55 protein-coding genes, 1 tRNA gene and 1 pseudogene (1 of these 57 cut by a window edge) are annotated in these 57166 nt (G+C 57.9%); 23 read left to right on the top strand and 34 right to left on the bottom strand.

The features are described from left to right. From pheT to HMPREF3153_RS12950, 4 genes are all read right to left on the bottom strand, one after another. Nucleotides 1-632 carry the 5' end (the start) of a phenylalanine--tRNA ligase subunit beta gene (gene pheT, locus HMPREF3153_RS01355; RefSeq protein WP_070419816.1) on the bottom strand. Its footprint begins 1888 nt before the window's first position, so the window shows 632 of its 2520 coding nt (coding positions 1-632); its start codon is at nt 630-632; the stop codon falls past the left edge of the window. Between the two features lie 30 nt (nt 633-662). Beyond that, nucleotides 663-1709 (bottom strand): phenylalanine--tRNA ligase subunit alpha, encoded by a 1047-nt coding sequence (gene pheS, locus HMPREF3153_RS01350; protein ID WP_046646847.1) that lies wholly within the window; start codon nt 1707-1709, stop codon nt 663-665. 374 nt (nt 1710-2083) lie between these two features. After that, on the bottom strand, nt 2084-2887 hold the full coding sequence (locus HMPREF3153_RS01345; RefSeq protein WP_046646846.1) for a TrmH family RNA methyltransferase: 804 nt from the start codon (nt 2885-2887) through the stop codon (nt 2084-2086). 161 nt (nt 2888-3048) lie between these two features. After that, nucleotides 3049-3336: a TM2 domain-containing protein gene (locus tag HMPREF3153_RS12950; protein WP_223197846.1), complete on the bottom strand. Its 288-nt coding sequence runs from the start codon at nt 3334-3336 to the stop codon at nt 3049-3051. Between the two features lie 24 nt (nt 3337-3360). Between HMPREF3153_RS12950 and HMPREF3153_RS12945 the strand changes: the two genes are divergently transcribed. After that, nucleotides 3361-3678 carry a hypothetical protein gene (locus tag HMPREF3153_RS12945; RefSeq protein ID WP_223197845.1) on the top strand — a complete coding sequence of 106 codons (318 nt, stop codon included), beginning with the start codon at nt 3361-3363 and terminating at the stop codon, nt 3676-3678. Between the two features lie 125 nt (nt 3679-3803). Here the strand turns inward: HMPREF3153_RS12945 and rplT are convergent, their stop codons facing one another. From rplT to uvrA, 5 genes are all read right to left on the bottom strand, one after another. After that, on the bottom strand, nt 3804-4187 hold the full coding sequence (gene rplT, locus HMPREF3153_RS01335; RefSeq protein WP_005323264.1) for a 50S ribosomal protein L20: 384 nt from the start codon (nt 4185-4187) through the stop codon (nt 3804-3806). Between the two features lie 55 nt (nt 4188-4242). Then, nucleotides 4243-4437 (bottom strand): 50S ribosomal protein L35, encoded by a 195-nt coding sequence (gene rpmI / locus HMPREF3153_RS01330; protein ID WP_046646844.1) that lies wholly within the window; start codon nt 4435-4437, stop codon nt 4243-4245. Between the two features lie 36 nt (nt 4438-4473). Continuing rightward, nucleotides 4474-4995 carry a translation initiation factor IF-3 gene (gene infC, locus HMPREF3153_RS01325; RefSeq protein ID WP_080974097.1) on the bottom strand — a complete coding sequence of 174 codons (522 nt, stop codon included), beginning with the start codon at nt 4993-4995 and terminating at the stop codon, nt 4474-4476. 297 nt (nt 4996-5292) lie between these two features. Then, nucleotides 5293-6192 (bottom strand): serine hydrolase, encoded by a 900-nt coding sequence (locus HMPREF3153_RS01320; protein WP_246817142.1) that lies wholly within the window; start codon nt 6190-6192, stop codon nt 5293-5295. A 47-nt stretch (nt 6193-6239) separates the two neighbouring features. After that, on the bottom strand, nt 6240-9077 hold the full coding sequence (gene uvrA / locus HMPREF3153_RS01315) for an excinuclease ABC subunit UvrA (protein WP_070419815.1): 2838 nt from the start codon (nt 9075-9077) through the stop codon (nt 6240-6242). 91 nt (nt 9078-9168) lie between these two features. Here uvrA and HMPREF3153_RS01310 point away from each other — a divergent pair, with 91 nt between their 5' ends. The 4 genes from HMPREF3153_RS01310 to HMPREF3153_RS01295 all read left to right on the top strand — a co-directional run bounded on the left by HMPREF3153_RS01310 (nt 9169) and on the right by HMPREF3153_RS01295 (nt 14201). After that, a complete protein-coding gene (locus HMPREF3153_RS01310) occupies nt 9169-9771 on the top strand; it encodes an MBL fold metallo-hydrolase (protein ID WP_070419814.1) in 603 nt (200 codons plus the stop codon). A gap of 116 nt (nt 9772-9887) precedes the next feature. Then, nucleotides 9888-10805 (top strand): DoxX family protein, encoded by a 918-nt coding sequence (locus tag HMPREF3153_RS01305; RefSeq protein ID WP_070419813.1) that lies wholly within the window; start codon nt 9888-9890, stop codon nt 10803-10805. A 74-nt stretch (nt 10806-10879) separates the two neighbouring features. Beyond that, complete coding sequence (locus HMPREF3153_RS01300; protein WP_371440891.1) at nt 10880-13147, top strand: HelD family protein; 2268 nt, start codon at nt 10880-10882, stop codon at nt 13145-13147. Between the two features lie 10 nt (nt 13148-13157). Continuing rightward, a complete protein-coding gene (locus tag HMPREF3153_RS01295) occupies nt 13158-14201 on the top strand; it encodes an App1 family protein (RefSeq protein ID WP_070419812.1) in 1044 nt (347 codons plus the stop codon). Nucleotides 14202-14333: 132 nt separating this feature from the next. On the opposite strand, the gene HMPREF3153_RS01290 is transcribed toward HMPREF3153_RS01295, so the two are convergent. From HMPREF3153_RS01290 to rpsA, 5 genes are all read right to left on the bottom strand, one after another. Further along, entirely contained in the window at nt 14334-14774 is a 441-nt protein-coding gene (locus HMPREF3153_RS01290; RefSeq protein ID WP_005529320.1) for a universal stress protein, read from the bottom strand. A 200-nt stretch (nt 14775-14974) separates the two neighbouring features. Continuing rightward, on the bottom strand, nt 14975-17068 hold the full coding sequence (gene uvrB / locus HMPREF3153_RS01285) for an excinuclease ABC subunit UvrB (RefSeq protein WP_070419811.1): 2094 nt from the start codon (nt 17066-17068) through the stop codon (nt 14975-14977). Between the two features lie 69 nt (nt 17069-17137). Further along, entirely contained in the window at nt 17138-17500 is a 363-nt protein-coding gene (locus tag HMPREF3153_RS01280; protein ID WP_005529317.1) for a DUF4259 domain-containing protein, read from the bottom strand. Between the two features lie 105 nt (nt 17501-17605). Further along, nucleotides 17606-18205 (bottom strand): dephospho-CoA kinase, encoded by a 600-nt coding sequence (gene coaE, locus HMPREF3153_RS01275; RefSeq protein WP_070419810.1) that lies wholly within the window; start codon nt 18203-18205, stop codon nt 17606-17608. Nucleotides 18206-18308: 103 nt separating this feature from the next. Further along, nucleotides 18309-19769, bottom strand: a complete 1461-nt coding sequence (gene rpsA, locus HMPREF3153_RS01270; RefSeq protein WP_049063996.1) for a 30S ribosomal protein S1 — start codon at nt 19767-19769, stop codon at nt 18309-18311. Between the two features lie 246 nt (nt 19770-20015). Between rpsA and HMPREF3153_RS01265 the strand changes: the two genes are divergently transcribed. Then, nucleotides 20016-20774 (top strand): class I SAM-dependent DNA methyltransferase, encoded by a 759-nt coding sequence (locus HMPREF3153_RS01265; RefSeq protein ID WP_070419809.1) that lies wholly within the window; start codon nt 20016-20018, stop codon nt 20772-20774. A gap of 87 nt (nt 20775-20861) precedes the next feature. After that, nucleotides 20862-21317: an RDD family protein gene (locus HMPREF3153_RS01260; RefSeq protein WP_046646834.1), complete on the top strand. Its 456-nt coding sequence runs from the start codon at nt 20862-20864 to the stop codon at nt 21315-21317. Nucleotides 21318-21382: 65 nt separating this feature from the next. On the opposite strand, the gene polA is transcribed toward HMPREF3153_RS01260, so the two are convergent. Then, entirely contained in the window at nt 21383-24049 is a 2667-nt protein-coding gene (gene polA, locus HMPREF3153_RS01255; protein ID WP_070419808.1) for a DNA polymerase I, read from the bottom strand. Nucleotides 24050-24130: 81 nt separating this feature from the next. Here polA and HMPREF3153_RS01250 point away from each other — a divergent pair. The 5 genes from HMPREF3153_RS01250 (at nt 24131) to HMPREF3153_RS01230 (ending at nt 28047) form a co-directional block, all read left to right on the top strand. Continuing rightward, nucleotides 24131-24207 (top strand) — tRNA-Leu (locus HMPREF3153_RS01250). Between the two features lie 398 nt (nt 24208-24605). Beyond that, nucleotides 24606-25442 (top strand): DUF368 domain-containing protein, encoded by an 837-nt coding sequence (locus HMPREF3153_RS01245; protein ID WP_070419807.1) that lies wholly within the window; start codon nt 24606-24608, stop codon nt 25440-25442. Between the two features lie 4 nt (nt 25443-25446). Next, a complete protein-coding gene (locus HMPREF3153_RS01240) occupies nt 25447-26325 on the top strand; it encodes an ABC transporter substrate-binding protein (RefSeq protein ID WP_070419806.1) in 879 nt (292 codons plus the stop codon). Next, entirely contained in the window at nt 26318-27283 is a 966-nt protein-coding gene (locus HMPREF3153_RS01235) for an amino acid ABC transporter permease (RefSeq protein ID WP_046646831.1), read from the top strand. The genes HMPREF3153_RS01240 and HMPREF3153_RS01235 overlap by 8 nt, the downstream gene beginning before the upstream one ends. After that, entirely contained in the window at nt 27283-28047 is a 765-nt protein-coding gene (locus HMPREF3153_RS01230) for an amino acid ABC transporter ATP-binding protein (RefSeq protein WP_070419805.1), read from the top strand. Before HMPREF3153_RS01235 ends, HMPREF3153_RS01230 begins: the two co-directional genes overlap by 1 nt. 103 nt (nt 28048-28150) lie before the next feature. Here the strand turns inward: HMPREF3153_RS01230 and nusB are convergent, their stop codons facing one another. The 15 genes from nusB to aspS form a co-directional block, all read right to left on the bottom strand. Then, nucleotides 28151-28678 carry a transcription antitermination factor NusB gene (nusB, locus tag HMPREF3153_RS01225; RefSeq protein WP_005529297.1) on the bottom strand — a complete coding sequence of 176 codons (528 nt, stop codon included), beginning with the start codon at nt 28676-28678 and terminating at the stop codon, nt 28151-28153. Between the two features lie 18 nt (nt 28679-28696). Then, nucleotides 28697-29260, bottom strand: coding sequence for an elongation factor P (gene efp / locus HMPREF3153_RS01220; RefSeq protein WP_005529296.1), 564 nt, complete (start codon nt 29258-29260; stop codon nt 28697-28699). A 124-nt stretch (nt 29261-29384) separates the two neighbouring features. Next, nucleotides 29385-30476 carry a M24 family metallopeptidase gene (locus HMPREF3153_RS01215; protein WP_070419804.1) on the bottom strand — a complete coding sequence of 364 codons (1092 nt, stop codon included), beginning with the start codon at nt 30474-30476 and terminating at the stop codon, nt 29385-29387. A gap of 151 nt (nt 30477-30627) precedes the next feature. After that, on the bottom strand, nt 30628-31065 hold the full coding sequence (gene aroQ, locus HMPREF3153_RS01210) for a type II 3-dehydroquinate dehydratase (protein WP_005529291.1): 438 nt from the start codon (nt 31063-31065) through the stop codon (nt 30628-30630). Further along, nucleotides 31065-32150: a 3-dehydroquinate synthase gene (aroB, locus tag HMPREF3153_RS01205; protein WP_070419803.1), complete on the bottom strand. Its 1086-nt coding sequence runs from the start codon at nt 32148-32150 to the stop codon at nt 31065-31067. Before aroB ends, aroQ begins: the two co-directional genes overlap by 1 nt. 12 nt (nt 32151-32162) lie before the next feature. Continuing rightward, on the bottom strand, nt 32163-32699 hold the full coding sequence (locus HMPREF3153_RS01200; RefSeq protein WP_034656871.1) for a shikimate kinase: 537 nt from the start codon (nt 32697-32699) through the stop codon (nt 32163-32165). 3 nt (nt 32700-32702) lie between these two features. Then, nucleotides 32703-33914: a chorismate synthase gene (gene aroC / locus HMPREF3153_RS01195; RefSeq protein WP_070419802.1), complete on the bottom strand. Its 1212-nt coding sequence runs from the start codon at nt 33912-33914 to the stop codon at nt 32703-32705. Between the two features lie 50 nt (nt 33915-33964). Then, nucleotides 33965-34348, bottom strand: a complete 384-nt coding sequence (locus HMPREF3153_RS01190; protein WP_005529284.1) for a prepilin peptidase — start codon at nt 34346-34348, stop codon at nt 33965-33967. Nucleotides 34349-34395: 47 nt separating this feature from the next. Then, entirely contained in the window at nt 34396-35211 is an 816-nt protein-coding gene (locus HMPREF3153_RS01185) for a shikimate dehydrogenase (RefSeq protein WP_070419801.1), read from the bottom strand. A 48-nt stretch (nt 35212-35259) separates the two neighbouring features. Then, nucleotides 35260-36474, bottom strand: coding sequence for an endolytic transglycosylase MltG (gene mltG / locus HMPREF3153_RS01180; RefSeq protein WP_070419800.1), 1215 nt, complete (start codon nt 36472-36474; stop codon nt 35260-35262). Between the two features lie 37 nt (nt 36475-36511). After that, nucleotides 36512-37054, bottom strand: a complete 543-nt coding sequence (ruvX, locus tag HMPREF3153_RS01175; protein WP_005529278.1) for a Holliday junction resolvase RuvX — start codon at nt 37052-37054, stop codon at nt 36512-36514. Nucleotides 37055-37291: 237 nt separating this feature from the next. After that, entirely contained in the window at nt 37292-39979 is a 2688-nt protein-coding gene (alaS, locus tag HMPREF3153_RS01170; RefSeq protein WP_070419799.1) for an alanine--tRNA ligase, read from the bottom strand. Between the two features lie 146 nt (nt 39980-40125). After that, nucleotides 40126-41487, bottom strand: a complete 1362-nt coding sequence (locus HMPREF3153_RS01165) for a replication-associated recombination protein A (protein WP_070419798.1) — start codon at nt 41485-41487, stop codon at nt 40126-40128. Between the two features lie 3 nt (nt 41488-41490). Beyond that, the gene (locus HMPREF3153_RS01160; protein ID WP_070419797.1) at nt 41491-42705 is read right to left on the bottom strand and encodes an aminoglycoside phosphotransferase/choline kinase family protein; all 1215 of its coding nucleotides are present in this window, start codon (nt 42703-42705) and stop codon (nt 41491-41493) included. 119 nt (nt 42706-42824) lie between these two features. After that, nucleotides 42825-44630, bottom strand: coding sequence for an aspartate--tRNA ligase (gene aspS, locus HMPREF3153_RS01155; RefSeq protein ID WP_049063970.1), 1806 nt, complete (start codon nt 44628-44630; stop codon nt 42825-42827). Between the two features lie 196 nt (nt 44631-44826). Here aspS and HMPREF3153_RS01150 point away from each other — a divergent pair, with 196 nt between their 5' ends. Next, nucleotides 44827-45720: a KPN_02809 family neutral zinc metallopeptidase gene (locus HMPREF3153_RS01150; protein WP_083280913.1), complete on the top strand. Its 894-nt coding sequence runs from the start codon at nt 44827-44829 to the stop codon at nt 45718-45720. A 173-nt stretch (nt 45721-45893) separates the two neighbouring features. Next, on the top strand, nt 45894-46196 hold the full coding sequence (locus HMPREF3153_RS01145) for a hypothetical protein (RefSeq protein ID WP_070419796.1): 303 nt from the start codon (nt 45894-45896) through the stop codon (nt 46194-46196). Between the two features lie 51 nt (nt 46197-46247). Here the strand turns inward: HMPREF3153_RS01145 and HMPREF3153_RS01140 are convergent, their stop codons facing one another. Then, nucleotides 46248-46877 carry a DUF6891 domain-containing protein gene (locus HMPREF3153_RS01140; protein ID WP_005529266.1) on the bottom strand — a complete coding sequence of 210 codons (630 nt, stop codon included), beginning with the start codon at nt 46875-46877 and terminating at the stop codon, nt 46248-46250. Between the two features lie 14 nt (nt 46878-46891). Between HMPREF3153_RS01140 and HMPREF3153_RS01135 the strand changes: the two genes are divergently transcribed. Continuing rightward, on the top strand, nt 46892-47116 hold the full coding sequence (locus tag HMPREF3153_RS01135; RefSeq protein ID WP_034656866.1) for a trypsin-like serine protease: 225 nt from the start codon (nt 46892-46894) through the stop codon (nt 47114-47116). A gap of 154 nt (nt 47117-47270) precedes the next feature. Continuing rightward, nucleotides 47271-47399 (top strand): hypothetical protein, encoded by a 129-nt coding sequence (locus HMPREF3153_RS13105; protein WP_255313639.1) that lies wholly within the window; start codon nt 47271-47273, stop codon nt 47397-47399. A 440-nt stretch (nt 47400-47839) separates the two neighbouring features. Here HMPREF3153_RS13105 and HMPREF3153_RS01130 read toward each other — a convergent pair whose 3' ends face one another. Beyond that, a complete protein-coding gene (locus HMPREF3153_RS01130) occupies nt 47840-48601 on the bottom strand; it encodes an NYN domain-containing protein (protein ID WP_049064005.1) in 762 nt (253 codons plus the stop codon). A gap of 322 nt (nt 48602-48923) precedes the next feature. Here HMPREF3153_RS01130 and relB point away from each other — a divergent pair, with 322 nt between their 5' ends. From relB to HMPREF3153_RS01095, 6 genes and pseudogenes are all read left to right on the top strand, one after another. Then, the gene (gene relB / locus HMPREF3153_RS01125) at nt 48924-49136 is read left to right on the top strand and encodes a type II toxin-antitoxin system RelB family antitoxin (RefSeq protein ID WP_034656865.1); all 213 of its coding nucleotides are present in this window, start codon (nt 48924-48926) and stop codon (nt 49134-49136) included. Next, on the top strand, nt 49136-49417 hold the full coding sequence (locus HMPREF3153_RS01120) for a type II toxin-antitoxin system RelE family toxin (protein ID WP_005529257.1): 282 nt from the start codon (nt 49136-49138) through the stop codon (nt 49415-49417). Before relB ends, HMPREF3153_RS01120 begins: the two co-directional genes overlap by 1 nt. A 419-nt stretch (nt 49418-49836) precedes the next feature. After that, nucleotides 49837-50088 (top strand): annotated as a pseudogene (locus tag HMPREF3153_RS01110) (inorganic phosphate transporter); the annotation flags it as partial. An 11-nt stretch (nt 50089-50099) separates the two neighbouring features. Next, the gene (locus tag HMPREF3153_RS01105) at nt 50100-50822 is read left to right on the top strand and encodes a CBS domain-containing protein (RefSeq protein ID WP_049158856.1); all 723 of its coding nucleotides are present in this window, start codon (nt 50100-50102) and stop codon (nt 50820-50822) included. Between the two features lie 66 nt (nt 50823-50888). Continuing rightward, nucleotides 50889-52004 carry an LLM class flavin-dependent oxidoreductase gene (locus HMPREF3153_RS01100; protein WP_070419794.1) on the top strand — a complete coding sequence of 372 codons (1116 nt, stop codon included), beginning with the start codon at nt 50889-50891 and terminating at the stop codon, nt 52002-52004. A gap of 52 nt (nt 52005-52056) precedes the next feature. Continuing rightward, nucleotides 52057-52731 (top strand): FMN reductase, encoded by a 675-nt coding sequence (locus HMPREF3153_RS01095; protein WP_070419793.1) that lies wholly within the window; start codon nt 52057-52059, stop codon nt 52729-52731. A gap of 62 nt (nt 52732-52793) precedes the next feature. On the opposite strand, the gene HMPREF3153_RS01090 is transcribed toward HMPREF3153_RS01095, so the two are convergent. Next, nucleotides 52794-52976: a YbdD/YjiX family protein gene (locus tag HMPREF3153_RS01090; RefSeq protein ID WP_005529243.1), complete on the bottom strand. Its 183-nt coding sequence runs from the start codon at nt 52974-52976 to the stop codon at nt 52794-52796. Further along, nucleotides 52976-55243 (bottom strand): carbon starvation CstA family protein, encoded by a 2268-nt coding sequence (locus tag HMPREF3153_RS01085; protein WP_070419792.1) that lies wholly within the window; start codon nt 55241-55243, stop codon nt 52976-52978. The genes HMPREF3153_RS01090 and HMPREF3153_RS01085 overlap by 1 nt, the downstream gene beginning before the upstream one ends. Nucleotides 55244-55661: 418 nt before the next feature. Between HMPREF3153_RS01085 and HMPREF3153_RS01080 the strand changes: the two genes are divergently transcribed. Continuing rightward, a complete protein-coding gene (locus HMPREF3153_RS01080) occupies nt 55662-57071 on the top strand; it encodes an L-serine ammonia-lyase (RefSeq protein WP_070419791.1) in 1410 nt (469 codons plus the stop codon). The last annotated feature ends 95 nt before the right edge of the window (nt 57072-57166 follow it).

The raw sequence follows: 57166 nt of genomic DNA, 5'->3' as shown, positions 1-57166 counted from the left end.
ATGCCTGCAACGGACGGGTCCTGCGCAACGTCAGCAAATTCGAGGTCGAAAGCCGAAGCAATCTCGCGAGTCAGGCCACGTGCCGAGAGCGCGTAGCCACGGTCCGGGGTGATGTTGACGTCGAATACGGTGTCAGCCAAGGCGATGAGCTTGCGGGCATCCTGGCCGATGTACTGACCGTACTCCTCGCCCAAGGTGATGATGCCATCGGACTTCTCAGCGAACCCGAGCTCCGCGGCGGAGCACAGCATGCCGTTGGAGATGTGATCGTAGGTCTCGCGGGCAGCAATCTTGAATCCACCCGGCAACTCGGCACCCGGCAGCGCCACGACGACGTGATCGCCGAGACGGAAGTTGCGAGCGCCGCAGATGATACCCTGCAGCTCACCGGTGCCGTTTGCGTCACCGACGTTGACCTGGCAGTAACGAATGGGCTTCTTAAATTGGGTGAGCTCCTCGATTTCCTCCACCTTGCCGATGACCAGCGGGCCGGTGGTCTCTGGGAGATTCTCGTAGCCTTCGGTCTCGAAACCGACGCGCACGTATCCGGAGTCCAGTTCCTCTGGGGTTACTTTCCAACCGGGGTTCTTAGCGCCAAGCAGTCCGGTGACCCAGCTCTGGGAAATAAGCATTGTTTTCTTCCTGTCCTTTCTGGGTTCTTCTTATGCCTGTACGCCGAATGGCAGGGTGAAGCGAACGTCGCCCTCGACCATGTCTCGCATGTCGGTAAGGCCATTGCGGAACTGCAAGGTGCGCTCGAGGCCCATACCGAATGCAAAGCCGGTGTACTCCTCTGGGTCAACGCCCACTGCGCGGAGGACGTTCGGGTTGACCATGCCGCAGCCGCCCCACTCGATCCAGCCTGCGCCGCCCTTCTTGTTTGGGAACCAGACATCGACCTCGGCAGAAGGCTCGGTGAACGGGAAGTAGTTGGTGCGCATGCGGGTCTTGGTCTCAGGGCCGAACAGGACCTTGGCCAAGTGGTCCAAGGTGCCGCGTAGATGAGCCATAGTCAGGCCCTTGTCCACTGCGAGTCCCTCAACCTGGTGGAATACCGGGGTGTGCGTAGCGTCGAGTTCGTCGGTACGGAACACACGACCTGGGCAAGCAATGTAGAGCGGAACATCGCGGTCCAGCATGGTGCGTACCTGTACAGGAGAAGTGTGGGTACGCAACACCTGCTTTGAGCCTTCAGTCGAGACATGGAAGGTGTCTTGCAGGGTACGTGCTGGGTGATCCGGCTTGAAGTTCAACGCATCAAAGTTGAAGTACTCCGCCTCGACCTCAGGACCATCGGCGATTTCCCAGCCCATGCCGACGAAGATGTCGGCGATGCGCTCGGACAATGCCGTAATTGGATGAAGAGCACCGGTCTGGGCGCGGGTGGTGGGGATGGTGACGTCGACGGTCTCGGCAGCGAGCTGAGCCGCACGAGCCTCCGCCTCAAGAACAGCCTGAATCTCCGCGTAGCGCTTCTCGACGCGACCGCGCGCCATGTTGACGTTACGGCCAGCGTCCTTGCGCTGATCCTTAGGCAGGCTGCCGAGCATCGTGCGAGCTTGTGGGATATAGCCCTGCTCACCGAGGTGCTCACGGCGAGCCACCGTCAGCTCATCGAGCGTGGTAGCTGCTTCGAACGCGGTGATTGCGTCGTCGGCAGCCGCGCCCAGGGCGGCTTCGGTCAATTCGATCTGAGGTGTATCGGACACGTGCCTTAAGTACCTTCTTCTAGCGAGAAAAACTAACGCCTTTATCTTAGCGCAGTTCACTCGCCCCTAACGCAGCGGGGCGCCGCTCCACTGAGCCCCGCTAACGTTTCCTAGTTGATCGAACGGGTCCAATCAACGGGCATGACCCCTGAAAAGGAGACAGGGTGAGGGGCAGTTATGCCCGTCATCGGGTTCCAGTTCCACCGTCACCAGTTGGTGCGCTGGCGACTCGACGTCCAGGGCGTGGCCAAGCTGCGTCTTCGCGAGAAAGACGGAAGGCACCGACACAATGTGGAAAGGAATAGCCATAAGCCAAACGCTCCCGTTCGTTAGCCACCACTTTTCCGTTCGGATTGTGACATGCCAAACAATTTTTAGGAGCGATTCAACGCTTTGGCAGATTCATACAAACAAATTGAGGCTGCCGTGGCAAGGTTGAGCGACTCCGCGCGGCCGAGGATCGGAATGCGCACGCGCATGTCCGCTTCTTCTTGCAACTCCCCTAGTCCATGGGCTTCGTTACCGAACAACCAGGCGGTGGGTTGGCTGAGATCGGCCTCGGCAAGATCTACTTCCCCATCAGCGGCAGTCGCCAGAATCTGCATGCCTGACTTCCGCAGCTGCCCAAGCACATCCTTGATGTTCGGATCGCGCGCTACGGGAATATGAAACAGTGACCCAGCCGAGGCACGCGCCACTTTGCAGCCCAGAGGATCGACTGTCTCGCCTGCAAAGATGACGCCGTCGGCGCCCATAGCGTCCGAAGTACGGATGAGCGTTCCAGCATTGCCAGGCTCCGAGGTAAGGACTGGCACAGATACTAGATTTGGCTTGCCGTTGAGAATCTTTCCGGCCGACCAAAGAACAGGCTTGCAGAGTGCGAAAAGACCGGTTGTGGTTGCGGTATCAGAGAGATGGCGTGCGGCTTTGTCTGTGATTGGATGGACGTAGACATCCATATAGCCACACGCAGTGACGATGTCTTGGAAGCGTTCCGCAGCCTTCTCGGTCACGAATACGTCAGTGGCGGCGCCGGTAGATACTGCGGCGTCGACTGCGTTTTCGCCCTCAATGATGAATTGATTCGCCTTTTTGCGGGCCGCTGCACGGTGCAGTTTGGAGGCATTGACGATGCGCGGCGTGCGCTCTGTAAAGGCACTCTCAAAGTCGAGGTTCATGGCCACCACCTTACTAGCCAGGTTTGGCGCTTAGAACCTCCCCCTCCCCTGCAAGGCCAATCACCTTGAGCCCCTTCACCCAGACGAGGCTTTTAATGCACAAACCCTCCATCTCTCATTGCACGAGAGATGGAGGGTGAAGGTCGACAGACTACTTAAGACTATTTACGCAGCGGAACGCCTTGCGCATCACGGTCGAATCCGCCGGCGCCGGCCAGTATCATGATGAACTCTACGAATGCCCACAATGAGATGAAACCAACTACAAAGAAACCAATGAGCACAAACACGGTGATGCAACCGAAGATGAAGCCCAACAACTGGCCGAGCGCGCGCCCGGTGTTCCCCAGGTAGAAGTTGTGCGCGCCGAGGTAGCCGAAGAAAAAGGCGAGCAGCCATGCAGCAACCCAGGACTTCTGCTCAGCTACAACGGCATACTGCTGTTGCATTGGGTAGGCCTGCCCGTATTGCGGTTGGCTAAATTGCTGCGGCGCAGAATAGCCCTGGCCATATTGCGGTTGTCCGCCCTGAAACTGCGCTGGAACATTGTTACCCTGTGGCTGGCCAAATGGATTTACCGGCTGGCCACCAGCATTGCCTTGCTGAAAACCATTGTTTGGGTAGGCCATAAAAGTGCTCCTGAAAATGGACAAAATTTAAGAAAAAAGTTCAACGCCCCTGCGCTGAACACCACAATCAAGGTAACACGACAAATCACTCGGCACATAAAAGAAAGAATCAATTGGGGAATCATCCCCAACCAATGGGAATTTGATTATCTGCCGGTTTAAGAAAATTGCAGCGAAATTTTCCGCACAGTCACCATAAAACGACGAATCCCTCCACCTGTTCGCGTGGACTCAGGTGGAGGGATTGGCGAGCATAAAGCTCGATAAAGAACCTTAAGTATCGGTTCTTAGGCAGCCTTCGGAGCGTTGACGTCCTCCGGCAGTGCAGCCTTTGCAGCCTCGCACAGTGCGGAGAATGCCTCGAAGTCGTTTACAGCAAGCTCAGCGAGGATCTTGCGGTCAACCTCGATCTCAGCCAAGCGCAGGCCGTGGATGAGACGGTTGTAGGTGATGTCGTTCATACGGGCAGCAGCGTTGATGCGCTGGATCCACAGCTTGCGGAACTCAGACTTACGAGCACGACGGTCGCGATAAGCGTAAGTCATGGAGTGCAGCCACTGCTCCTTGGCCTTACGGTAGAGGCGGGAGCGCTGGCCGCGGTAGCCCTTAGCGGACTTCAGAATCGCGCGGCGCTTCTTCTTGGCGTTAACTGAGCGCTTTACTCGTGCCACAGTAATACTTCCTTAATCTTTTGTGGGTTTAGTAAGTGGGTTGATTCGGCGCTAATTAGGAGCGGCCGAGCAGGCGCTTGACGCGCTTGACGTCGGAAGGTGCAACGTCCTTGGTGCCCTTGAGACGACGGGTCTGCTTGGATGGCTTGCCCTCCAGCAGGTGGCGGCGGCCAGCCTGCTCACGGCGCAGCTTGCCGGAACCGGTCACCTTGATGCGCTTGGCGGTGCCCTTGTGGGTCTTCTGCTTCATGAGAATTAAGTCCTTAAATCCTAAGTGGAGCTTGGTCTACTTCTTGCCCTTGCGGACGGGTCCAAAAACCATGGTCATGTTGCGACCATCCTGCTTGGGGCGAGACTCGACGATGCCGTACTCGGCGACATCCTCGGCGAGGCGCTCCAGCAGGCGGAAACCAAGTTCCGGACGCGACTGCTCGCGGCCACGGAACATGATGGTTACCTTGACCTTGGAACCCTTCTCCAGGAAGCGCACCACATTGCCCTTCTTGGTTTCATAATCGTGATCATCGATCTTCGGACGGAACTTCTGTTCCTTAACCACAGTCTGCTGTTGGTTCTTACGGGCTTCGCGAGCCTTCTGAGCCTGCTCATACTTAAATTTGCCGTGGTCCATGATCTTGGCTACTGGCGGCTTTGCATTAGGTGCCACCTCGACCAAGTCAAGATCTGCTTCGTATGCAAGCTTGCGAGCATCATCAGTACGGACAATGCCCACCTGTTCACCACCGGGGCCAACAAGACGGACCTCGGGTACTCGGATGCGCTCATTAATGCGAGCTTCAGCGCTGATTGTGGTTCTCCTCGATTAGGGGGTTAGTGATGTGCCTACCGAGACCACAAACGAAATCCCAGTCTGCCAGAAGCAGCCGGGAGCTCTCATAACAACGTTAAGGTATTAACCTCAACCCTTTTACCTTTATCCTACGAAGTCAAAGAACTTCGCGGCTTCAGGTGGGAGAAACTCCGCTTGTGACCCGAGACCTCCTGGAGAAGGTCCTACGGGCGGTAGTGCTGATTACTTTAACACCGGCTCATACAAAATCCAAATCGCAACGCGCCCACACTTTTGACTGCATCCACAACTTGTTTAGATCCGCCTGCACGCTGCAAAGGGTTTTATGTCCCCATCTTCGATGGCTTGCTCCACAAGCTTGTCGACGCCCTTCGCTAGCGCATTGAGAGCCGGCTCAGCATCGCTGAAATCATCCCCCGGCATCACGACTTCGATTGCTAGCCCTACGCTCTGCGGCTCGGCGCCTTTGGTGGTGCGCACGCCGAACTGCCGGTGGGCATACATGCCATCAATCTCAGACAGACCCCATCCGCCCTTTGCACGCGTATCGGGCAGTGCGGAGAGCCCGTTGTCGTGGTAGACGATGAGGTTGTCCATCGCATCATATACATGGCGGGCATGAGCGACGCACGGAAGTGAAGCCCCAAATGCAGCCTGATTTTTCAGCGTCCATGTGGAGTAGCCAAAGGAGTCCTCTACTTTGGCTGGTGCGTCGTATTCGTCGAGCAGGTCTGAAACCGCGCCATTCGCGTCACCGGTTTCCCATTGCACCTGGGTCCACAACGCATATGCGGCGTCATTGTCAGATTGTTCGATTGCCAGATCTATCATCTGCTCATCCGCGCCGACCTCCGACGCTGCAATCGCAATCGGCACTTTGATTGTGGACCAGGTCGGCTCCTCGCCCTTCAGACCACGCTGGACGGATCCAGACTGAGCATCAATAGCAACACCTGCTTCGACACCGTAGCGCTTTTCCACACGGCGAATCACGCGATCCAGTTCTCCAGCTAGACGCAGCGAATCTTCCTCAGCGCTCCGATCTTTAAGCACACCAGCTAAAGCCTCCACAGATTGCAAGGCTTGACCCTGAGCGTCCCCCTCAGGAGCCGTTTGGACATTGTCACAACCGCCCGCTGCTCCTGATAATCCGAAGATAACCAGCGCTGATGTAATCAGCTGGAAGTATCTCACGTGCTTCAATCGAAAGATTCTAGCCTTGTCTAGGGCGCAGCCGCCTCTTACAACAGCTCCTTGAGGTACTGGCCGGTATAAGAGCCTTTCACCTTTGCAACATCCTCGGGAGTACCTTGCGCAACAACGGTTCCTCCACCATCGCCACCTTCCGGACCCATGTCGACAATCCAGTCAGCTACCTTGATTACATCGAGGTTGTGTTCAATGACGAGCACCGAGTTGCCCTTATCAACGAGCCCCTGGATGACGAGCATCAGCTTTCGAATGTCCTCGAAGTGCAGTCCAGTCGTCGGCTCATCGAGGATGTACACGGTACGACCATTGGTTCGCTTCTGCAGCTCAGATGCCAGCTTCACGCGCTGAGCCTCACCACCAGAAAGCGTGGTTGCCGCTTGGCCCAAGCGAACATAGCCCAGTCCGACGTCGACAAGCGTGGCGAGGTAACGATGGATCGAGGTAATCGGCTCAAAGAACTCCGCTGCCTCGGAGATCGGCATGTCAAGAACCTCAGCGATGTTCTTGCCCTTGTAGAGAACCTCAAGCGTCTCACGGTTGTAGCGAGCGCCCTGGCAAACCTCACACGGGACATAAACGTCCGGCAGGAAGTTCATCTCGATCTTCAAGGTGCCGTCACCTTGGCACGCCTCACAGCGACCGCCCTTGACGTTGAAAGAGAAACGGCCAGGTTTATAGCCGCGAACCTTCGCCTCTTGTGTCTCGGCGAAGAGGTTGCGGATCTTGTCGAAGACACCAGTGTAGGTCGCGGGATTAGAACGTGGGGTACGGCCAATTGGGCTTTGGTCCACCTGCACAAGCTTGTCCAAGTGCTCGACGCCCTCTACTCGCTTGGCGCGTCCCGGAACCTGGCGAGCGCGGTTGAGCTTATTGGCCAGAGTCTTCGCCAGAATCTGGTTGACCACCGTCGACTTACCGGAGCCTGAAACACCGGTGATACACACCAGGACGCCCAGTGGAATCTCGACGTCGATGCCCTTGAGGTTGTTCTCACGCGCGCCGACAACCTTGAGGGTTCGGTCCTTATCGATCTCGCGGCGCGAATCCGGCACGGCCAAGACACGTTTGCCGGCCAAGTATTGACCCGTCAGCGACTCCTCAACTTCGAGGATTCCCTCTGGCTCACCTTGATAGACCACCTCGCCGCCATACTCGCCGGCGCGAGGCCCGACGTCGACAAGCCAGTCCGCTTCGCGGATCGTATCTTCGTCGTGCTCGACAACGATGAGGGTGTTGCCGATATCGCGCAGACGCTTCAACGTAGTGATGAGGCGCTGGTTATCGCGCTGGTGCAGGCCGATCGACGGCTCGTCGAGGACGTACAGGACGCCCGCCAAGCCCGAACCAATCTGAGTAGCCAAGCGAATACGCTGCGCCTCGCCACCCGACAACGTCGAAGCGCCGCGGTCCAAGGTCAGGTAGTTCAAGCCCACGTCGAGCAAAAAACGCAGGCGGGCTTGGATCTCCTTGAGCACAGCACCGGCAATAATTTCCTCGCGGTGACCCAAGACTAGTGAATCCAGGAATTCTGCAGCGCTTTCAATGGACAACGCGGACAAACCCGCGATGGACTTCTCGCCGTGAGCAGTGGACTCAAGGCGCACGGCGAGGATCTCCGGACGCAGACGGGTGCCGTTACACGCGTTGCACGCCACGCGGCGCGTGTACTGAAGCAGGCGATCCTTCTGGGAGTCGGAGTCTGCTTGCTCCAGTTTGCGCTCCAAGAAGCCAATGGCGCCCTCGAAAGGCGCATTCCAATTGCGCTGGCGGCCGTAACGATTCTTGTAGCGAACATTGACCTCAATGTCCGTGCCGTAAATGAGGGCGTCACGCTGTTGCTTGGTCAGCTCGGAAACCGGGGTCTTCGGGTCGAAGCCCATGGTCTTAGCCAGGCCCTCGACGAGCTTGACGAAGTAGCGCGAGTTCGGGCTCGAGTGCCACGGCTGAATGGCGTCGACCGCGGGAGCGTCTGGATCTGGAATGAGCAGGTCCACATCAACTTCAAGACGGGTACCGAGGCCATCACAGACCGGGCAAGAACCAAAGGGGGCGTTGAAGGAGAACGCGCGGGGCTCGTATTCCTCGATGGTCAGCGCGTGGCCATTCGGACAAGCGGCTTTTTCGGAGTAGGTGTGAGTGAGCTCCGGGTTATCGATGAAGTCGAGTGTCACCAAACCGTCAGCTAGGCGCAAAGCGGTCTCCACAGAGTCAGTCAAACGTTGCTTCTGGGAAGCTTTGACCTGAAGGCGGTCAACAACGACGTCGATATCGTGCTTGATCTGCTTTTTCAGCGTTGGCGGCTCGGTAAGCTGGTAAACCTCGCCGTCGACGCGCACGCGGGAGTAACCCTGCGATGCGAGATCCGCGAAGAGATCAGCGAACTCACCCTTGCGTTTGCGCACCACCGGCGCGAGAACCTGGAACTTCAGCTTTTCTTCCAGCTCAAGCACGGTATCCACAATCTGCTGCGGCGTTTGCCGCTCGATCACTGCATCGCATTCCGGGCAATGCGGGGTGCCGGCACGTGAGAACAGCAAACGCAGATAATCGTAGATCTCCGTGATGGTGCCCACAGTCGAACGAGGGTTGTGGTTCGTCGATTTCTGGTCGATGGAAACAGCCGGCGAAAGTCCATCGATAAAGTCCACGTCCGGCTTGTCCATCTGGCCCAAGAACATTCGAGCATAAGAGCTCAACGACTCCACGTAGCGCCGCTGGCCCTCTGCGAAAATGGTGTCAAAAGCCAGCGATGACTTGCCAGAACCCGACAAGCCAGTGAAAACCACCATTTTGTCACGCGGCAGGTCGATATCGACGCCTTTGAGGTTGTGCTCGCGAGCTCCACGTACGACCAAACGATCAGCCACTATGTGCGCCTCCTCTTATCGGCCCGCGCTGTGGGGTCAGCGAGGCCAGTAGAAAATGTCTCTCTAAGAATCTACCCGTAGGGTTGGACACATGAGTAACACGCTTTCCCTTCACAGTATTTCCGTCTCCGACATGGACAACAACTGCTACCTGATTTGTTGCGGCGATGAAGCACTGCTTGTCGATGCCGCGGATGATGCGCCGGCAATCCTCCAACTAGCTGCAGACAAGGGCGTGAAGATCACCGCGTTGCTGACGACCCACCGCCACTGGGACCACGTGCGGGCAACAAAAGACATCATCGAGGCCACCGGGGCCACCCACTATGCTTCCTTCCTGGACTCCCCTGCATTGCCCGCACCGGTCGACGTCGATCTGCACCAGGGGGACACGGTTCCATTCGCCGGCCGCGAGTTTCCTGCAATCATCCTGCGTGGCCACACCCCGGGCGGGGCCGCGATTGCCGTGGATATCGATGGCACGACGAACTTGTTTGTCGGCGATTCACTCTTCCCAGGTGGCGTAGGAAAGACCACCTCAGAGGGAGACTTCGTCAGGCTGTACAAGGACGTCAGCGAGCGCATCTTCGACGTCTATCCGGATTCAGCGATTGTCCGACCAGGCCACGGCAAATCTACAACTCTTGGTGAGGAGCGGCCGAAACTCGACGAGTGGTGGGAACGCCGCTGGTAGACACCAAATTCCTCCCCTCTCGGCAGCAAGTAGGGGCGCCCGACTCGCTCCGCGGGCCGGCTTTTTCCGTACACTGGTTTAACGCACATTAATTTACTCAATGAATGGAGCACGTAATGATTCGTAAGTTTGCCCGCCCGATGCTGGCTTCGGTTTTCGTATGGGACGGTGTCGATACTCTCCGTAACGCTTCCGACCACGTAGCGGAAACGGAGTCCGTGCTCAACCGTCTGCGTAAGGTCGTTCCAGCCCAGTACGCCGGTTACATTCCCAATGACCCTGAGCTCGCAGCCCGCGCAATCGGCGGCCTCAAGGTCGGCGCCGGTTCCACGCTTGCGCTGGGCAAGGCACCGCGCACCTCCGCCGCAGTTCTCGCATTGTCTACCCTGCCTAACCTGCTTGGCCGGAACGCTTTCTGGGAAGCTGAGACCACCGAGGAGAAGAACGACCGCCGCAACGGTTTCCTCACCAACACCGCTCTGCTAGGCGCGCTCTTTATCGCGACCCAGGACACCGAGGGTAAGCCTTCCCTGCGCTGGCGCGCATCCAAGACTGCGGAGCGCACCAACAAGAAGATTCAGCAGGCTCTGCCCACCAAGTCCGAGCAGCAGAAGTTCGCTGACAACATCTCTGACCGCGCGGATGACTTCTCCTCCAAGGCCACCGACTGGTTCGAGGGCGCCAAGGAATACGTCGATGACAACAAGGATGACTGGCAAGCGACCGGCAAGGGTCTCGTAGACACTGCTCGCTCTTTCATCGAAGACAGCGCCGAGCAGGCTCGTAACTTCATCGATGACAACAAGGATGACTGGCTGTCTGCAGCTCAGGACAACGCCAAGCTGGCACGCAAGAGCGCTGTCAAGGCTGCTACGAAGGCACAGTCCCGAGCTGACGATGCTCTAGCCAAGGTAGACACCAAGTCCAACAAGCGCGCAGTTAAGAAGGCAACCAAGCGCGCCGAGAAGCTTCAGGCTGAAGCTTCCAAGAAGATCGACAAGGCCATCAAGAAGTTCGGCGACCGCCTGAACTAAGCCTTTAACCCTCAGCGGCCCAGCAAGGTATGCTGGGCCGTTGTTGTTTTTCCAACCGTGTCCGCACGGTCCACATGCATCGAAATTTTGGGAGCAGAGTGTCTTCACCAGAGTTGTCTAACGCCAAGTCGCCGCAGGGACCAGTGACGAATGAGACCGCACGCGAAATTAACGCGGAACAAGAATACGTCGATAATCTCTTCTCCCGGCTCGACCGAGAAGTTGCCTTGGCCAATGAGAAGCTAAACGAGGTCCAGAAAGACGTCGACCCGCATACTCCAGACGCAGACGCGCTCATCCGCCGTGAAACGGAGTACCACGGCCTGCAAGCGAAGTTGGACCGCCTTAATCTGGCTCAGCTCGGCTTAGTCTTTGGGCGCATAGACATCGACGCCCCCGGCGACAATCCCACCGAAGAAGGCCTCGACCGCAGGTATATCGGCAGGATGGGCCTGGATGCTCGTGAGGACGACTACCGGACGCTCCTCCTCGACTGGCGTGCACCAATGGCCCGCCCCTTCTACCTTGCGACCACAGCGCAGCCAGAAGGCGTCACCGTCCGCCGACACATTCGTACCAAAGGCCGCCTCGTTACGGACATCAACGATGAGGTCCTCTCAGGTACAGGCGCGGCGTCGGAAAGCGCAGGCGTTGCCAGTGAATCCGCGCTCTACCAAGCACTCCAGCGAGCACGTACGGGTCACATGGAATCCATCGTGGAGACCATCCAGCGCGAACAAGATGAGATCATCCGCGACAATACCCGCGGCGTCCTCGTAGTTGAGGGCGGACCCGGCACAGGAAAGACCGCAGTGGCGCTCCATAGAGTGGCGTATCTGCTCTACACCCATCGCGAACAACTGGCTGCCACTGGCGTGCTCATCGTCGGCCCGAACTCCACCTTCTTGGACTACATCTCCCGCGTTCTTCCGGAACTCGGCGAGACCGGCGTGGTTCTTTCCACCGTGGGTGACCTGTTCCCAGGCATCACGCCAACCCATCAAGAGCCACTACTCGGGCGCGAGATCAAGGGTTCTGAAGCAATGGTGGATATCCTGTCCGCCGCGGTGAAGAACTACCAGACCCTCCCCACTGACACCCAGTGCATTACCGCAGAGCACTTGGAATTGGATATCGATGCTGCAATGGTCAAGGCGGCACGCACTCGTGCCCGGCGCTCCCGCAAACCGCACAACGATGCGCGAGCAGCATTTTCTGAGCATCTCATCGAGTCCCTCGCACAACAGATGGCACAGAAAATTGGTGCGGACCCGTTGGGCGGTCAGAATCTCCTGTCCCGCGCCGACGTCGATCAGCTGCATGACGATCTGGTGGATGAGCCGCAGGTGCAGCAACTCATCGACCAGTTTTGGCCCACCCTTGACCCGCGCACAGTTCTGGCTGATCTCTTGTCCTCCCAGGAGCAAATTGACGCTGCCGCCAGCGACTATGATTCTGAGACCCGTGAAGCCCTGTACCGCGCGCAAGGTGATGCGTGGACTGCATCGGATGCGGCCTTGTTGGACGAACTAGCGGTCCTCATCGGTATGCCAAACCCAGAGGAGGAGAAGGCAGCCGCGGACAAAGCCTGGCGTGAACAGGTTGCCGATGCGGAGGATGCGCTCGATATTCTGACTTCCTCTGACTCGACCGACAACGATGACGACATGTTCGATGCGGAGATCTTGTCCGCACACGACGTCATCGACGCAGAGACCCTCGCGCGCCGCCAGGAAGTAAGCGACAACCGCACCACGGCCGAACGTGCGCAGGAGGATTACACCTGGGCTTACGGACACATCATCGTTGACGAAGCGCAAGAACTCAGCCCCATGGAGTGGCGGATGCTATTCCGTCGCAGCCCTTCCCGGTGGATGACGCTTGTGGGTGACACCGCGCAGACTGGCGCTCCTGCTGGAGTTGATGACTGGGCTGAAGCCTTAGAACCTTTTGTAGCGAAGCGTTTCCGGCATCATCAATTGACCGTCAACTACCGCACTCCCCAGCCAATTGCAGATTTGGCCAATTCGTTATTGGAGCTTATTAACCCCCAATCGACGCCCGCCGTGGCGGTTCGAGATGGTGCGCCCGTCGAATTTGCGACAGAGACACAAGACTACGAACCCGGCACTTTCACAGACAAAGATGGCCGCCTGAATGCTGTTATCACGCGGGAAAACGTCGAGGACATTAAAGGACTTGAGTTCGACCATGTGGTCGTAGTGGATCCTGACGACATCGTTGCGGCCTCTCCACAAGGCTTGCAAAATCTGTACGTTGCGGTAACTCGCGCCACGCAATCCTTGACGTTGGTCGGACGGTGGCAGGAAATCTTCCACTAGTCTGGTAGGCATGGCTTTATCTGACATCGCACGTAAAATTGAACGCGCTTCCAACTCGGCAGCTTTGCGACGTTCCACCCGCAAAGGCTGGGTACCCAAGCTTTCGGGTTATGCCGGATATGGCAACACCGAGTTTGTTCACGTCTTGGGCCGTGTTCTCATGCATGACCCTGAGTCCGCAGAAAATGAGACTTGGGCACAGCGAGGCTACCGGCAGTTCTTTACTGTCCAGGTGGCCAACCTCGATGTTTCAGTGACCGTAAACGGAAAGACTGTAACCGGGCACACTAACTACAACGGCTACGTGGACATTTTGGTTCATGAGCATGGCCTTGCGGCCGGCTGGCACGAAGTCACTATTGATGCTGCAGGCGCAGAGCCAATCACCGCTGAGGTACTCATTGTCTCGGAAGACTCGCCTCTAGGCGTGGTCAGCGACATCGATGACACTGTTATGGTGACGTGGCTTCCACGCGCTATGACGGCAGCTTGGAATTCCTGGGTCAAGCGAACCAACACCCGTCAACCTGTAGAGGGCATGGCTGGGTTCTACCAAGAGCTGCGTGCCAAGCACCCCGACATGCCGTTCATTTACTTGTCCACGGGTGCATGGAATACCTACGATACCTTGGTCACCTTCATGGAAAACAACGGCTTCCCTAAGGGGCCATTGCTATTGACGGACTGGGGACCAACTCCTACCGGTCTCTTCCGCAACGGTCAGGAGCACAAACGCGTGCAGCTACGTAACCTCTTCATCGCTTTCCCATGGATGAAGTGGCTGCTTATTGGTGACGACGGGCAGCATGACCCGCTCACCTATGGCGACGCCGCCAACGAGCACCCGGACCGGGTAGCGGCGGTAGCAATACGCAACCTCTCCCCGCAAGAGCAACTGCTCTCCCACGGTTCTTTAGCACCACTCGCGGACGCGAATGAGGAAGGCTCTTTTTCGATTCCCCTAATTCAGGGCGAAAATGGCCAAACCTTGGCTGCCAAGATGCGCGTAATCGAGCCCGAAATCAACAGTGAGGTGTACGGCTCCGACAGCTAAGACACCAACACTGTGTCCGGTCCCGGTGCATAGGCCGGCGAGCACAGCGGATTAAAAGCAAAAATAAAGGCCTAGGGTTCCTCAGTGAGGAGTCCTAGGCCTTATCTGCTGCCGCTTGGGCGGCACCCGTTCTTAGTTCACGGTGTGGACGATCATTACGTCGCAATCGGACTGGCGAGCAACATCGGCCGGAACGGAACCCAGCAGACGGCCGGTCAGCGAGTTGATGCCGCGGTTACCGACGATGAGCAGGTCAGCGTTGTTGTCGTTGACGATGGACATCAGTGCCTGAACTGGGGTGCCAGGGCGAACGGCGGTCTCGACCTTAGCAACACCGAACTTCTCGGCGTGCTCCTTGCCCGCCTGCAGGTTAGCCTCTGCCTTCTCGTCACCCAGAATGGTCACGGAATCCTGGCGCAAGGTCTTGGAAGCCTGCTCCTGGTTCTCGTAGTAAGCACAACCGATGATTAGAGTTGCATCGAATGCTGCGGCGATCTTGGCGGCGCGCTCCACTGCGAGGAGGGAGGACTTGGATCCGTCGGTGCCAACCACGATCTTGTTGTAATCGCTCATGATGACCTTTCTTTAGGGGCCTTAGCCCCAAGTGATGATGCAGAATATGCAAATTGCTTATGCTTTAAAGGCGCAATCGCTAGTCTAACAATTTTGTGACTGACTCGTTACTCGACGTGTCAATTTTGACGCATTAATCAACGTGCTGTTTTTCTCACAATTTTGCGACCGTGTCGCCCACGCTTCACTTTTAAGCTCTTTTAGATTCCCGCTTCCTTGAGACCGCGCAGTTCTTTCTTGAGATCCGCAATCTCATCACGTAGCCGGCCCGCCAGCTCAAATTTGAGTTCACGAGCCGCAGCGCCCATCTGGGCTGTGAGGTCGTCGATCAACTTCTGCACCTCATCGACTGCCATTGTGGAGACATCAGGCTTATCCATCAGCGCGGCTGGGTCACTTGCGGCGGCCTCTTCCCCATCGCATTCGTAGACCTGGTCCAGAATGTCCGCGATCTTCTTACGCAACGGCTGCGGGTCAATTCCGTGTTCCTCGTTATAGGCAATTTGCTTCGCGCGGCGTCGCTCGGTTTCCTCAATGGCTTCCTGCATCGAGTCAGTTATCTTGTCCGCGTACATAATGACCTCGCCTGAGACATTTCGCGCTGCACGGCCAATGGTCTGGATAAGTGACGTCGTCGAGCGCAGAAAGCCCTCCTTATCGGCATCAAGGATGGCCACCAAGGAAACCTCAGGAAGGTCAAGTCCCTCACGCAGCAGGTTGATGCCCACGAGGACGTCGTACTCGCCCAAGCGCAGCTGGCGCAACAGCTCCACGCGCTGCAAGGTATCGATGTCTGAGTGGAGATAGCGAACCTTAACGCCGTGCTCCAACAGGTAATCCGTGAGGTCCTCGGCCATGCGCTTGGTAAGCGTGGTGACGAGCACACGTTCTTGCTTTGCCGTGCGTTGCCGAATCTCATCGATGAGATCGTCGATCTGGCCCTTGGTCGGCTTGACTGTGACTTTCGGATCAATAAGGCCGGTTGGGCGAATAACCTGCTCCACGTACTCGCCTTGGGAGGCCGTGAGCTCGAAGTTGCCTGGGGTTGCGGACATGTAGACGGTCTGGCCAACGCGTTCTTCGAATTCGTCGAAGGTTAGCGGACGGTTGTCCGTAGCTGACGGCAGGCGGAACCCGAATTCCACAAGGTTGCGCTTGCGGGACATGTCGCCTTCGAACATGCCGCCAATCTGCGGAACGGTTACGTGAGACTCGTCAATGATGGTCAGGAAGTCCTCTGGGAAGTAGTCCAGCAGCGTAGCTGGTGCGGAACCTGCCGGGCGCCCGTCAATGTGGCGGGAGTAGTTCTCAATGCCGGAACAGAAGCCAACCTGCTCAATCATCTCTAGGTCGTACTCGGTACGCATGCGCAGACGCTGCGCCTCTAGTAACTTGCCGCGGTTTTCTAGGTCGGCGAGCCGCTCGGCAAGTTCCGCCTTGATATCTTCCACTGCCTTTGCCATGCGTTCTGGACCAGCCACATAGTGCGTAGCTGGAAAGATTCGCACCTCGTCGACGCGCTCGAGGACGTCGCCCGTCAGCGGATGGATGTAATAGAGCTCGTCAACATCATCACCAAAGAACTCAATGCGTACCGCACGTTCCTCGTAGGCCGGGATGATGTCGACCGTATCGCCCTTCACGCGGAAAGTACCACGAGTAAAGCCCACATCGTTGCGCTCATATTGAATATCCACAAGCAGGCGCAGGAAGCGGTCGCGGTCGATTTCCTCGCCTTCCTCGATTATCACCGAACGGTCTAAATAGGATTGCGGCGTGCCCAGACCGTAGATACAAGACACGGAGGAAACAACAACAACGTCGCGGCGAGAAAGCAGTGCGGAGGTCGCGGAGTGGCGCAGGCGTTCGACGTCCTCGTTAATGGAGGAATCCTTCTCAATGTAGGTATCCGTCTGCGCGATATAGGCCTCTGGTTGGTAGTAGTCGTAGTAAGAGACGAAGTACTCCACCGCATTGTGTGGGAGCAGCTGGCGCAGCTCGTTAGCCAATTGCGCTGCCAAGGTCTTGTTTGGGGCCATGACGAGCGTGGGACGCTGTTGCTTTTCAATGAGCCACGCTGCTGTAGCTGATTTGCCTGTACCGGTTGCACCCATGAGCACAACATCGCGCTCGCCTCTACTGAGACGCTCGTCGAGCTCAGCGATGGCAGCCGGCTGGTCGCCTGAGGGCTGAAACTCTGACTCCACCTTGAATTCCGCGGATCGCCGCTCCACCTCTCCAACGGGACGGTGTTCAGAGACGGGCAAAATGGGGTGTTCTGCTGCAAAAGCCATGACGGCCAGTCTAGCGCTATTTCTTGGCAATCATTGCGCGGCTAAACGCGCTTTATCGTGTTCGTCCGCCTAGGGCAAAGAAGCACGGACCGACTGCACCCAGATTTCCAACTCCCCTGTTGTTTCCCACAGCGCATAAACAGGCGAGCTTTCAGGCTCCAAGGTCGAATTAATCTTCTTTCGCAACCACGCTCGCGACTGCGGAGTACAAATCGACTTCAATTCCTTAGCTGACACGCCGTTGGGCAGCCGGTCCTGCGGAGTATTCACTAGCGCTCCCAGCGCAATAACCTTTTCAGCTTCATCTACGTCAAGGGGACTATCAGCGCAGGATCTCTTGAAATGCTCGAAATCGAAGGTGCCATCACGAAGCTCCGCAAGCAACTCACAAGCGGCATGATTATCAAATGGCCCTACGTCCCACGTCCCCATAGGAGCAGACACTAAGAAACCAAAATGAACACAAAAAGAGAACTGCGTAAATTTTATCTAGAGCAGTAATGAAAATTAGTTGTCTTAAGAAAAGCCTTCAGCAATCTATTTCTTAGCGGCGATTTCATGAACCACGCGTTCAACTTGCCCAGGAAGTTCCTCAAGGGCACCGTTGTTATCAATGACAAAGTCAGCGACTGCCAGCCGTGCGTCATCCGAAATCTGCGCTGCGATCCGGCGCCGCGCATCGGTCTCATCAAGACCGCGAAACTCCACGAGGCGCTGCACACGCGTGGCCACATCCACGTCGACCACGATGGTGTAATCCATCCCAGTGTGGAGACCCTTGTCCACGAGCAACGGCATGTCATACACCACAAATTCCTCGCCAGCGCTGCGGGCAGCGTCGAACCGCCGCTGAGTCTCTGCCTCGATTCGTGGGTGCGTAATGTCGTTGAGGCGCTGCGTCGACGCGGCGTCGCCAAACGCGCGTGCGGCCAGAAGACCGCGGTTCAGGCTTCCGTCCTCGCGGATAATGTCAGCGCCAAAAGCCTCAGCAAGCTCTGTCAGTGCCGGCTCGCCTGGCTCAACGATGTCCCGCGCGATCTGGTCCGCGTCGACCACAGTCCAGCCCTGTTCCTTGAGCAAACGCGCAACGGTGGACTTTCCGCTTCCGATGCCGCCAGTGAGTCCGATGAGTTTCATAAAGGTTCAGATTACGCGAAAAGGCCGCATCCTGCGTTCAAATAAGAACGAAGGATGCGGCCTACATTCAGCTAGGCGCTGTTTAAGCCTTGAAAGTTAAGGCTTAGTTGCCAGCGAGCTTGTCGCGCAGAGCAGCGAGCTGCTCGTCGGAAGCCAGGGAGCCGCCAACCTCAGCCGGTGCCTCGGATGCCGGAGCTGCATCGTTGGACTCGGAGGAGTAGTTGGAGGACTCGTTAGCCTCTGCAGCCTCAGCGGCTGCGGCACGGTTGCGCTCGATCTGAGCGGTGTGCAGGTTGAAGCGACGCTCGGACTCGGCGTAGCGGGCCTCCCAAGCCTGACGCTGCTCGTCGAAGCCCTCGAGCCACTCGTTGGTCTCTGGGTCGAAGCCCTCTGGGAAGACGTAGTTGCCCTGCTCGTCGTAGGAGTCAGCCATGCCGTACTTGGACGGATCGAACTCTTCGGTGTAGTCCTCGTCTGCCTGCTTAACAGACAGGGAGATACGACGACGCTCGAGATCGATGTCGATGACCTTGACCATAACTTCCTGACCAACGGTGACAACCTGGTCTGGAACCTCGACGTGGCGCTGAGCCAGCTCGGAGATGTGAACCAGGCCCTCGATGCCCTCCTCGACACGAACGAATGCGCCGAACGGAACGAGCTTGGTGACCTTGCCCGGGACGATCTGGCCCACAGCGTGGGTGCGGGCGAATACGCGCCACGGATCTTCCTGGGTAGCCTTCAGAGAGAGGGAAACGCGCTCGCGGTCGAGATCAACGTCGAGAACCTCAACGGTGACTTCGTCACCAACGGTGACAACCTCGGACGGGTGGTCGATGTGCTTCCAAGACAGCTCGGAAACGTGAACCAGGCCGTCGACACCGCCGAGATCGACAAATGCACCGAAGTTGACGATGGAGGAAACAACGCCCTTGCGGACCTGGCCCTTCTGCAGCTGGTGCAGGAACTCGGAGCGAACCTCAGACTGGGTCTGCTCGAGGAATGCACGGCGGGACAGAACAACGTTGTTACGCTGCTTGTCGAGCTCGATGATCTTTGCTTCCAGCTCCTGGCCGATGTATGGCTCCAGGTCGCGGACGCGACGCATCTCGACGAGGGAAGCAGGCAGGAAGCCACGCAGGCCGATGTCCAGAATCAGGCCGCCCTTGACGACCTCGATAACGGTACCGGTAACTGGCTCTTCCTTGGCGTGCAGCTCCTCGACTGCGCCCCAAGCGCGCTCGTACTGTGCGCGCTTCTTGGACAGGATCAGACGGCCTTCCTTGTCCTCCTTGGTGAGAACAAGTGCGTCGATCTGATCGCCGACCTCGACGACCTCATCCGGGTCGACGTCGTGCTTGATGGACAGCTCGCGGGACGGGATGACGCCTTCGGTCTTGTATCCGATGTCGAGCAGGACCTCGTCGTGGTCAACCTTGACCACGGTGCCCTCGACGATGTCACCATCGTTGAAGTACTTGATGGTTGCGTCAACAGCAGCGAGGAAGTCCTCAGCGGTTCCGATGTCGTTGATCGCAACCTGAGGGGTGTTAGAAGTTGGCATATGTAGAAATGCTCCGAAGTGATGTAGGAGATCGTAATTGGACAGTTACGAGTCTCTCGAAAAGCATCTCTAAACAGGCCAAATGGCGATGGTTTAGGATGGATTCCGATCCCGCCGTAACGATGTATAAAGCCCTCCTACGGAAGCCTTAGACAACCTACGGCATAGACACGCCCGTACAACACTACATCCGCGCAGCTAAAACGGCAAGTATACACGCGGAACGCGCATTCAAGGAGCCCTTCAGTGTCTGCTGATTCACAGTCCCCCGCGCCACGCTTCTCCCCGTCGTACGCGAATCGTCAATTCTGGGACAGCGACGCCCGCAATTATCATGCGGCACACGAGGAATATTTGTCCTCGTTTTACTGGTGTCCCGAGATGCTACACGAGGAGCAGGCGCAGTTGCTTGGCGACGTCTCTACTTCCACAGTTTTGGAACTCGGGTGCGGCTCTGCGCCGTGTACTGCGTGGTTGCAAGGACGCGCGCGGTTTGCCACGGGCTTCGATATTTCGCGCGGGATGCTGGCACACGCGCCTGGGGGCTTGCCGCTTGTGCAGGCTAATGTGTTGGCGCTTCCCTACTCCAACGATTCATTCGACGTGGTGTTCTCAGCCTTTGGCGCCCTTCCTTTCATTGCCAACATCGACCAAGCCTTGGCGGAGGTGCATCGCGTACTTAAGCCCGGTGGGAGATTCGTGTTCTCCACCAACCACCCGATGCGATGGGTTTTCCCCGACGATCCCGCGAACCTCACCGCGGAGTTGCCGTATTTCGACCGCGCCTATATCGAGAGCGACGCGGAGGGAAACCTCACCTACGCTGAGTTCCACCGCACCGTAGGCGACTGGCTGCGCGCGCTACAAACCCGCGGCGGATTCCTGATTGAAGACATCCTCGAGCCCGAGTGGCCGGAGGACCTTGACCTGACTTGGGGCCAGTGGTCAAGGGAGCGTGGCGAGATTTTCCCGGGAACAATCATTTTTGTCTGTGTCAGACAATGATCACAGTCTGCGTCAGACGACACTCACGGTCTGTGGCAGTTGCTCGCCATTGTCTAGCGCAGACACCCGTTGAGTAGGCTCTACTGCATGCAGATTTTGGTTAAGGAACGCCTCGGTATCACGCTGCGCCGTGTTGTGGCTTGGTGGATTGATGCCTTCCTCGCCGCGGCCATCATCATCGTGGTGCGGTGGAGCGTGAATGCGCTTTTCGACGCCCCGATAACCGGGCGAGTAGGCGCGATCTACGACATCGCGGCCCTCGCTGTGGTCTTTTACCTTTATCGAGTGATCTGCGAGGCACGCACCCAGACCTCGCTTGGAAAGTGGTCCTTGCAGCTCGAAGTCATCACAGACAAACCCGGATGGTGGAGCGCGGCCCTGCGCAACGCCTGGATTCTGCTGACCCTGATTTCCTTAACCGGGGTCCCTCACGTCGAGACTATCGTGCTCGGAATCCTTGGTCTCTCCGTGTTGACCACTGGTCAAACGCCTTTCGACATGGTGGCTAACTGTCTCGTCGAACGCCGCCAGCGCGCGGCGTAGCGCGGCCCCGCGCGTGGAGTTGCGGGGCCGGTCCTGTCGAGTGACTGACCAGTGATTGCCGCGCCTTAGTGCGCTGCGGCGTCCCAATCCTTGCCCGCGCCGGCGGAAACCTCCAGCGGCACGGTGAGTTCAATTGCGGAGTCCATCTCGCGCTCAAGAATCTTCTTAACCTCATCCGCCTCCCCCGGCGCAACTTCGACGACAAGTTCGTCGTGCACCTGGAGTAGCACTCGGGACTTAAGTTCGCGCAGCGCATTATCGACGCGAATCATGGCTACCTTGATGATGTCGGCTGCGGTGCCCTGGATAGGGGCGTTGAGCGCTGCGCGCTCGGCGTTCTCACGCGCGAGGCGATTATCCGAGTTGAGTTCAGGGAGGTAACGGCGTCGCCCGAACACGGTTGCTGTGTATCCGTCCTTGCGTGCCTTCTCCACCACGTTATCTAGGTAGCGCTTCACGCCACCGAAGCGCTCGAAGTAGTTTTCCATGATTTCTTTAGCTTCACGCGCAGGAATGCCCAGCTGCTGGGAAAGACCAAAGGCAGACAGACCGTAGACCAGACCATAGGACATGGCCTTCACGCGGCGACGCAGCTCTGGGGTGACCTCGTCGACGGGCACGTCGAAGACCTTAGCCCCCACGTAGTTGTGCAGATCCTCCCCTGCCCGGTAAGCCTCGATGAGACCGGGGTCCTCAGATAGGTGAGCCATGACGCGCATTTCGATCTGTGAGTAGTCGGCAGTCATCAAGGTTTCAAAGCCCTCGCCCACGATGAATGCAGAACGGATCTGACGGCCCGCCTCCGTGCGCACAGGAATGTTCTGCAGGTTGGGTTCCGTCGAAGACAAACGGCCTGTCGATGCCACCGTTTGATTGAAGGTAGTGTGAATTCGGCCGTCTGGCTGCACAGTCTTGATGAGACCTTCGAGGGTGGTCTTCATCTTCTGGTACTCACGGTGTGCTAACAGGTGATCAAGGAACGGGTGCGGGTGGTTCACGGCAAGCTGCTCAATCTCTTTGGCAGCCGTGGAATAGCCCGTCTTGGTCTTCTTGGTCTTTGGCATCTCGAAAGTTTCGAAGAGCACGGCCTGCAACTGCTTAGGTGAGTTCAGGTTCAGCGAGTCGTCGCCAGCCAGCTCACGAGCAGCACGTTCCTGCTCGGCTACCTGCTCAATGAAGGCGTCGAGCTGAGTTTCCAGAATCTCCACGTCCACGGCAATACCGGTGGCCTCCATGCGGGCCAAGATTCCCACGAGCGGAAGCTCGAGGTCGGTGTAGAGCTCAAAGGAATCGATGGCTTGCAGCTGCTTTGTCAGTTCTGCGGCCAGCTCCATGATGGCTGCGGCCTGGTCCACCAGGGACGTATCGTCTAGCAGTGACAGCTGATCGCTGGCTTGACCGAGCGTCTTCTTAAGGTGTCGTTGATAAACATCTGACAGCTCATAGGTGCGCTGCCCAGGGCGCAGCAGGTACGCAGCAATTGCAGTGTCGTGCGCAATGCCGCGCAGCTCGATGCCACGGCCAGCAAGCATATGGAACGCTGCTTTGGCCTCGTGGAAATACTTGGGCGCATCCGAATTAAGCCACTGGGCGAGTGCTGCATCGTCTTCGGCGCTGAGTTCGCCGAGCTCGAGCTGCATGCCGTGGAAATCGGCGTCGACAAGCGCAATTGCGCTCGCGTCCCCGCGGCCCGGACGCCCGTCGCCCTGTACGAACACAGCGACGTCCTTTTTGCCCTTGAGCCACTGCTTCAGCGGCGCATCGACGATCTCCGTCTCCTGCGTAGGCACTTCTGTTTGTGCAGGTGCCTCACCACCGTCATTTGGAATCGCATCAAGGACACGCTCGCGGAGCCCGCCGCCGAACTCGAGCGCGTCAAAACGCTCCGCAACCTCAGACACTGCTGCACCCTTGAACTGCAGATCCGCCGGGGCCACCTCCAGATCCATGTCTGTGATCATCTGGGTCAGTTTGCGGTTCATGCGCACCTGCTCGATGCGATCGCGGAAGTTCTGTCCCGCCACGCCCTTAATATCTTCGGCATGCTCGATGAGGCCCTCGAGGGAGCCGTACTCGAGAATCCACTTGGTTGCGGTCTTCTCACCTACCTTCGGAACCGACGGCAAGTTATCGGAGGGGTCGCCACGCAGCGCAGCGAAGTCCGGATATTGCCGAGGGGTCAAGCCATACTTCTCCACCACTGCATCCGGGGTGAAGCGGTGCAGGGTCGATACGCCGCGCATCGGGTACAGGACTGTGGTGTCCTCGTTAACCAGTTGCAGGTAGTCGCGGTCACCGGTGACGATGAGGGTTTCAAAATCCGTGGCCTGGGTTGCCAGGGTGGCTACGATATCGTCGGCCTCAAAGTTCTCACGTGACAGTGTCGTAATGCCCAGAGTGCCCAGCACCTCGCGAATGAGATCGACCTGGCCGCGGAATTCCTCTGGGGCGGCTTCCCGCTGCGCCTTGTATTCGGGAAACATCTCGGTACGGAAGGTCTTGCGGCCCACATCGAAGGCAACGCCCACATACTCGGGCCTTTCCTCGGCGATAATGTTCGCAAGCATCGAAAGGAATCCGTACACCGCGTTGGTGTGCTGGCCGCCCGACGTTGCGAAGTTTTCAGCAGGCAGCGCATAGAAGGCGCGGAAGGCCATGGAGTGGCCGTCAATGAGCAGAAGTCGCGGTTTGTTGCTGGAGTTTTTGGTCGTCGAAGAAGTCACTCGCCCCATCTTAGAGCCTTTACCCCCACCTGATTAGTATTTGGTTCGACGACTGCGCTAAACTTCATTTCAGTCAACACAACGTTGCACGCCCCTGTAGCCCAATTGGCAGAGGCAATGGATTCAAAACCCATTCAGTGTGAGTTCGAGTCTCACCAGGGGCACCAACAAACCCTCGCATCCGTGCGCTTTATCGCCTAGGTGCGAGGGTTTTCACATCGCAGAAACTATGCGCGTTCAACGGTGCCAGTTCTCACGGGCTGCGCGCGCCAAAACACGGCAGCCCTTGGGAGGGAGTAGCCAGCTGCGCTTTCACCACCTATCCCCTAATTCCCCCAGAGCAAAAGCCGTGTTTTCCGTATCTGTGCGCAGCTCAATCAATGCTTTAGCAGCAAACAGGCTTTTGCTTAGAGGAGGGTCTATGAATAATATAAGACTGAAGGTATTTATCGTGTAATGTCGGCACCGCGGATTAAATGAATTAATCAGCATTTTGAGTAAATTCTTGAACCATTACGGCACGTCAGAACGAGAATGAGAGCACCAAGAGGTTAGTTTCGAAAACATGCAATTTGTACTCAACGCCATTCGCGGCGCACTCATTGGCTCGGCTGAATTAGTTCCTGGCATCTCGGGCGGCACGGTTGCGCTCATCGTGGGCATCTACGAACGCGCGCTGCACAATGCTAACTTCCTCATCTCAGGCCGGCTCAAGAAGGTTGAATGGGGTTTCCTCGCGTCGGTTGCGGTCGGCATGTTCGCGGCCGTTTTTGGATTCTCCACGATTCTCCATAACTTCGTCGAAAATCAGGTCTCCGTGTCCAACGCATTATTCCTCGGAATGGTGGCCGTCTCCATTTTCGTGCCTTTGACAATGATCGACAGGGACGAGCGATTCAAGCCTTCTTCAATAGTGGCCTTTATCGTCTCAGCAGCAGCAATTTTCTTCGTGACCGGTTTTACTTCGGATCCTGTTGAGAACCCATCGCTCATCGTCGTCTTCTTCGCCGCGATGGTCGCCGTGTGTGCTTTAGTCCTCCCCGGTGTTTCTGGCTCCCTGATTTTGCTCACCATGGGTCTTTATCAGCCAATTATCGGTGCTGTTTCAGACCGCGAGATGAGCACCATCGCTGTCTTTGCGTTAGGCGCACTTTGCGGACTTGCTGCATTTGTGAAGGTGCTCAACTACCTTCTGGACAACCATCGTGCACCAACCCTGGCAGCTATGGCCGGCTTCATGCTCGGCTCGCTGCGTGCGCTGTGGCCATGGGGTGCGGACCAAGATGCTTCGAGTGGCCTCATTGTGGTGATGCTTATCTTGGGAGCAATCATCGTTTCGATCTTCATTTTTATTGACGCCCGCAAGGCTAAGAACTACCACGTGCCAGAAAAGCAAGGCTAAGACCATGTACAAAAAGATTGCTGCCAGCGGCGGGTTACTCGCGTGCGCGATGCTCGCTGCTGGCTGCGTAACAAACGTCGAGTCCTCGACTCCTGACGGCTGGGAAGAACCGCACCTGGACAAAGTTCCAGAAATCGCCGCGCTTTACGACGACGCCGATGGAGTCCTGACGGCAGGCACTAACCCTCCCTTTGCACCATTCGAGTTCAAAGACTCCGATGGCGCAATCGTCGGCGTGGAGATGGACATGATGAAGGCTATCGCCGACATCTTGGGCCTTGAATTCCAGCCTGTTGAGCAGGACTTCTCGATGATCCTGCCGGCCGTCCAGTCGGGTCAGATCGATATCGGCGCATCTGGCTTTACCGACAACGAGGAACGCCGAAAGAACTTCGACTTCATCGACCACCTCTACGCAGGAATCCAGTGGGCGGAACGAACAGACGGTATCAAACGCGTCGACCCTTCGAACCCGTGCGGGCTGACCGTGGCGGTTCAACGCACCACCGTCTCAGAGACAGACGACGTCATTCCCAAGAAGGACGCATGCGGCGGCTTCCTCCGCATCCTTTCCTACGATACGAGCGACAACGCTGCGCTCGCCGTCATCATGGGCCGCGCCGACGCAATGTCCGCTGACTCCCCTGTTTCCTCGTGGGCTGTCAACCGTTCCGACGGAAAAATGCGAATGGTCGGTGGCATGTTTGACGCCGCACCTTATGGCTTCGCTGTACCTAAAGACTCGAAGCTTGGCCCCGCAGTCGCCGCGGCGCTCAACCATCTCATCGAAACCGGTGAATACCAGAAGATCTTGAAACGCTGGGGCATCAGCGATGGCCTCGTGAAAGAGGCAATGATTAATGAAAGGCCAGTCAATGACTAATCCATCACAGGCCCCTAAAGCAGCCAAGTCGGCACGGTCTAAAAAGGCTGCTGAGCCCAAAGAGATTCAAGCACGCCCACTCCGCCACCCCTGGCGCTGGGTTTTTGCCACGATTCTGGTGTTGCTCGGCGTCTGGTTTGTTATCAGTTCCGCCCGCAACGAAGCCTTCGGCTGGGATACCTATTTCCAGTACCTCTTCGATAGCCGCATTGCAGTTGCTTCCCTGCACACCTTGGCCATTACAGCACTGGCGATGATCATCGGCGTCGTAGGCGGTGCCATCCTCGCTGTGATGCGGATGTCACCGAACCCAGTTCTCCAAGGCGTCGCCTGGCTCTTCCTCTGGATCTTCCGCGGCACCCCGGTCTATGTGCAGTTGGTGTTCTGGGGTCTGCTTTCTGCTTTGTACCAGTCCATCAACCTTGGTTTCACTGAGATTTCGCTCGCCAGCGTTTTGACCAACGCCTTCCTGCTTTCGGTCTTGGGCTTGGGCCTTAACGAGGCTGCGTACATGGCCGAGATTGTACGTTCTGGTATCTCAGCCGTTCCCGAAGGCCAGAAGGAAGCCTCTAAAGCACTTGGTATGGGCTGGTGGATGACCATGCGCCGCACCGTCCTTCCACAGGCAATGCGCATCATCATTCCGCCAACAGGCAACGAGTTCATCTCCTTGCTGAAGACCTCCTCGTTGGTCGTGGCAGTTCCGTATACCTACGAGATCTTCGGCCGCGCTACGGACATTTCTGCAGCGCTTTTCGAGCCAATTCCGCTGCTCCTCGTGGCAGCAACCTGGTACCTCGTCATCACCTCCCTGCTGATGCTCGCGCAGTACTTCTTGGAGCGTCGTTTCGACCGCGGTGCTACTCGTGAGCTCACTGCTCGCCAGCTCGCCGCGCTTGCCGACGCCGAGGGCACCATCCCCCGCAACGTTTCCGTCATCCCGGAGGTTAAAAAGTAATGGCAACGCCAATGATTTCCGCACAGAACGTGCACAAGTCCTTCGGAAGCCTCAACGTGCTCAAAGGCATTACCTTGGAAGTTCAGCCCGGCGAGGTTGCGTGCCTTCTCGGCCCTTCGGGCTCCGGTAAGTCTACGTTCCTGCGTTGCTGCAACCACCTTGAAAAGGTTACGGCAGGCAGGCTCTACGTAGATGGTGACCTCATCGGTTATCGTGAGCGTGACGGAGCGCTGTATGAGATTTCCGAGAAGGAAGCAGCAGCCCAGCGCGCAGACATCGGCATGGTTTTCCAGCAGTTTAACCTCTTCGCGCACCGCACGGTCCTCGAGAACATCATCGAGGCTCCCGTCCATGTTAAAAAGCAGCCTGTGGAACAAGCAAAAAAGCGCGCCATGGAGCTACTCGAGCAGGTGGGCCTTGCGCATAAGGCTGACGCCTACCCAGTACAACTCTCCGGTGGCCAGCAACAGCGTGTTGCTATCGCTCGCTCCGTGGCGATGGACCCGAAGCTGATGCTTTTCGACGAGCCGACTTCAGCTCTCGACCCTGAGCTGGTGGGCGAAGTCCTGCGCGTCATGAAGGAACTCGCTGCGGGCGGCATGACCATGCTGGTGGTCACCCACGAAATGGGATTTGCCCGAGAAGTCGCCGACAAGATTTTCTTCATGGACGGCGGCCAAGTCATCGAATCTGGCACTCCGGAGCAGGTCATCGACAACCCGCAGCACCCGCGCACCCAGGAGTTCCTCTCCTCGCTCCTCTAAGCCCCTGTGGGCCCCTCTTGTGGGCCCCTACAGTGGCCCACACACAGCAAAAGCGCTGTTACCTTTCAGTAGGTAACAGCGCTTTTGCTTTGCTCAATGCGGCTTAGTCTTGAGAATCGAACTCGTTTTCAAAATCTTGTGCCGGCGCCTCTTCGGCTGCCACAGACATCGGGTTATCGGCCGACTGGGCCTGGATAACGTCATCCAACACAGCGTGGATATAAGGCGGAGCCTGGTCATTTGAATACTCGGAGGCTAGCTCAACGCCCTCGACTAGCGCCGTGGCGTTGGGAACATCCTCATTGAAGAGGATCTCCCACACGGCCACGCGCATGATGGCGCGGTCCACTGCTGGAATACGGTGCAGCTCCCAGTCCGCGGAGAGGTAGCGCTCGATGGTCTCGTCGATGACGTCGAGTTCTTCAGCGGCACCCTTGACGATGATCTGCGTGTACTCAGCGACTGGGGCTACGCCATTGTCATGATCGCGTGCCAGCGAGACTCGATCCTCGATGATGGCCACGGGATCAACATCACGGTTTTCAGCCTCGTACATGATGTCAGCAGCACGACGGCGCGCGCGGTAGCGGGCCGTGTGGCGCTTGTAATTGACGTCTTTTTGCTCAGACACGAAGAAACCCTAGCGTTCTTAGTTGTTGACGCGGGAGAGGTACTCGCCGGTACGGGTATCGATCTTGAGAACGTTGCCGATCTCGATGAAGAGTGGAACCTGGATCTCCGCACCGGTCTCGAGGGTAGCTGGCTTGGTGCCACCGGAGGAACGATCGCCCTGCAGACCTGGCTCGGTGTGCTCAACCTTGAGGTCGACGGAGATTGGCAGCTCGCCGAAGAGAGCCTCACCCTCGTGGAAGGAAACCTGCACGCGCATGTTCTCGAGCAGGAACTTGCCTGCGTCACCGAACTTGTCGAAAGGCAGCTCGAACTGCTCGTAGGTCTTGTCGTCCATGACGACGTAGTTCTGACCATCGTTGTACAGGTAGGTCATATCGCGGCGATCCACCGTTGCGGTCTCAACCTTGACGCCTGCGTTGAAGGTCTTGTCGGTGACCTTGCCGGAAACAACGTCCTTGAGCTTGGTGCGCACGAATGCTGGGCCCTTGCCCGGCTTCACGTGCTGGAACTCAATAATCTGCTGCAGCTTGTTGTCAATCTTGAGAACGAGTCCGTTCTTGAAATCGGTGGTATCAGCCATGGATCAAACTCCCAGTTAAAATAGTGGTGAAAACAGTGTTCCAGCATACCTTATGCGGCCACGCTGGCATAACAGGGGCCGCGCGAAAGTACGCACGGCCTGTAGGCAAATTTTCCCAAGCGTCCTAGAGGATCTGCAGTTCCTTCGGGAATGCGGTGATAATTTTCGGCGCGCCGCCCGTAATGATGAGGGTATCCTCAATGCGCACACCACCCTTCCCGGGAACGTAAATACCCGGCTCAATGGTCAGGGTCATCCCCTCAGCCAGTTCACCGGTTCCCGTCTTAGCTGCAGACGGTCCTTCGTGAACGTCTAGTCCAATACCGTGGCCGGTGGAGTGAACGAAGTACTCGCCGTAGCCGGCTTCCTCGATGATGTCGCGGCACGCTGCGTCGACGTCGAAGAGCTTTGCGCCAGGCACGGCAGCCTTAACGCCCGCCAATTGCGCGCGCAGGACAACGTCGTAGATTTCACGCGAAAACTCGTTTGGCTCGCCGACAGCGAAGGTACGGGTGCAATCGGAGTTAAAACCACGCAGGTGCGCGCCGAAATCGATGGTGACGAGGTCACCACTTTCAAGAGCGCGATCATCAGCGCCGTGATGTGGCTTGGCGGAGTTAGGGCCAGAGGCGACGATGGTATCGAAGCTCACTCGCTCCGAGCCCAGCTGGCGCATGCGATACTCAAGGTCCGCAGCAATCTGGCGCTCGGTGCGCCCCACCGCGATCTCCCCGGCAGCAACGAGGCCTTCGAGGGCTTCGTTTGCCAACGCTGCGATCTGCTCAAGGCGCTCTAGTTCAACTGGATCCTTTACCAGACGGATCTTTTCGATAACGCCAGAAATAGGAACGAGTACAACGTCCTCTGGCGCTGCCTTCTTTAGCGCTTCAAGCTGCGAAACTGAAACATAGTCTGCTTCAAAGGCAACACGCAATGGCCCTTCAACGCGCTTGAGAAGTTCCGGACCCACAGCGCGGCCGAGGATGGCCTCCAGGTCAGGTACTTCCTCGGCAATCTGCGTGGTGTAACGGCCGTCGGTTGCCATGATGGCGGATAGGTCCTTGCGCAGGAAGAGTCCACCGTTAGAGCCAGAAAAGCCCGAGAGGTAACGCACGTGTGTCAGATGGGTGACCAAAACAGCGTCGATGCGCTGACCGGCAAGCTCCGCTGCGAGTTTGCGGCGGCGATTGCTAAAGCGAGTATCTGCGAGTGCCATGTGGTGTCCCTTCGTCAATGTTTGATACCTCATGGTATCGCGCGGGTCACAGAGATACATCAAGGATCACCGATATCTCGCAGTCTTTGCTTTTTCTGCCCGTAGCATTGACCACTTCGGGACTATTTTTGCCGCATTTAGCCGCCTCGAGCTAGTCCTGTAGAAAGTAACCGAGGGCAGCCTCGTAACCGTAAGCACCAAGGCCGGCGATAACACCACGCGCAATCGGGCTGAGATAGGAATGATGGCGGAAGGCTTCGCGCGCATGCACGTTTGAGATGTGCACCTCAACAAAACCGGGACCATCAGCTACTTCAGCGAGCGCGTCACGCAGCGCCACCGAGGTATGGGTAAAGCCGCCAGGGTTGATTATGACCGGCCAACCGGCATCGGCAGCTTCGTGCACTTTGTCGATGAGTTCGCCCTCGTGATTGGACTGGAAGAACTCGAGCTCGAGGTCTGGAGAAAGGCTTCCTGCGACTTCACGCACGTGCTTTTCGACGTCCGCAAGCGTGGTCTTTCCATAAACCTCCGGCTGGCGCTTGCCCAAGCGGTTGAGGTTAGGCCCATTGAGAACCAAAATCTTCATCACTTATACCGGCTTTCTCTTGAAATGGCAGCGTAGGCTGCCTGCATTTCCTCAATGGTGGCGTCCTCGATGCGGGTGGTCTGGCCGATTCCGGTCAGTGCTACGAACCGAATGTGGCCACCACGGTTCTTCTTGTCATGGATCATGCCAGCATAAAGCTCATCGAAGTGACCGGCCTCGTAGGTGGTTGGCAAACCGACCGATGCCAAGATGTCGCTGTGAGTCTGCAGCAACGCGGCGTCGATAAGCCCGCGTGTATGAGATAGCTGCGCGATAAACATCATGCCCACCGCCACCGCACGCCCGTGGCGCCAGGTATAGTTCTCCCGCAGCTCCACCGCATGGCCAAAGGTATGGCCGTAATTGAGGGTCTCACGCAGACCTGCTTCCTTGAGGTCCTCTCCCACCACGCGGGCTTTGACCGCGATGGAACGCTCAATAAGCTCAGGAAGCGTCTGCAAAGGATTCAGGCAGGCGGCGGGGTCCGCGAGGTAACGCTCGATGATAACGGGATCATGGATGAAACCAGTCTTGATGATCTCCGCGGAGCCGGCGACGATTTCCTCTTCCGGCAAAGTGACGAGCCGGTCAAGGTCCACGAACACGGAGTCTGGCTCGTGGAAGGCGCCCACGAGGTTCTTTCCGGCGTCCGTGTTGATGCCGGTCTTACCACCTACTGCCGCATCGACCATTGCCAAAAGCGTGGTCGGAACCTGGATCACCTTGATGCCGCGCATCCACGTTGCGGCGAGAAAACCAGCCAAGTCAGTAGTGGCGCCGCCACCCAAGCCCACAATGACGTCACGGCGGCTAAAATTCGCTGCCCCCAACTCGTCCCACAATCCACCGAGCACCTCTAGGCGCTTGGAAGCCTCAGCATCCGGAATTGGTAGCAAAGTGACAACGACGTTGCGCGCCTCAGCCTCCGCAGCGAGCTGACGTGCGGCGGCAGCTAGCGGCGGTTGAAACACGATTCCTACATGGCCTGCGCCGGTGCTTTTTACTCGGTCCGCAATGTCGGCGGTCAAACCTGTGCCGACGGTAACTTCGTATGGATTGGGGCCATTAACTGGAATCGTGGTCATGAGTTCGCTTTCTTAGAGAGTATCGAGGAAGCCGAGGATATCGCCCACTACCTGCTGCGGAGTGCGCGCACCGGTACGGACTTTAAAGTCAGAGACCTCCTCGTAGTACGGGCGGCGGGCGTCGAGAAGCGATGCATAGTGCGCCAGCGGGTCCGCCGCTTCAAGCACGGGGCGGTTGGGATCGCCCAATGTACGCGCAACCCCTTCCTCGGCAGTGACGTCTAGAAATACCACCGTGTGGCGGTCCAACAGCTCGCGGGTGGAGTCAGTAAGCACCGCCCCACCGCCTAGGCTCACAACACCACGAGACTGCAACGCTTCCTTGACCACTTCGGCCTCCAGTTCGCGGAAAGCCAGTTCGCCTAGCGAGGAAAATACTTCGCCACAGGCAACAGATTCGCGCTCCTCAATCAAGACATCGGAATCAATGAGTTCACAATTGAGAGCATTAGCTAAGCGGCGTCCGATCGAGGACTTACCCGAACCCGGTGGGCCCACAAGCACGACTCGCGGGTGCGGGCTACCAGTTACTGAAACCGGTGTGGTCATCACTTACTCCTGTTCAAAAGCAAGACGCTGGGAAACATACTCATTGTAGGCATCGATATTGCGTTTAGTCTCAGCAACGCTATCCCCGCCGAACTTGTCCAAGACGGCACGCGCGAGAACCAAGGCAACCATCGCCTCGGCCACGACGCCAGCAGCCGGAACCGCGCACACATCGGAGCGCTGGTGGATACCGGTGGCGGGCGCGCCGGTGGCCATATCCACGGTCTTCAGTGCACGGGGGACGGTAGAGATCGGCTTCATCGCAGCGCGCACACGCAGTGCCTCACCATTGGTCATACCACCTTCTAAGCCGCCAGCGCGGTTGCTTAAACGCGAAACGGAGTCACCGTCGCGCACCATCTCGTCATGGGCTTCAGAGCCGCGGCGGCGGGCTTCCTCAAAGCCGTCTCCGACTTCCACGCCCTTAATTGCTTGGATGCCCATGAGCGCTGCTGCGAGCTGTGCATCAAGGCGGTCATCACCGGAGATATGCGAGCCCAAGCCGATGGGCAGGCCTTCTACGACAACCTCCACGATTCCGCCGAGTGTATCGCCCTGCTTCTTAGCAGCCTCGATTTCCTCAATCATCGATTCTTCAGCCGCTTTATCGAAGGCGCGGACCGGCGATGCGTCAATGGCCTCGATATCCGCAAAGGTGGGGGTTGGCCCCACGTACGGCTCGGAAGCACCGATGGAGATAACATGCGAAACCACTTCCACACCGAGGGTCTCGCGCAGGAAGTTGCGCGCAACCGTGGCCGCCGCAACGCGGGCAGCGGTCTCACGGGCGGAAGAACGCTCAAGGATTGGGCGGGCCTCAGTGTGACCGTACTTAATCATTCCAGCAAAGTCAGCGTGCCCTGGGCGGGGACGCGTCAGAGCCGCGCCGCGGCCGGAGGACATTGCCTTTGCGGTTTCCTCATCGGTCATATCGAGTTCGTCCGGGGACATGATGGTGGTCCACTTCGGCCACTCGGTATTTCCAATCATGATGGCAATGGGGCTGCCCAAGGTCTTGCCGTGACGGATACCGGTGAGCAGCGTTAGCTCATCGGCCTCAAACTTCATTCGCGCACCGCGGCCATAGCCAAGGCGGCGGCGAGAGAGCTGAAGTGCAATGTCATCCTGAGAAACGGAAACCCCGGCGGGCATGTGCTCAAGCATGGCAATGAGCGCCTGGCCGTGGGATTCACCTGCGGTAGTCCAACGAAGCATGCCGATAATTATCGCACGACAGGCAATCCGTGGTGCCAGCAGGGTAAAACTTAGAGCGCAATCACACAAAGTGCTGCGGCAATCAGCATCCCAGGTCCGTGCGGTGGCGCTGAGTCTTTGCGCAACGTGCCCCACACAGCCGTGCTTAGCGACGCCCCCATCATCGCCAGGAGCTGCCCCATCACACCGCACTCGTGAGTAACCCACATGCCCAGCGGGAAGGCCAACTTGATATCACCGCCACCAACACCGCCTCGCCAACAAGCCAAGGCTAGGTAGATCCCAGGCCAGATGAGTCCGGCCGGCTCAAAGAACAGCAACGAAGCCACCGCCGCTGGCAGAGTGAGCCAATCTGGAAGCCGCTTGAAACGGACATCAAAATAAATAAGCGCTGCACCCCACAGCGCACCAATGACGGCACTTATTTCCCCCATAGCCCATACCCTAGCGAATTCCAGGCAGTGGCATCAGGGACGGGCTTTTATTGGTTAAGCCCCAGGGCTTCGTTGAGCGCCATCTGCATCTGCTCACGCGGAGCCGTATGTCCGGTAAATTGCTCAAACTGGCTAAAGGATTGATGCGCCAACATGACATGGCCGCCCACAGTGGCGTAGCCGTCTGCTGCCGCGTGAATAGTCAAAGGAGTAGGCCACGGATTATAAATAACGTCAAAGACTGGCGCATGGGCGAGATCAAATAGGTGTCCTTCGAGTGCAGCAGAGGGAACAGTAGAAACGATCACGTCCATCGCCCGAGTCAACGCGACAAGGTCATCATTAAACGTGGCCTTGTGCAAGGTGATACCCAGAGCTCCGGCTAGAGGACGCAGCTCCTCCATGCGGTCGGAGCGGTTGAGCACCGTTACGTCACAAACGCCCCGCTGGGCAAGCCCCCACAGTGCGGGACGCGCCGTGCCACCAGAACCAATAAGCAACGCAGCATGGGGAGTTTTGTCCCCCAATAACGCGTTCAAAGCACCTAAAACGCCCTCGGTGTCGGTGTTGTCTGCTCGCCAGCCGTCGTCGATTCGCACGAGCGTATTCGCGGACCCGATGAGCTCCGCGCGCTCGGTGCACTGGGATGCGTATTCGAGTGCCGCAAACTTGCCAGGCATCGTGACGGAGAAGCCACGGAAATCCTCTGGTGCCTCATCGAGAAAGCGCGGGAGTTCTTCAGCGGTGACCTCGAATCGGGTGTATTCCCAATCGCTGAGCGACAAAGCCGCGTACCCAGCGTTATGCAGAACAGGGGAAAGAGAGTGCGCTATAGGCTTTCCAAGGACTGCAACACGTGGCATTCTCTATCCCCTCGTTCCTCGTTAAAGTTCTGTCTTCACGGCCCCGCGCTACTGCGCCGGCTGTTCTGCAGGTTGCTCAGCCGGCTGTCCTTCGCCTTGCGCACCGCCCTGCTGGGCACCTTCGCGTTGAGTATCCAGGATGCCCGAGTTGATGGCCTTATCTACGTTGTCCAGATGCTCGTCATAGTTGTCGGTGAACACGGTAGTGCCTTGAGCATCAATCGTGGCGAAGAACAGCCAGTTGCCCTCAGCTGGGTGCTCCATAGCGTCGATGGCTTCGACGGACGGGGAAGCAATCGGGGTGTCCGGAAGACCTTCCTTGGCGTAGGTGTTCCACGGGGTAACCTCAGCGCGTGCCTCATCGGTGGTTGCAAGCTCAACGTCCGGCAGGCCGTAGTTAACGGTGGAGTCAAGCTCCAAGCGCATTGGCTCGTCGAGACGGTTGAGGATGACGCGGGCAACCTTGCCGAACTCACCGGCTGGGGCCTCGCGCTCGACCAGGGATGCTGCAACCAGCAATTCATATGGAGTCTTGCCAATTGCTTGTGCTCGGTCCACGATGCCGGTCTCGTTGTAGCGCTTGGTCGAACGCTCAATGAGGTCCTTCAGGATGTCCTTTGCATCCATGTTCGGGTCCACCACGTACTGGCCAGGAGCGATGAGGCCCTCCAAGCGCTTCGGGTCTTCACCACGAGAGCGCACCTTCTCCAGTGCCCACTCAGGTGCGCCGAGCTCGGCGGGATCCACCGTCGCAGCGACCTTCTCCAGATCTTCCTTGGTGACAGAGCCACCCTCTTGCTCGGAAACCTTGGCAATCTGCGAGAAGATGCCGTAGCGGACATCCCCGCCGACCACCTTGACGTCGGAAAGCGTTGCGCCACCCTGAACGTCCAGAGGATCAATCTTGTTCTCGTCCTTGAGCAGGGCATCCACTACGGCCTTCGCACTCATCTCCTCTTGGAGACGGTAGAAGCCCGGCTGAATGCGGCTTGCGCGGGGATTGCTGTTGGCCGCCGAGGAGAATGCCTCTGCGGTCTTGACCACGTTCTTCTCTACAAGAGCAGGCCCAAGCTCGCTCATCGACGAGCCCTCAGGAACCTGTACCAACTGTACAGTTCCGTTGCCGGTGCCTTCGTAGTCCAAGCTACTTCCTCCTCCAAACAGGCGGAACCCTATGTAGCCCAAGGCGCCAATGATTAGAACGACAGAGGCCAGGACGACGGCAAGGCCGCGTTGACGACGCTTGACGTACTTGGGCTCCATAGAGCGTCCGATTCGTTCTTGGTTTCGGCTCACGTAACTAGTCTCCTGCTATTGAAGGCTCGTGGGTGGTTGCATCTGATTGAAGCGCATTGTGGCGCGCATCCAACCAAGATTGCAAAATCTCTACTGCGGCTGCTTGGTCAATAACCTTGCGGCCCTTCTTTTCGGAAACCCCTGACGCCCGCAAAGCTGTAGTCGCGGCGACCGTAGTCAAACGCTCATCAGCCATCCGAACAGGTGGTTGCCCTATCGTTTCATCTTTTCCCAGCCTACGGCGGATGCGAAACGCAATTTCCTTCGCATGTTTCACGCTTTTAGAACCATTGCCCTGCAAATCGCGCGGTAGGCCAACCACAACTTCCACAACGTGGTACTCACGGATGAGCTCCAAGATACGGTCGATGTCACCTTTGTCCTGATCTTTGAAGCCGGTTTCGCGGGACACAGTTTCAACGGGCAACGCCAAGCTGGCGTTTGAGTCAGAGACTGCGACTCCAATGCGCACGGTTCCAACATCAAGTGCTAGGCGACGCCCATTTCCCGGGTCATTAAGCCCCGGGGTATCGGGTTGTACGACCATACTCTTGAAGTTCCTTCGCGTTCGGGTACGACTTTAAGCATGAAGCCAATGTCGCAAAATGATAACGATGACATTTAGATTCTAGTCATATTGCATCAACCAATGGCGCGCAGGGGTTGAAAACATGGCATAAAAAGACAGATTTCCCGAATGCTCACCCCTTTAGACGCGCAGAAACCCCCGCTCCCAGCACGAGAAACGGGGGTTAAGCGCTAGCACCTCATGGGCTTTAGCGGATTAGGCCTTTTCAAGTTCGTCACGCAAAGCGTTGAAGGCAGCCTGCAGGCCTTCAGCATTGGCGCCGGACCCCTGAGCCATGTCAGGCTTTCCGCCACCCTTGCCGTCAACGTAGCCGGAAATTGTCTTGACCAAATCGCCAGCCTTTATGCCACGAGCAACAGCTGCCTTGGTGGCACCAACAATGAACGGGGTCTTGCCACCCTCATTCTCAGATGCGAGCACAACGACGCCAGCTTCGTCACCTAGACGGTTTTTAATGTCGGTTGCCACGGTGCGCAGGTCGCCGCCGCTGACGTTGTTCGGCAGGCGAACGCTGATAACAGTGAAGCCGTTCACGGTGGTTGCGCCACCGATCATGTCAGCGGTCTGCGCCATCAGCCGTGCCTTATGCAGCTCATCAATCTGCTTCTCCGCGGCCTTGAGCTTCTCAGTCAGCTGAGCAATACGCTCTGGCAGGTCCTCAGACTGGATCTTGAGCTCGCGGGAAACACCCTCAACGAGCGCGGTCTCCTTGGAGTAGTAGCGGAAGGCATCCATGCCGGAGTAAGCCTCGATGCGGCGTGCGCCGGAACCAACGGAGGACTCACCCAGGACGGACACCGGGCCGATCTCGGAGGTATTGGCCACGTGGGTACCGCCACAGAGCTCGATGGAGAAAGGACCGCCCATTTCGACGACGCGCACCCGGGAGCCGTAGTTCTCACCAAAGAGCGCCATAGCGCCCATCTGCTTAGCCTGATCCAGTGAGGTCTCGATGGTGTTGACGGCGAAGTGAGCATCCACAGCCTGGTTAGTGATCAATGCGATCTCTTCCAACTGAGCCGGCGAAAGCTGCTCGGTGTAGTTGAAGTCAAAGCGCAGGTAACCCGGGCGGTTCAAGGAACCGGCCTGGACTGCGGTTGGGCCGAGCACCTGGCGCAGCGCAGCGTGGATGAGGTGCGTTGCGGAGTGAGCCTGCACCGCGCCGTGGCGCCACTTCTCGTCAACCTCAGCGGTCACGGAAGCACCCAGGTCGATGCCGCCTGCAGTAACGGTGGCCTTATGGACCCACAGCTTCTTGCCGATCTTCTGGACGTCGCCGACCTCGAGCAGGCTTTCTCCTGCGTAGATGCGGCCACGGTCAGCGGTCTGTCCACCGGACTCTGCGTACAGCGGCGACTGATCGAGGATGACCTCAATCTCGTCCCCCTCGTGCACTTCATCGACCTTCTCGCCGTTGCGTACAAGGCCGATGACCTTTGCATCGGACGTGAGTGTCTCGTAACCGGTGAAGACGGTCGGGTTGTTATCGACCCACTCACGGTAGAGAGAAAGGTCGGCGTGGCCGTGCTTCTTGGCCTGGTTATCGGCCTTGGCGCGGCGGCGCTGCTCTCCCATGGCTTCATTGAAGCCGTCCATGTCAACTTCCAGACCTGCTTCCTGAGCCATCTCGAGGGTCAGATCGATTGGGAAACCGTAGGTATCGTGCAGCTCGAAAGCCTTCTCGCCCGAAAGAATCTTCGGCGTAGCAGCGCGCGAGGTGGACTTGAGCGCTTCAACAGCCTCGTCAAAGAGCTTGGTGCCGGATTCGAGGGTCTTGAGGAAGGCCTTCTCCTCCGTAACGGCAACGCGGAGAATGCGCTCACGGTTGTCAGCGATCTCCGGGTAGGACGGGGTCATGGTGTCCATGATCGTGTTCATGAAGCGCTCCATGCTCGGTGCGGTAGCGCCAAGCAGGCGGGCAGAGCGGATGATGCGGCGCAGTAGGCGGCGCAGGATGTAGCCGCGGCCCTCGTTGCCTGGCGTCACGCCATCCAGGATGAGCATCATGCCGGTGCGGGAGTGATCAGCGATAACGCGGAAGCGAATGTTGTCCTGATCGGACGCACCCTCGCCGTACTTTGCGCCGGTGAGTTCCTCAACTGCGTCGATAACCGGGCGCAACAAATCGGTTTCGTAGACATTGTCTACGCCCTGCAGGATGCAGGCCACGCGCTCGATGCCCAGGCCGGTATCGATGTTCTTCTTCGGCAGTGGGCCGAGAATTTCGAAGTTGCCCTTGCCGATGCCTTCACCACGCTCGTTCTGCATGAAGACCAAGTTCCAGATCTCCATATAGCGGTTGTCATCAGCTACTGGGCCGCCTTCTGCGCCGTACTCAGGGCCACGGTCGTAGTAGATCTCGGAACACGGACCACACGGACCAGGGATACCCATGGACCAGTAGTTGTCTTCCATGCCCAAGCGCTGGATACGCTCGCGCGGCACGCCAACCTGCTCGTGCCAGATGTCAGCAGCCTCATCGTCATCGAGGTAGACAGTGACCCAGAGGCGCTCTGGATCCAAGCCGAAGCCGCCGTCTTCTACGGAGCCGGTCAATAGGCTCCACGCGTTCTTGATGGCGCCTTCCTTGAAGTACTGGCCAAAGGAGAAGTTGCCAGCCATCTGGAAGAAGGTGTTGTGGCGGGTGGTGATGCCCACCTCTTCGATGTCCAGGGTGCGCACGCACTTCTGGATGGAAGTTGCCAGACCATTAGGGAATGGCGGATTCTGCTGTCCCAGGAAGTACGGCTTGAACGGAACCATGCCGGCGTTGACGAAGAGCAGGTTCGGGTCGTCCAGGATCAGCGACGCGCTTGGCACGGCTTCATGTCCAGTCTTGACGAAGTGCTGGGTAAAGCGTTCCCGGATCTCATGAGTCTTCACGAGCTAAAGTCCTTCACTGTTTAAGCGGTACGTAACAGCGCTCAACTCTACCCGTGCGGCAAAGATTTGCCGATATCGGGGCACACTTTTCGCGCGCTCGCCAGTACGAACTTGGCAGTTGGCCGCCCTGCGGCCGATGCGCGCCTTTAGCGCTTACCGCGGATGATGTTGCGCAGTCGCCCCAGATAGTCGAAGATTCGCTTCTCCGCACCGTGATCCGTTGGTTCGTAATAGATGGAGTCCTCGAGCTCGTCGGGCAGATATTGCTGCTTGACGACGCCGCGCGGATCATCATGCGGATACTTGTACCCCACGGCATGGCCCAGTTTCTTGGCCCCCTCATAGTGGCCATCACGCAGGTGCGAGGGCACGTGGCCAATGCGGCCCGACTGGACATCAGCCTGCGCTGCAGAGATCGCAGCGATGACCGAGTTGGACTTTGGCGCGGTAGCCAAGTGGATGGTCGCTTGGGCCAAGGGAATGCGCGCTTCGGGCATGCCGATGAGCTGCGCAGCTTCAGCCGCCGCCACTGCTACTTGCAGCGCAGTGGGATCGGCCATGCCGATATCTTCAGAGGCATGAACGATGAGGCGGCGGGCGATAAAGCGCGGATCCTCCCCTGCTTCCACCATGCGTGCTAGATAGTGCAAGGCCGCATCGACGTCTGAGCCACGAATGGACTTGATGAAAGCCGAGACCACGTCATAGTGCTGATCCCCGTCGCGGTCATAGCGCACCACGGCGCGATTGACGTTGTCACGAATGATTTGCGGCGTAAGCTCGCCGCCGTCGGGGACCGCTTCCGCAGCAGCTTCCAAGTAGGTCAGAGTGCGGCGGGCGTCGCCACCAGCCAAAAGGACCAAATGTTCAAGCGCTTCCTCGCTCGCGGTAATCCTTCCTGCAAGTCCCCTCTCGCTCGTCAGCGCCCTCTGTGCAAGGGCGCGCAGGGAGGCGTCGTCAAGCGGCTCCAATTGCAGCAGCAAGGAGCGGGACAGCAAGGGTGCAACGACGGAGAAAGAAGGATTTTCCGTGGTAGCCGCCACCAAAAGGACGGTGCGATTTTCTACCGCCGCCAGCAACGCGTCCTGCTGGGTCTTGGAAAAACGATGCACCTCGTCGATGAAGAGCACTGTGCGACGCCCATGGATAAGCTCCTGGCGCGCGTGCGTGATGACTTCACGCACCTGCTTTACGCCGGAATCGAGGGCAGATAACCCCACAAAGTTCTGGCCAATCGCCTTGGCAATCAGCGAGGCAATCGTGGTCTTTCCCGTACCGGGCGGACCATAGAGAATGACCGAGGCTTCGCCAGAGCCTTCAATAAGGCGACGCAACGGCTTCCTCTCTTCAAGCAGGTGGCCTTGTCCCAAGACCTCGTCGAGGCTTTGCGGGCGCATCCGTGCAGCGAGCGGCGAGCCAGCATGGGTGGCGAAGATTTCCTGACCAGGAAGGGGCCCAGCAGGTTCGCTACCCGTAGATGCAGGTCCGAACAGTGAGTCTTGCGACATCGCCTACGCTCCACGAAGCCGCGTGGCCACGGTACGGCCAAACTCCGCAACAGGCTGGCAGGTGTCGCTGCCGCACTGTGCCGCATAGCGAGACAAGGCCTCGAAGGTCTCATACAGGTCGCGCCTAATGAGGACTTCCTCCTCGCTAAACGGCCCTTGGTCTGCGGGGCGCAGCACGGAGTTGCGCGCATCGTGGAAGACCTCTGCGGAGCCTTCGGCCAAGGCTACGACTCCTTCAATGCCACCGGCATACATGGTGGTCACGCTGGATAGCGCCCACCCGATGAGGGAAGCGACGATGAGCTCGTGCAGCTCTGCGTCATCAGCAAAGCGCGGCCACACGCCGGTGACGTGGCGCTGCCATGCGGAGATGAAGATCTCCGCTTCCTCGTCAGAGATTGGGCGCGCGAAAAGGAACTGCGGGAAACCTGCGATAACGCAGGCGACGTCGAATCCAACGTTGCGGTAGCCGGCCCACTCATAGTCCAAGAAGGACAAACGCTGCGAGACAATGACGTTGTCGGGCGACAAGTCGAAGGGTGTAAAGGCACGCTCTTGGCCATAGCTCAAGGCACTCGCGGCCTTTTCCGCCAGTTCGACAAAGTGCGCTGGCGCGGGAAGACCGGCCTTGGAGAGGATATCTGCACCGATGAGGATGGACGCACGCAGGGATTCATCGCGCAGCGCCTGGTGCTCTTCGTATTCAGGATGCTGGCGCAGCATGCGGTTGAGCAAAGTCTCGTAGTCAAGCTCTCGTCCCGCGGTCCCCGCATGCATCTGGCCAAGCGAGCGTCCTAGCTTGCGGAGGACTTCTTTGCGGTCCTCCCCTTTTGCACGCGTCAGAACATCAGCCAACGTGTCACCTTCGCCAGCGTCGGAAAGCACCAAAATGCGACGCTCCAAGTCCGCGGCAAAAAGAACCGGACCAGGACGCACGTCCTCATTGAGGGCCGTGGTGAACTGATAGGCCACGACTTCCCGCAGCAACGCCGCATCGTCGATGGAATGGCCCGTCATGGGGTTGTACTTGATGACCACGGAACGGTGCGGGAGAAACGCGGTCGGTGTCATGCGTGCGCGCAGCACTAAGGCATTACCGGAACCACCCAGGTCGGTCACCTGAGTAAATTCGGGCACACCTCCATAGCGGCGCGACAGCAGCTCTGCTGCAAATGTCACGACCTCATCTTGGGTGTAAACCTTCTCCGTGGTCACTATCTCTCCCTTAAAAATTCCTCATACTACCCAACGCTAACCGCAATAAAGCGGGGCGCTTCGCTTCCAACGCCCTTTATCGAACGCTGTACCACGTTGCTGCCCCGCTTGATGCCCGCGCTTTAGTTGGCTTCGGCCTTCTTTTCAGCCTTCTTTTCCGGCTTGAAGTCAACGCCGGTCTCCTTGCGCTGTGCAGCAGGGATCGGACCAGGAGCATCAGTCAGCGGGTCAACTCCGCCACCGGACTTCGGGAAGGCGATGACGTCGCGGATGGAGTCAAAGCCGCCGAGCAGGGATACGATGCGGTCCCAGCCGAAAGCGATGCCGCCGTGTGGCGGTGCGCCATACTGGAATGCATCAAGCAGGAAGCCGAACTTCTCCTGTGCTTCTTCCTCGCCAATACCCATGACGTCGAAGACGCGCTTCTGCACATCCTGCTGGTGAATACGGATGGAACCGCCACCAATTTCGTTACCGTTGCAGACGATGTCGTATGCGTAGGCAAGAGCCTCGCCGGGCTCCTTGTCGAAGGAGTCGAGGTACTCCGGCTTCGGGGAGGTGAAAGCGTGGTGGACTGCGGTCCACTTGGAGTGGCCAAGTGCCACGTCGCCGGAAGCGGTGGCGTCAGCGGCTGGCTCGAAGAGCGGTGCGTCAACAACCCAGGTAAATGCCCAGTCGCCATCCTTGATGAGGTCGAGCTTGCGAGCGATCTCGCCACGGGCTGCGCCCAGCAGCGCGCGGGAGGACTTGGTGTCGCCGGCGGCGAAGAAGATGGCGTCACCTGGCTGTGCGCCGACGTGGGCGGCGATGCCCTCGCGCTCTGCGTCGGTGATGTTCTTGGCGACCGGGCCACCGAGGCTGCCATCCTCAGCGATGGTGATGTAAGCCAAGCCCTTAGCACCGCGCTGTTTTGCCCACTCCTGCCAAGCATCGAACTGACGGCGTGGCTGGGAAGCACCGCCCTCCATGACGACTGCGCCGACGTACTCGTTCTGGAACACGCGGAAGGTGGTGTCCTTGAAGAAGTCGGTGCACTCGACGATCTTGATGTCGAAGCGCAGGTCAGGCTTATCGGAGCCGTAGTATTTCATGGCATCCGCGTAGGTCATACGTGGGATTGGGGTGGTGATTTCGTAGCCGATGAGCTTCCACAGGGCGGAAACGATCTCCTCAGCGAGAGCAATGACATCATCCTGATCGACGAAGGACATCTCAACGTCGAGCTGGGTGAACTCCGGCTGGCGGTCAGCGCGGAAGTCCTCGTCGCGGTAGCAGCGAGCAATCTGGTAGTAGCGCTCCATACCAGCCACCATCAGCAGCTGCTTGAACAGCTGCGGGGACTGCGGCAATGCGTACCAGGAGCCTGGCTTCAGACGTGCCGGCACGAGGAAGTCGCGTGCACCCTCAGGGGTGGAGCGAGTCAGGGTTGGGGTCTCGATCTCAGTGAAATCGTGGCGGGCCAGGACCTCGCGGGCAGCACGGTTCGCCTCGGAGCGCAGGCGGAGGGCATCACCCTGGGTCTTGCGGCGCAAGTCGAGGTAGCGGTACTTCAGACGGGTCTCCTCGCCGACCTCGCCGGAGGTTGCAGGATCGTCGATCTGGAACGGCAGTGCTGCGGACTTGTTAAGGACCTCAAGCTCAGAAACGTTAACCTCGATCTCGCCGGAAGGCAGGTTGGGGTTCTCGGAGCCCTCTGGGCGCGGCTCAACCACACCGGTAACCTTGACGCAGTACTCGGAGCGCAGGTCGTGGGCGCGCTCTGCAACGTCGGATTCACGGAAGACGACCTGAGCGATGCCGGAACGGTCACGCAGGTCGATGAAGATAACGCCACCGTGGTCACGGCGACGGGAAACCCAGCCGGTCAAGGTTACGGTTTCGCCTGCGATGTCCTTGCGGAGCTCGCCAGCCAAATGAGTGCGCAGCACTGTTGTTCAATCCCTTCTCTATATTTCTTCTTGTAGGCGCCCACGCCACGCGTAAACAGCACGCGCCGAGCGGCACAAGTCATGAACGGCCCAAGTCTACCCTCCGAGGTGTGAACAAGTCGCGATGAGCCTAGTTGTGACGCCCCTCACCCCCACTCATGGTCGTGTGCGCTGCCTTTATGGCAAGATCTAATCCATGACTTTTAAATCTGGTGCAAGTTTCGACGGCAAACGAGCCACCACGGGTGGCCGCGGACGCGGTGGCGGTACAATCGCTGCCGGCGGCGGTATCGGCACCATCGTCCTCATTGGCCTGTTCCTGCTCATGGGTGGTAATCCTGGCGATCTAGGCCAGTTGCTCGGCACCGAAAGCAGCCAGCAGCAGGGCGAAGAAACCAGCTCCGGGCATCTCGACCATTGCAAGACGGCTGAGGATGGCAACAAGTACGACGACTGCCGCGTCGACTACACGGCTCAGTCGGTGGACGCTGTGTGGAAAGAACAGCTTCCCGCCCAAGCAGGCATCGAGTACACCGAGCCTGGCCGAGTAGTGTTTAAGAACTCCACCATGTCCGGCTGCGGCCAGGCTTCCGCGGCAACTGGCCCCTTCTACTGTCCCGCTGATCAGTCAGCTTACTTCGACACCTCGTTCTTTGAGCAGCTCAAAAACTTCGGTGCGGAAAACGCTCCACTTGCGCAGATGTACATCGTGGCCCACGAGTTTGGCCACCACATCCAGCACCTTGAGGGCACGTTGGGTCTTTCCAACTACAACCAGCCGGGTGAGGATTCCAATGCTGTGAAGATCGAGCTGCAAGCTGACTGTTACGCAGGCATCTGGGCTTTCCACGCTGACGAAGGCGACAATGCCAAGCTAGAGCAAATCACTGACGAACAGGCACAAGCCGCCATCGATACCGCCCGCGCAGTGGGGGACGATAACATCCAGCGTCGCTCCGGCGGCCAGGTCCGCCCTGACCAGTGGACTCACGGCTCCTCCGCGGACCGTGCCCAAGCGTTCATCAATGGCTACAAGACCGGCAAGATGTCGCAGTGCGACTACTTGGGCCGCAACGTTTATAACTCCTGATGAACGCAATGCCTTGCTAGCTGCTTGGCCAACTTGCGCCACAGCTCTCAGCCCGTTGCCGCATCCACCAGGATGTTGCAACGGGCTTTGCCTTTCTTTTCTCTCCCAATTTGCTGTTCGCCCTTTGGGTCAGCCTAGTTGTGAACCTACCTGATTCTGAGTGGTACAGATTCATGACTGTTGTAGTACCTCCGCAGGGCCTGCGCCGCCAGGAGGAAATCCGCCCGGCTGAGCGCGAGGAGTTGGTGATGGCCTATACCAAAGCTCCGTATGGGACGAAGAAGACTGCTGCCGCCGCGGCCCGTGTGAACCCGGAGTGGATTCGCAACTGGCGCGCCGCGCTTTCCGACGCCGAGCTCTACTGCGAGCGCCACCACCTCGCCGTCATGCTCGACCTCTTCGAGGTCCGCCTCCCCAGCTATCGCCTCCCCCTGAGCGACCTCATCGCCGACTTCGGCGCGCTGTCATCCAAGTAATCTCACGTCGCCGCGGCAGGCTTACTGCTCTTCCTCGGGCAGCGGCTTGCGTCACATGAGATTGAGCAACTGAATCCGCCCGCGCGGGTCGCCGTCCCACTCCACTTCGAGGTCGTGACGCTTAAGGATGTCCAGGAGGAACCGCCCCAGCGCGGCGTCCATGCGCGCCCACTCCTCCTTCCTCTCGGGTTGGCCTTTGCGCAGCTTCTCGGCGTCGACCTCACCAGCAATCGGCGGGCCCGGCGTCCACGCACCGAAGACGAGATTAAGCTCCGTCGGCTCGTACGCCAGTCCCTCGGCATCCTGCATGTGGAAGCCACACGATGCCCATTCGCGGTAGGGATACTCCCCCTCCGGCACGTCGATCTGGGTGCGTTCCTCCCCGAGCAGCTCGTTACAGTCGCTGACATCGAATCCAAGGCTCATTCCCGTCACGAGCCCCTGTTCTTCCATCTCATCGAACGCAGCCTGCACCAGGTCGTAATCAGTGGGATGCTCCCGCTCCGACTCCTGGGCCTTGCGTTCTTTCCATACTTGCTCGGCGGCCGCGTGCGGATCATCATTGGGGTACCCGTCTTCAAGTTCGTTGTCGTCCACGGCTTCGTAGACCTCGTCCAAGGTCATGAAACCGGGAAGAATCCAATGGTTGAGTTGTTGGCGCAGCGAATCTGAAATCTCCATGCCTCCACAGGATAATGAAAATCTCCCCGCTCGCCGCGGCACCTGACGTGGCGATTTATCGAAGCGCCACCCTCGTCCAGGCACGCACCTACGACACCCCGGACGGCACCCCGCAGGAGTGCACCGGCGCGGCCATCGCGCCGGAATGGATCCTCACCGCCGCCCACTGCGCTGAGGGCCCCTACTCCGACCCGGACGTCTCCCCCGAACGTCCTCAAGGTCCACTTCTCCAACAATAAGTCGAACCCGGGCCCGTCCATCGATGTCGACCGCTTCGGAAAGGCGCCCAAGGCCGACATCGGGCTCCTTCACCTCGAAGCCCCGAAGAAGCTCAAGAAATACCCGACGATCGCCGATGACCACCAGAACCGCGACGGCGAGGACTGGCTCCACGTGGCCCGCATGGAGATCGTTGTCCAGCGCGACAACATAAACGCCGTCAAGACCATCGCCATGCACGGCATCACGGGCGGCTCCAACCACGGCTACTCCGGCGGCCCGGTCTTCACGCAGAAACGCTAGCTCAACGCCGTCGACGTCATGGGCTCCCACTCCGTGTGGTTTGACCCCTACGCCGACTCCGACGCTGTATACCTCAAGTACTACCTCTACTGGATTCGCGATACGGTGGGCGTCTAACGCCTCCAGACCCACAGCGCGAGCTCCCTCAGGGGTCAGTTCCCGGCAGCTGTCGATTTTGATGTTTGCGCCCCTCTTACTCGAGATGCGATTCGGGAGTTCGGGGAACAGATCGCAATTAAGGTCCGGTTTACAACTTCGGCTGGCAGGTTAGAACGACGGGGTTCATACGCTTCCTGACATGGACTCCGATGAGGATATCTTGCGAGACGCAAGACTTCCAGATACACCTTAACGGCGGTGGGCCAGCTTTCGAGAATGACTGCTGCCGCGCTGCGCGAGACGCGAAGAACCAGCCCCAGAGGTGAATCGAGGCTATTGAGCTATAGTTCTTCGTCAGCCTCAGCAGTTTGTTCCGGAGTAGTTCCGTATAAAGGATCGTCTTGATTCTTGGGTGGTTTGACAACGCACTCACGGACACCATCAACATGTTCATTTAAGCTCTCAGAGACTGGGGCCCAGAGCGGGTCTAATATGAAATCGATTCCTGACCTACGCGCGTGCTTAGCTGCGGGGACGAAATCGCTATCACCTGAAATCATGATGATTTGATTCACAAGTCCGCGTTCTGCCAGGGAAGCTATATCCAAGCCTATCCGCATATCTACTCCCTTTTGAGTGATATCCAGTGAGAAGTCTCGCTCAGTCAGATCTGAAACTTCAATTTCCCCGCGACAGAGCTTCTTTAGCAGGTTAGGTTTAAGGGTGTACCCATTTTGGGTTTCAAGTTCTTCGCCTCGGCGTAAAGCGACTTTTCGTTTCTTTACGATTTCGTCTAGAAAGTCTGTCATCCAGCGGTATTCCTCAGTTTTTCCGAGGTTCTTCTGTGTCTGTGTGAGCGGATGAAACAGGACCTTTGTTGAAGGATTGCAGTCGTAGTAGAAGATTCTATAGAGACTGCTTCCGGACTCCCGTATATGCCTACGGCAATACTCTAAAAGTTCGTTTGCTCGATCTCGCGGGTCTTTCTTGCCGAAGAGAACTCGCGCACGATGTCTGTAAAACCCACCGTCTACCAATATGGCTGTGACAATTGGCCGCCGAGGGAAATTACTAGCCGATTTCCCTGAAGAGTGCTTTCCCATTTTAACCTTCTGGAGAACTAGTTGGGGCCCAGTCATCGGCGATCTCCTTATCGGTGGAGGGTCAACGGCTAGGCCCAGTAAAACGATACTACCACCGGTCCCCTCGTCAATGTCAATACACATTCCGTCCTGTGGTTTGATGAGTTTTTCAAAGAATGCGCTACGACATGTCAGCGAGGCTAGCGGGGAACGAGAATGGCAGCGATGGTACAAGCGACCTGTGCATCCTAATAGTGAGCACATCGATGCGGAGAAAACCCTTGCCGCATTCTCGAGGGGTGAATACAATGTATTCAAAGCGTTAACGAGAAGGAAGAATCGAATGGCAACTATGACCGTACGCATGAGCGACGAAGACGCCGCGCTCGTCCGCAAGTATGTCGGATTCGAAGGCACAACAATCTCGGAATTCGCCCGAAGCGCAATGCTGGAGAAAATCGAAGACCATGCCGACCTTCAGCAACTTCGAGCCGCCATCGAAGCCGATGACGGACAGCGTTTTAGCATCAATGATGTTCTCGAAGAGCTTGATTAATGTCAGCCAACGGCCCTAGCTACAGCGTTGAACTCACCGCCTCGGCTCGGAAACAGCTCAAAAAGATGGACCGCTTCGATGTCAAACTTCTGCTCACTTGGATGAAAACCCATCTCGAAGGCTGTGCCGAGCCGCGTGCTTTCGGCAAAGGCCTCACAGGTGATCGATCTGGCGAATGGCGCTACCGTGTCGGCACTTATCGAATCCTCGCGCTCATTCACGAATCAACCATCACGACCGAAGTTTTTGCTGCTGGAAGGCGCGACACGATCGATCGCTAACCGAAACAAAAGAAGCGAGCTCCAGACCTTCTCAGTCTGGGGCTCGCTTTCGGCTCCGGGGTGGAAACCCGAGGCTGGGGAATCACGCAACCACCATCTCGCATCCGACTTCTCGCTGCCCACTGGTTTGACCGCCGCCAACCACGTCGTAGGCGGCCCTAACGGGAAAGCGACATGTGAGATGTCCCCTGCCAATGAGCATTTGCTGGAAGATGTGGCTGCGATCCGCCGGCCAGACGGACGTCGGCGCTATTCCTCGGTGTGGACCATTCGCCGCAAGAACCACAGGGGCGAGTTTCCCCACGCGATGCGTGCCGGCGCGTACTACGTGACCGGAGCGGAGCTGTACGCTCTGGCGCGGCTGCTGCCGGCGCCGCGGTAGATTCTTCACCGAGTTGCACGACAACACGGTAGACTTGCTGCGCACTGTCGGCATGGTTATGGCCGCTCCCTTGTTGGGCCTGCCAGTTTCCTCGACGCACATCCTCATCGGTGCCGTCCTGGGCGTCGGCATTGTTAACCGCGCCGCCAACTGGGGGCATATGAAACCGATTGCTCTGGCGCGGGTCATTACGTTGCCTGCATCGGCAGGCATTGCCGCCATCACCGTTTCTGTCCTCCCCGCGTCCTGTTCTAACTCTCTCACTGCAGCGCGCCTCGTGGTTTCTTAGACTGGTCTTCTATGGACCAGAACACCCCGGCGCGCTTTTTTGCTGCTTTCAACGACATTGAGCAATTCCTCCGCCAAGCTATCAATGCCAAGAACTCGGATTCCTTCTGGTGGATAGTCGACCGCGCGCACGAGAAACACATGCTTAATAAACGCCAAACAGAGATGCTGAAAGACTTCGGTAATCTCCGCAATGCCATAGCTCACGGACGCTACTACGACGACGAGCCACTGGCCTCTCCGCACCCCAGGGTGGTGGAGCAATTGGAAAAGCTGCGCGAATTGTTAACTTCGCCGCCCAACGCGCTCGCCGTACTCGGTTCCTCCGAAGTTGTAACGCTGGAAGCCGATGCCGATATTCGCCAAGCGCTGAAGCTGATCGCACACAACGGTTATTCCCAGATTCCGGTATATAGCGGTGAGAACTACGCGAATTTGTTGACAACTAACGTAGTAGCCCGCTGGATTGCCGCTGATTTAGCTGACGACAATCACGTGATCAGCGTGGCAGTTGGCAAGGTTTTGAAATACGCCGAAGCAGGTGACCGTGCTGCTTTCCTTCCCCGCACAGCCACTGCACAAGAAGCACTCGATGCCCTGACCGAATTGGCCAAGGACGGTACGCATCCTTGCGCGCTAATCTTTACAGAAGATGGCGCAAAGAATAAGCGCCCACTGGGCATCGCCACTCCCACTGACCTCGCAGTTTTGGTCGATGCGCTGGAGTGGGAATAAAGCTCACCCCCCTTCATGTTGACACGTCATATACACTCGTTGGCGAACACACCTTAAGGACTTCATATGCAATTCGGCATCTTCACCATCGGTGATGTCACCACCGACCCAACTAGCGGCATCACGCCTAGTGAAGCCGAACGTATCCGCAATATGACGGAAATTGCGCTCAAGGCCGAGGAGGTAGGCCTCGATGTTTTTGCCACGGGCGAGCACCATAATCCGCCATTCGTGCCTTCCTCCCCAACTACTCACTTGGCCTACATCGCAGCACAAACCAAGAACCTGCTGCTTTCGACTTCGACAACGCTAATTACCACCAACGACCCGGTAAAGATTGCTGAGGATTACGCCTTCTTACAGCACCTGTCTGACGGGCGCGTAGACCTCATGATGGGCCGCGGCAACACTGGCCCGGTTTACCCATGGTTTGGCAAAGACCTTCGCGAAGGCATCCCGCTGGCGGTTGAGAATTACCACCTGTTGCGCCGCCTATGGCGTGAGCCAGTGGTCAACTGGTCCGGCAAGTACCGCACTGCCCTGCAGGGTTATACGTCCACGCCTGCCCCGCTTGACGACGTCCCGCCTTTCGTGTGGCACGGTTCTATCCGCTCCGTTCAAATCGCCGAGCAGGCTGCCTATTACGGCGATGGCTTCTTCCACAACAACATCTTCTGGAACAAGGAACACACGGCAAAGATGGTGGGCATCTACCGACGTCGCTTCGAGTCCTACGGCCACGGCCGCGCCGACCAGGCAATCGTGGGACTTGGCGGTCAGTTGTTCATCGGCGAAACCGAGCAGCAAGCTAAAGACTTCTTCCGTCCTTATTTCGACAATGCGCCCGTCTACGGCCACGGCCCCTCACTGGAGGATTTCACAGCGCAAACGCCGCTGACGGTCGGCACCGTAGAACAGGTCATCGATCGCACGATGCAATTCGCAGATTGGGTCGGTGACTATCAGCGTCAGCTCTTCCTCATTGACCACGCTGGTTTGCCCCAGGAGGTGGTGCTCCAGCAGATAGAGTTCCTCGGTACCCAAGTTGTGCCTGAGCTACGCCGTCGCATGGAGGCCCGCCGCCCCGAGCATGTCCCTTCAAACCCGCCGACGCACGCAACGCTCAAGGCCAATCCTGGCTCGCCGCACTTCCGCGTCAACCCTGGTGAAGACGCTTCATAAGTACAACTGCAGATAGACCGATTGACAATCTGTTCCTAGGAGGAATTCTTTCATGCGCTCACTCGTCGTCGTCACGGCTGGCCTTTCCACGCCGTCGTCTACGCGCGCGCTAGCCGACGCCCTGGCCCAAGCCGTAGTCTCCCAAGTCGGCGCTCGCGGTGAAGGGCTCGAAGTAACCGTCATCGAACTACGCAAGCTAGCCACTGAGCTGGCTGAGGCAATGACTAATTGGGGTGCTACAACGCCCCAGCTCGACGAAGCAAAGCGAGCACTCTCGCATGCGTCCGGGTTGATTGCGGTAACTCCCATTTTCCAAGGCAGCTACTCGGGCCTTTTCAAGATGTTCTTCGATACCTTGGATCCGCACGCACTCGACCACCTTCCGACCTTGGTCGCAGCTACCGGTGGTTCTTCCCAGCACGCGCTGGTTCTGGACTACGCGCTTCGCCCGCTGTTTAACTACTTGCATGCCACCGTCGTACTAACCGGCATCTTCCAAGCCACAGAGGACTTCGGCACTGACGAGGGAGCAAAGACCACACGCCGCATCGAAAGAGCCGCCAAGGAACTCGCGGACCTCATTGTCATTCCTTCCGATCGCGTGGGCGGATTAGCCAGCCCCGACATCACGGCAAGTCAGCAAACTACGCCACGTAAAACCGGCTTGGATTTGGAAGAGGAATTCACCCCCTTTAGTTCTCTACTCTCCGGCCACGACGGAAACTAAGAAAAGTCCGCCACTTAGATTAAGGTGACGGACTTTTTGCTACTCAGCCAACGCGCACGGTGTTAGCAGCACCGCGCGCCGGGGTTGGCATCCTGTTCGGCGTAGCGGGCGCGCCAATATTCACGCTCCGTTGGAATCTCAGCATCAGGATGATGCGCACGGAGGTGATCGCAGTACTTAGCGTAAGCATGGTCCCCCATGAGCTCGCCGAAGTACCAGGAGATCTTTTTGAGCGCCGTAATCACTAATGCCCTCCTGTTTCCTCGAAGGTCATGTTGTACTCCGCTGCCACTTCCTTTTCGCGCTTTGTCGGCATGAGACCACGTGGAAGGAAGAGCTTGGATGGAATGAATTCCGTTTCGGAGTCCGCAGGTTCAATACCTGCAGAACGTTGCTGGAGAGCCTTGGCGCAGGCAACGATTGCCGCACCGATAACTACCAATACCAGCACCGCAAACAGAATAGATAGGCATCCTTGGATAAAGGTGTTGCGAACAACGGCATCAATCTCTTCGACGCTCTTGGCAGATCCGAACTCGGTGAGACCTTGAGCTGCTGCTTCCTTGTATTTTGCATGGTTGGCCCAGTAACCAATAGAGGCGTCGGAGCTGAAAATCTTTTGCCACGAGGCGGTCATTGTCACGATGAGATCCCAAGCCAATGGAATAGCTGGAATCCATGCCCACTTGTACATTCCCTTCTTGATAACAACCACAAGCACCAAAGCGAGTGCCATTGCGGCAAGTAGCTGGTTGGCGATGCCGAAGAGTGGGAACAAGACGTTGATGCCGCCCAGCGGGTCAGTAACACCCATGATGAGGATGGCGCCCCACAGTGCACACACGAGGAAGGTGGACAGGTAGGTGCCAAGCTTCCAGCTCTGATCACGGAATTTTCCCAGGCCCGGAATTGCGCCCAGCGAATCCGACATCATGAAACGGGCAACACGGGTACCAGCATCAACCGTGGTCAGGATGAACAAGGCCTCAAACATGATGGCGAAGTGGTACCAGAATGCCTGCATTGCCGGATTACCGAGCATCTCGGTCATGATTTGGGACATGCCATAAGCAAGGGTCGGAGCACCACCGGTGCGGGAGACAATGGTTTCCTCTCCCACTGCTTGAGCTGCTGCGGCAAGCTGATCAGCGGTAATACCTGCGCCGGGCAGGTGCAGGGTTGCTACGAAGTCCGCCGCGCCTTCTGGAGTACCCAGTGTCTTAGCTGCCGGTGAGTTCATTGCGAAGTACATGTGGCGGTCAATGACGACTGCAGAAATGAGTGCCATGACTGCGACGAAGGACTCCATGATCATGCCGCCATAGCCGATGGCGCGCATGCGAGACTCCTTCTCAATGAGCTTCGGCGTAGTACCGGAAGAAATCAGCGCATGGAAACCAGAAAGCGCACCACAGGCAATAGTGATGAACAAGAACGGGAAGAGGTTACCGGAAAAGACCGGGCCGTTGCCATTAACAGCAAAGGAGGTAACCGCCGGCATGTGGACCTCAGGGCGTTCAATAACGATGGCGATGGCCAGCAAGGCGATGACGCCGATCTTCATGAAGGTCGACAGGTAGTCGCGTGGCGCAAGCAGAAGCCACACTGGAAGGATGGCAGCGACCACGCCATAACCGATGATCGCGAATGCCAGGGTTTCCTTGGACCAGGTGAACATGCTAGCGCCGAGTTCAGTGCCGGAGACGTAGCCGCCGCCGATGATGGCTGCCAGCAAGAGGATGACGCCGATGACCGAAACCTCCGTGACCTTGCCGGGGCGAATGTATCGCAGGTACAGGCCCATGAAAAGGGCGATCGGGATGGTCATCGTGATGGAGAAAACACCCCATGGGGAGTCAGCAAGGGCGTTCACGACGATCAGTGCCAACACGGCGATGATGATGATCATGATGGCGATAGTGGCCAGGATGCCCGCGGCGCCACCGACTTTGCCCATCTCATCGCTAATCATCTGGCCAAGCGAGCGACCCTTGCGGCGGGTAGATACCCAGAGCACCAGGTAATCCTGCACCGCACCGGCGAAGATAACGCCCAGCACAATCCACAATGTTCCCGGCAAATAGCCCATCTGAGCAGCCATAACCGGGCCAACCAAGGGGCCGGCACCGGCAATGGCCGCGAAGTGGTGACCAAAGAGAACACGACGGTCCGTAGGCAGGAAGTCCTTACCATCGTTTGCATACTCTGCAGGGGTAGCGCGGTTGTTGCGCGGCTTAACCACCTTGTACTCAATCAAGCGTGCATAAAGCGTGTAACCAATGATGTAGGAGCCCACTGCCGCAAAGACCAACCACACGGAGTTGATGGTCTCACCGCGGTGGAGAGCGAGCACTCCCCAACCGGCGGCCGCAGCGATAGCGGCAATCAAAATGATGACCTTCTCAACGGTACCGATCAGCTTTTCCGGCTTTACGTCGATGGGCTGTGCTTGGCCGTCGACTTCAACAAATTCGATGTCGGACCGCGGTTCGGGTCCGGTCTTGATACTCACAATAATCTCCCGAGGAATCAGACAGAGCAGATGAAAGAACTTTTATCCAGCCACAGTTGTTAGGCGCGCTAAATTACTTAACTAATGTGAACCGAGGTACTAAACAGTATTCATTATGAGCGAAAGTCACACATTAAAATTCAATAATTCCTATTGGCCTATCCCTCAAAATCACCTGGCCTTGGTCACACCCGCTCCGCGGGGCTAACAATGCTGACTGCACGTAGTGAACTACTGACAAAGCGGTAACATTGAGAAACTGTATGCGCGGCCTACATGCAATACTCCTCATCCCAGAGAATTTTGACCGCAGCGAGACCGCAATTAACACGGGTTTAGCCACAGTCTGCCCCTAGAAATAATCCCCCCACCAACCCCCGACTTAATTTCCAAACTAACAAAGGAGGCACCGCCCAGCATGGCAATCAGCGTCACCGACATTTTCTCCATCGGCATTGGCCCATCTTCCTCGCACACCGTCGGCCCAATGCGCGCGGCCCTTGCGTTCCTGAAAACGCTGCCGGAACATCCAGCCAAAGTGCACACCGAGCTGCGCGGCTCGCTCTCGCTGACTGGCCGCGGCCACGGCACCGACCGCGCGGTGATTCTGGGCTTGGCCGGCTGGGATCCGCTTACCGTCCCGGTTGACGCTAAGCCGCGTTCCGATCAGCCCATTCCGAGCAAGGGCATGACCGACGGCCCGCTGGGCGCGTTGGAATATTCCATCGAGTTCAACAACGAGCCGGTCCCCGAGCACCCGAATTGCCTCATCTTTGACGCCTGGGACGCTGAAGGCAACCTATTGGCAGAGCACGCCGAGTACTTCTCCGTCGGCGGCGGATTCATTCTCTCCCGCGAGGAACTCGACGCAGAGGTGGCAGCCTCCGCCGAGGTACCTGCCGGCATGGCAGCGGCTGAATCCACCGACGATGTTCCTTACCCATTCACCACGGGCGAGCAATTGCTGGCGCTGTGCGAGAAGCACGATTTGAAGATCTGGGAGATTGTCGCCGCCAATCAGGAAGCACTCCATAAAGAAGACGGCGGCCTCGAGTTCGTCTACGCACACCTGGATTTGGTGTGGGACATCATGCGCGAGTGCGTCACCGACGGCATCTCCACCTCCGGAATCTTGCCGGGCGGCCTGCAGGTCCCACGCCGCGCGCCGGACATGTACAAGCAGCTGCTGGAGGGTCACGACGATGAGTCCTTCGGCTTTTCCGCTATGGAGTGGGTCAACCTGTTTGCACTCGCCGTTAACGAGCAAAATGCCGCTGGCGGCCGAGTGATTACGGCCCCAACAAACGGCGCCTGCGGCATCATCCCAGCGGTGTTGCACTATGCCCGCGACTTCAAGCCGAACTTCACCCGCGATTCCGCCCGCCGCTACCTACTTACTGCGGGTGCTATCGGCATGATCATCAAGCACAACGCCTCCATTTCGGGCGCCGAGGTGGGCTGCCAAGGCGAGGTAGGCTCGGCGTCGTCAATGGCGGCGGCTGGCATGGCTGAACTACTGGGCGCAACGCCGGCGCAGATCGAAAATGCCGCCGAGATTGCGCTAGAGCACAACCTCGGCCTTACCTGCGACCCAGTCGGCGGCCTCGTGCAGATTCCGTGCATCGAACGCAACGCTATCGGCGCGGTCAAGTCCATCAACGCCGCGCGCCTGGCTCGCATGGGCCAAGGCACGCACCACGTTTCTCTCGACGCCGCCGTGCAGACGATGGCCGATACTGGCCGCGACATGCTGGCGAAGTACAAGGAGACCTCCATTGGTGGCCTCGCGAAGACGCTAGGCTTCGCCGTCACGCAGGTGGAGTGCTAGTGCAAAAGGCTTGCATGGCAAAAGGTAGTCTTATCGCTAACGCACAGACTCTAACCTAGAAATGTTATGTCCATGGGCTTTTTGGACACGGAGTC

The organism is Corynebacterium sp. HMSC06C06, from assembly GCF_001807295.1.
Classification (GTDB): domain Bacteria; phylum Actinomycetota; class Actinomycetes; order Mycobacteriales; family Mycobacteriaceae; genus Corynebacterium; species Corynebacterium striatum.
Note: the sequence above shows the minus strand (reverse complement) of the source record. Positions and strands in the feature narration are given on the sequence as shown.

Bases quoted from the DNA above. Each gene is read 5' to 3' on its own strand.
- HMPREF3153_RS01345 (WP_046646846.1), bottom strand. From the start codon at position 2,887: ATGAACCTCGACTTTGAGAGTGCCTTTACAGAGCGCACGCCGCGCATC.
- HMPREF3153_RS12950 (WP_223197846.1), bottom strand. From the start codon at position 3,336: ATGCAACAGCAGTATGCCGTTGTAGCTGAGCAGAAGTCCTGGGTTGCT.
- rpmI (WP_046646844.1), bottom strand. From the start codon at position 4,437: ATGAAGCAGAAGACCCACAAGGGCACCGCCAAGCGCATCAAGGTGACC.
- HMPREF3153_RS01310 (WP_070419814.1), top strand. From the start codon at position 9,169: ATGAGTAACACGCTTTCCCTTCACAGTATTTCCGTCTCCGACATGGAC.
- HMPREF3153_RS01305 (WP_070419813.1), top strand. From the start codon at position 9,888: ATGATTCGTAAGTTTGCCCGCCCGATGCTGGCTTCGGTTTTCGTATGG.
- HMPREF3153_RS01300 (WP_371440891.1), top strand. From the start codon at position 10,880: ATGCATCGAAATTTTGGGAGCAGAGTGTCTTCACCAGAGTTGTCTAAC.
- HMPREF3153_RS01295 (WP_070419812.1), top strand. From the start codon at position 13,158: ATGGCTTTATCTGACATCGCACGTAAAATTGAACGCGCTTCCAACTCG.
- HMPREF3153_RS01290 (WP_005529320.1), bottom strand. From the start codon at position 14,774: ATGAGCGATTACAACAAGATCGTGGTTGGCACCGACGGATCCAAGTCC.
- uvrB (WP_070419811.1), bottom strand. From the start codon at position 17,068: ATGGCTTTTGCAGCAGAACACCCCATTTTGCCCGTCTCTGAACACCGT.
- HMPREF3153_RS01280 (WP_005529317.1), bottom strand. From the start codon at position 17,500: ATGGGGACGTGGGACGTAGGGCCATTTGATAATCATGCCGCTTGTGAG.
- coaE (WP_070419810.1), bottom strand. From the start codon at position 18,205: ATGAAACTCATCGGACTCACTGGCGGCATCGGAAGCGGAAAGTCCACC.
- rpsA (WP_049063996.1), bottom strand. From the start codon at position 19,769: ATGCCAACTTCTAACACCCCTCAGGTTGCGATCAACGACATCGGAACC.
- HMPREF3153_RS01260 (WP_046646834.1), top strand. From the start codon at position 20,862: ATGCAGATTTTGGTTAAGGAACGCCTCGGTATCACGCTGCGCCGTGTT.
- polA (WP_070419808.1), bottom strand. From the start codon at position 24,049: ATGGGGCGAGTGACTTCTTCGACGACCAAAAACTCCAGCAACAAACCG.
- HMPREF3153_RS01245 (WP_070419807.1), top strand. From the start codon at position 24,606: ATGCAATTTGTACTCAACGCCATTCGCGGCGCACTCATTGGCTCGGCT.
- HMPREF3153_RS01240 (WP_070419806.1), top strand. From the start codon at position 25,447: ATGTACAAAAAGATTGCTGCCAGCGGCGGGTTACTCGCGTGCGCGATG.
- HMPREF3153_RS01235 (WP_046646831.1), top strand. From the start codon at position 26,318: ATGACTAATCCATCACAGGCCCCTAAAGCAGCCAAGTCGGCACGGTCT.
- HMPREF3153_RS01230 (WP_070419805.1), top strand. From the start codon at position 27,283: ATGGCAACGCCAATGATTTCCGCACAGAACGTGCACAAGTCCTTCGGA.
- efp (WP_005529296.1), bottom strand. From the start codon at position 29,260: ATGGCTGATACCACCGATTTCAAGAACGGACTCGTTCTCAAGATTGAC.
- HMPREF3153_RS01215 (WP_070419804.1), bottom strand. From the start codon at position 30,476: ATGGCACTCGCAGATACTCGCTTTAGCAATCGCCGCCGCAAACTCGCA.
- aroQ (WP_005529291.1), bottom strand. From the start codon at position 31,065: ATGAAGATTTTGGTTCTCAATGGGCCTAACCTCAACCGCTTGGGCAAG.
- aroB (WP_070419803.1), bottom strand. From the start codon at position 32,150: ATGACCACGATTCCAGTTAATGGCCCCAATCCATACGAAGTTACCGTC.
- HMPREF3153_RS01200 (WP_034656871.1), bottom strand. From the start codon at position 32,699: ATGACCACACCGGTTTCAGTAACTGGTAGCCCGCACCCGCGAGTCGTG.
- aroC (WP_070419802.1), bottom strand. From the start codon at position 33,914: ATGCTTCGTTGGACTACCGCAGGTGAATCCCACGGCCAGGCGCTCATT.
- HMPREF3153_RS01190 (WP_005529284.1), bottom strand. From the start codon at position 34,348: ATGGGGGAAATAAGTGCCGTCATTGGTGCGCTGTGGGGTGCAGCGCTT.
- HMPREF3153_RS01185 (WP_070419801.1), bottom strand. From the start codon at position 35,211: ATGCCACGTGTTGCAGTCCTTGGAAAGCCTATAGCGCACTCTCTTTCC.
- mltG (WP_070419800.1), bottom strand. From the start codon at position 36,474: ATGGAGCCCAAGTACGTCAAGCGTCGTCAACGCGGCCTTGCCGTCGTC.
- ruvX (WP_005529278.1), bottom strand. From the start codon at position 37,054: ATGGTCGTACAACCCGATACCCCGGGGCTTAATGACCCGGGAAATGGG.
- HMPREF3153_RS01165 (WP_070419798.1), bottom strand. From the start codon at position 41,487: ATGTCGCAAGACTCACTGTTCGGACCTGCATCTACGGGTAGCGAACCT.
- HMPREF3153_RS01150 (WP_083280913.1), top strand. From the start codon at position 44,827: ATGACTTTTAAATCTGGTGCAAGTTTCGACGGCAAACGAGCCACCACG.
- HMPREF3153_RS01145 (WP_070419796.1), top strand. From the start codon at position 45,894: ATGACTGTTGTAGTACCTCCGCAGGGCCTGCGCCGCCAGGAGGAAATC.
- HMPREF3153_RS01140 (WP_005529266.1), bottom strand. From the start codon at position 46,877: ATGGAGATTTCAGATTCGCTGCGCCAACAACTCAACCATTGGATTCTT.
- HMPREF3153_RS01135 (WP_034656866.1), top strand. From the start codon at position 46,892: ATGAAAATCTCCCCGCTCGCCGCGGCACCTGACGTGGCGATTTATCGA.
- HMPREF3153_RS01130 (WP_049064005.1), bottom strand. From the start codon at position 48,601: ATGGGAAAGCACTCTTCAGGGAAATCGGCTAGTAATTTCCCTCGGCGG.
- relB (WP_034656865.1), top strand. From the start codon at position 48,924: ATGGCAACTATGACCGTACGCATGAGCGACGAAGACGCCGCGCTCGTC.
- HMPREF3153_RS01120 (WP_005529257.1), top strand. From the start codon at position 49,136: ATGTCAGCCAACGGCCCTAGCTACAGCGTTGAACTCACCGCCTCGGCT.
- HMPREF3153_RS01105 (WP_049158856.1), top strand. From the start codon at position 50,100: ATGGACCAGAACACCCCGGCGCGCTTTTTTGCTGCTTTCAACGACATT.
- HMPREF3153_RS01100 (WP_070419794.1), top strand. From the start codon at position 50,889: ATGCAATTCGGCATCTTCACCATCGGTGATGTCACCACCGACCCAACT.
- HMPREF3153_RS01095 (WP_070419793.1), top strand. From the start codon at position 52,057: ATGCGCTCACTCGTCGTCGTCACGGCTGGCCTTTCCACGCCGTCGTCT.
- HMPREF3153_RS01080 (WP_070419791.1), top strand. From the start codon at position 55,662: ATGGCAATCAGCGTCACCGACATTTTCTCCATCGGCATTGGCCCATCT.